This is a genomic window from Kitasatospora sp. NPDC091207 (assembly GCF_044768625.1).
Lineage (GTDB): Bacteria > Actinomycetota > Actinomycetes > Streptomycetales > Streptomycetaceae > Kitasatospora.
Window position 1 is genome coordinate 1 of the sequence record NZ_JBIVVS010000002.1, and the last position, 55,301, is coordinate 55,301.

Annotated in this window: 53 protein-coding genes and 2 pseudogenes (1 of these 55 running past the window's edge); 24 read left to right on the forward strand and 31 right to left on the reverse strand. The window is 73.9% G+C overall.

All coding sequences use genetic code 11. The annotated features are described in order from the left end of the window. Window positions 1-437 (reverse strand): electron transfer flavoprotein subunit beta/FixA family protein (locus ACIQTO_RS04580; RefSeq protein WP_402382789.1); only part of this gene is annotated, 437 nt, incomplete at its 3' end. A gap of 390 nt (window positions 438-827) precedes the next feature. Between ACIQTO_RS04580 and ACIQTO_RS04585 the strand changes: the two genes are divergently transcribed. Beyond that, on the forward strand, window positions 828-2,072 hold the full coding sequence (locus ACIQTO_RS04585) for a hypothetical protein (RefSeq protein WP_402382792.1): 1,245 nt from the start codon (window positions 828-830) through the stop codon (window positions 2,070-2,072). A 558-nt stretch (window positions 2,073-2,630) separates the two neighbouring features. Here ACIQTO_RS04585 and ACIQTO_RS04590 read toward each other — a convergent pair. Then, window positions 2,631-4,922, reverse strand: a complete 2,292-nt coding sequence (locus ACIQTO_RS04590) for an ATP-binding protein (protein ID WP_402382795.1) — start codon at window positions 4,920-4,922, stop codon at window positions 2,631-2,633. Between the two features lie 156 nt (window positions 4,923-5,078). On the opposite strand from ACIQTO_RS04590, the gene ACIQTO_RS04595 reads away from it, so the two are divergent. The 4 genes from ACIQTO_RS04595 to ACIQTO_RS04610 all read left to right on the forward strand — a co-directional run bounded on the left by ACIQTO_RS04595 (window position 5,079) and on the right by ACIQTO_RS04610 (window position 9,816). Further along, window positions 5,079-8,258 (forward strand): AfsR/SARP family transcriptional regulator, encoded by a 3,180-nt coding sequence (locus ACIQTO_RS04595; RefSeq protein ID WP_402382798.1) that lies wholly within the window; start codon window positions 5,079-5,081, stop codon window positions 8,256-8,258. 192 nt (window positions 8,259-8,450) lie between these two features. Continuing rightward, entirely contained in the window at window positions 8,451-8,576 is a 126-nt protein-coding gene (locus tag ACIQTO_RS04600; RefSeq protein ID WP_402382800.1) for a hypothetical protein, read from the forward strand. Between the two features lie 278 nt (window positions 8,577-8,854). Then, on the forward strand, window positions 8,855-9,223 hold the full coding sequence (locus ACIQTO_RS04605) for a PadR family transcriptional regulator (protein WP_402382802.1): 369 nt from the start codon (window positions 8,855-8,857) through the stop codon (window positions 9,221-9,223). Then, window positions 9,220-9,816, forward strand: a complete 597-nt coding sequence (locus ACIQTO_RS04610) for an HAAS signaling domain-containing protein (protein WP_402382804.1) — start codon at window positions 9,220-9,222, stop codon at window positions 9,814-9,816. The genes ACIQTO_RS04605 and ACIQTO_RS04610 overlap by 4 nt, the downstream gene beginning before the upstream one ends. 92 nt (window positions 9,817-9,908) lie before the next feature. Here the strand turns inward: ACIQTO_RS04610 and ACIQTO_RS04615 are convergent, their stop codons facing one another. The 6 genes and pseudogenes from ACIQTO_RS04615 to ACIQTO_RS04640 form a co-directional block, all read right to left on the reverse strand. After that, a complete protein-coding gene (locus ACIQTO_RS04615; protein WP_402382807.1) occupies window positions 9,909-10,706 on the reverse strand; it encodes a family 1 encapsulin nanocompartment shell protein in 798 nt (265 codons plus the stop codon). Further along, window positions 10,703-11,779 carry a Dyp-type peroxidase gene (locus ACIQTO_RS04620; protein WP_402382809.1) on the reverse strand — a complete coding sequence of 359 codons (1,077 nt, stop codon included), beginning with the start codon at window positions 11,777-11,779 and terminating at the stop codon, window positions 10,703-10,705. The genes ACIQTO_RS04615 and ACIQTO_RS04620 overlap by 4 nt, the downstream gene beginning before the upstream one ends. A gap of 1 nt (window position 11,780) precedes the next feature. After that, window positions 11,781-12,506, reverse strand: a pseudogene (locus tag ACIQTO_RS04625) (aspartate 4-decarboxylase); the annotation flags it as partial. Between the two features lie 90 nt (window positions 12,507-12,596). Further along, window positions 12,597-12,743, reverse strand: a pseudogene (locus tag ACIQTO_RS04630) (hypothetical protein); the annotation flags it as partial. A 45-nt stretch (window positions 12,744-12,788) separates the two neighbouring features. Further along, a complete protein-coding gene (locus ACIQTO_RS04635) occupies window positions 12,789-12,992 on the reverse strand; it encodes a hypothetical protein (RefSeq protein WP_402382812.1) in 204 nt (67 codons plus the stop codon). Between the two features lie 112 nt (window positions 12,993-13,104). Beyond that, a complete protein-coding gene (locus ACIQTO_RS04640; protein WP_402382814.1) occupies window positions 13,105-14,559 on the reverse strand; it encodes an MFS transporter in 1,455 nt (484 codons plus the stop codon). Window positions 14,560-14,673: 114 nt separating this feature from the next. Between ACIQTO_RS04640 and ACIQTO_RS04645 the strand changes: the two genes are divergently transcribed. Next, window positions 14,674-15,093 (forward strand): winged helix-turn-helix transcriptional regulator, encoded by a 420-nt coding sequence (locus ACIQTO_RS04645; RefSeq protein WP_402382816.1) that lies wholly within the window; start codon window positions 14,674-14,676, stop codon window positions 15,091-15,093. A 100-nt stretch (window positions 15,094-15,193) separates the two neighbouring features. Here the strand turns inward: ACIQTO_RS04645 and ACIQTO_RS04650 are convergent, their stop codons facing one another. Together ACIQTO_RS04650 and ACIQTO_RS04655 are read right to left on the reverse strand one after the other, a co-directional pair. Next, window positions 15,194-15,823 carry an FMN reductase gene (locus tag ACIQTO_RS04650; RefSeq protein ID WP_402382818.1) on the reverse strand — a complete coding sequence of 210 codons (630 nt, stop codon included), beginning with the start codon at window positions 15,821-15,823 and terminating at the stop codon, window positions 15,194-15,196. Next, a complete protein-coding gene (locus ACIQTO_RS04655) occupies window positions 15,820-16,932 on the reverse strand; it encodes an LLM class flavin-dependent oxidoreductase (protein ID WP_402382821.1) in 1,113 nt (370 codons plus the stop codon). The genes ACIQTO_RS04650 and ACIQTO_RS04655 overlap by 4 nt, the downstream gene beginning before the upstream one ends. A 188-nt stretch (window positions 16,933-17,120) precedes the next feature. Between ACIQTO_RS04655 and ACIQTO_RS04660 the strand changes: the two genes are divergently transcribed. Beyond that, window positions 17,121-17,882: a PP2C family protein-serine/threonine phosphatase gene (locus ACIQTO_RS04660; RefSeq protein WP_402382823.1), complete on the forward strand. Its 762-nt coding sequence runs from the start codon at window positions 17,121-17,123 to the stop codon at window positions 17,880-17,882. Between the two features lie 91 nt (window positions 17,883-17,973). Here the strand turns inward: ACIQTO_RS04660 and ACIQTO_RS04665 are convergent, their stop codons facing one another. Further along, complete coding sequence (locus tag ACIQTO_RS04665; RefSeq protein ID WP_402384213.1) at window positions 17,974-20,490, reverse strand: collagenase; 2,517 nt, start codon at window positions 20,488-20,490, stop codon at window positions 17,974-17,976. A gap of 525 nt (window positions 20,491-21,015) precedes the next feature. Beyond that, window positions 21,016-21,588 (reverse strand): DoxX family protein, encoded by a 573-nt coding sequence (locus ACIQTO_RS04670; protein WP_402382825.1) that lies wholly within the window; start codon window positions 21,586-21,588, stop codon window positions 21,016-21,018. A gap of 221 nt (window positions 21,589-21,809) precedes the next feature. Between ACIQTO_RS04670 and ACIQTO_RS04675 the strand changes: the two genes are divergently transcribed. Together ACIQTO_RS04675 and ACIQTO_RS04680 are read left to right on the forward strand one after the other, a co-directional pair. After that, window positions 21,810-22,406, forward strand: coding sequence for a TIGR03086 family metal-binding protein (locus ACIQTO_RS04675; protein WP_402382828.1), 597 nt, complete (start codon window positions 21,810-21,812; stop codon window positions 22,404-22,406). Between the two features lie 161 nt (window positions 22,407-22,567). Next, on the forward strand, window positions 22,568-23,029 hold the full coding sequence (locus tag ACIQTO_RS04680) for a hemerythrin domain-containing protein (protein WP_402382830.1): 462 nt from the start codon (window positions 22,568-22,570) through the stop codon (window positions 23,027-23,029). 66 nt (window positions 23,030-23,095) lie between these two features. Here the strand turns inward: ACIQTO_RS04680 and ACIQTO_RS04685 are convergent, their stop codons facing one another. From ACIQTO_RS04685 to ACIQTO_RS04720, 8 genes are all read right to left on the reverse strand, one after another. Continuing rightward, window positions 23,096-23,884 (reverse strand): VOC family protein, encoded by a 789-nt coding sequence (locus ACIQTO_RS04685; protein WP_402382833.1) that lies wholly within the window; start codon window positions 23,882-23,884, stop codon window positions 23,096-23,098. Between the two features lie 317 nt (window positions 23,885-24,201). Then, window positions 24,202-24,957, reverse strand: coding sequence for an ATP-binding cassette domain-containing protein (locus tag ACIQTO_RS04690; protein ID WP_402382836.1), 756 nt, complete (start codon window positions 24,955-24,957; stop codon window positions 24,202-24,204). 4 nt (window positions 24,958-24,961) lie between these two features. After that, the gene (locus ACIQTO_RS04695) at window positions 24,962-25,789 is read right to left on the reverse strand and encodes a class I SAM-dependent methyltransferase (RefSeq protein WP_402382840.1); all 828 of its coding nucleotides are present in this window, start codon (window positions 25,787-25,789) and stop codon (window positions 24,962-24,964) included. Next, window positions 25,786-26,991: an MFS transporter gene (locus ACIQTO_RS04700; protein WP_402382843.1), complete on the reverse strand. Its 1,206-nt coding sequence runs from the start codon at window positions 26,989-26,991 to the stop codon at window positions 25,786-25,788. Before ACIQTO_RS04700 ends, ACIQTO_RS04695 begins: the two co-directional genes overlap by 4 nt. After that, a complete protein-coding gene (locus tag ACIQTO_RS04705; RefSeq protein ID WP_402382846.1) occupies window positions 26,988-28,157 on the reverse strand; it encodes a dipeptide epimerase in 1,170 nt (389 codons plus the stop codon). Before ACIQTO_RS04705 ends, ACIQTO_RS04700 begins: the two co-directional genes overlap by 4 nt. After that, window positions 28,154-29,356, reverse strand: a complete 1,203-nt coding sequence (locus ACIQTO_RS04710) for a PLP-dependent cysteine synthase family protein (RefSeq protein WP_402382849.1) — start codon at window positions 29,354-29,356, stop codon at window positions 28,154-28,156. Before ACIQTO_RS04710 ends, ACIQTO_RS04705 begins: the two co-directional genes overlap by 4 nt. Further along, entirely contained in the window at window positions 29,353-30,204 is an 852-nt protein-coding gene (locus ACIQTO_RS04715) for a Rossmann-like domain-containing protein (RefSeq protein ID WP_402382851.1), read from the reverse strand. The genes ACIQTO_RS04710 and ACIQTO_RS04715 overlap by 4 nt, the downstream gene beginning before the upstream one ends. After that, complete coding sequence (locus ACIQTO_RS04720; protein WP_402382854.1) at window positions 30,201-31,541, reverse strand: ATP-grasp domain-containing protein; 1,341 nt, start codon at window positions 31,539-31,541, stop codon at window positions 30,201-30,203. Before ACIQTO_RS04720 ends, ACIQTO_RS04715 begins: the two co-directional genes overlap by 4 nt. A 179-nt stretch (window positions 31,542-31,720) precedes the next feature. Here ACIQTO_RS04720 and ACIQTO_RS04725 point away from each other — a divergent pair, with 179 nt between their 5' ends. The 5 genes from ACIQTO_RS04725 to ACIQTO_RS04745 all read left to right on the forward strand — a co-directional run bounded on the left by ACIQTO_RS04725 (window position 31,721) and on the right by ACIQTO_RS04745 (window position 36,432). Further along, window positions 31,721-32,278, forward strand: a complete 558-nt coding sequence (locus ACIQTO_RS04725; protein ID WP_402382857.1) for a GNAT family N-acetyltransferase — start codon at window positions 31,721-31,723, stop codon at window positions 32,276-32,278. Between the two features lie 276 nt (window positions 32,279-32,554). Further along, window positions 32,555-33,220 (forward strand): TetR/AcrR family transcriptional regulator, encoded by a 666-nt coding sequence (locus ACIQTO_RS04730; RefSeq protein ID WP_402382860.1) that lies wholly within the window; start codon window positions 32,555-32,557, stop codon window positions 33,218-33,220. Between the two features lie 135 nt (window positions 33,221-33,355). Beyond that, a complete protein-coding gene (locus ACIQTO_RS04735) occupies window positions 33,356-34,876 on the forward strand; it encodes an MFS transporter (RefSeq protein WP_402382863.1) in 1,521 nt (506 codons plus the stop codon). Between the two features lie 398 nt (window positions 34,877-35,274). Beyond that, on the forward strand, window positions 35,275-35,715 hold the full coding sequence (locus ACIQTO_RS04740; protein WP_402382866.1) for a PPOX class F420-dependent oxidoreductase: 441 nt from the start codon (window positions 35,275-35,277) through the stop codon (window positions 35,713-35,715). Between the two features lie 117 nt (window positions 35,716-35,832). Then, window positions 35,833-36,432, forward strand: coding sequence for a GNAT family N-acetyltransferase (locus ACIQTO_RS04745; RefSeq protein ID WP_402382869.1), 600 nt, complete (start codon window positions 35,833-35,835; stop codon window positions 36,430-36,432). A gap of 469 nt (window positions 36,433-36,901) precedes the next feature. Here ACIQTO_RS04745 and ACIQTO_RS04750 read toward each other — a convergent pair whose 3' ends face one another. The 3 genes from ACIQTO_RS04750 to ACIQTO_RS04760 all read right to left on the reverse strand — a co-directional run bounded on the left by ACIQTO_RS04750 (window position 36,902) and on the right by ACIQTO_RS04760 (window position 38,418). Beyond that, the gene (locus ACIQTO_RS04750) at window positions 36,902-37,699 is read right to left on the reverse strand and encodes a maleylpyruvate isomerase family mycothiol-dependent enzyme (protein WP_402382872.1); all 798 of its coding nucleotides are present in this window, start codon (window positions 37,697-37,699) and stop codon (window positions 36,902-36,904) included. Between the two features lie 249 nt (window positions 37,700-37,948). After that, entirely contained in the window at window positions 37,949-38,152 is a 204-nt protein-coding gene (locus tag ACIQTO_RS04755; protein WP_402382875.1) for a hypothetical protein, read from the reverse strand. Then, complete coding sequence (locus tag ACIQTO_RS04760; RefSeq protein ID WP_402382878.1) at window positions 38,149-38,418, reverse strand: DUF1876 domain-containing protein; 270 nt, start codon at window positions 38,416-38,418, stop codon at window positions 38,149-38,151. The genes ACIQTO_RS04755 and ACIQTO_RS04760 overlap by 4 nt, the downstream gene beginning before the upstream one ends. Window positions 38,419-38,746: 328 nt before the next feature. Between ACIQTO_RS04760 and ACIQTO_RS04765 the strand changes: the two genes are divergently transcribed. Further along, the gene (locus tag ACIQTO_RS04765) at window positions 38,747-39,364 is read left to right on the forward strand and encodes a hypothetical protein (RefSeq protein WP_402384214.1); all 618 of its coding nucleotides are present in this window, start codon (window positions 38,747-38,749) and stop codon (window positions 39,362-39,364) included. Between the two features lie 96 nt (window positions 39,365-39,460). Here ACIQTO_RS04765 and ACIQTO_RS04770 read toward each other — a convergent pair whose 3' ends face one another. The 3 genes from ACIQTO_RS04770 to ACIQTO_RS04780 all read right to left on the reverse strand — a co-directional run bounded on the left by ACIQTO_RS04770 (window position 39,461) and on the right by ACIQTO_RS04780 (window position 41,426). After that, window positions 39,461-40,219 carry a zf-HC2 domain-containing protein gene (locus tag ACIQTO_RS04770; RefSeq protein ID WP_402382880.1) on the reverse strand — a complete coding sequence of 253 codons (759 nt, stop codon included), beginning with the start codon at window positions 40,217-40,219 and terminating at the stop codon, window positions 39,461-39,463. Next, window positions 40,216-40,773 carry a sigma-70 family RNA polymerase sigma factor gene (locus ACIQTO_RS04775; protein WP_402382883.1) on the reverse strand — a complete coding sequence of 186 codons (558 nt, stop codon included), beginning with the start codon at window positions 40,771-40,773 and terminating at the stop codon, window positions 40,216-40,218. The genes ACIQTO_RS04770 and ACIQTO_RS04775 overlap by 4 nt, the downstream gene beginning before the upstream one ends. A 71-nt stretch (window positions 40,774-40,844) precedes the next feature. Beyond that, window positions 40,845-41,426, reverse strand: coding sequence for a hypothetical protein (locus tag ACIQTO_RS04780; RefSeq protein WP_402382886.1), 582 nt, complete (start codon window positions 41,424-41,426; stop codon window positions 40,845-40,847). A gap of 208 nt (window positions 41,427-41,634) precedes the next feature. On the opposite strand from ACIQTO_RS04780, the gene trxA reads away from it, so the two are divergent. Next, window positions 41,635-42,024: a thioredoxin gene (gene trxA / locus ACIQTO_RS04785; protein ID WP_380573004.1), complete on the forward strand. Its 390-nt coding sequence runs from the start codon at window positions 41,635-41,637 to the stop codon at window positions 42,022-42,024. Window positions 42,025-42,259: 235 nt separating this feature from the next. Here trxA and ACIQTO_RS04790 read toward each other — a convergent pair whose 3' ends face one another. Then, window positions 42,260-42,916, reverse strand: coding sequence for a TetR/AcrR family transcriptional regulator (locus ACIQTO_RS04790; protein WP_402382888.1), 657 nt, complete (start codon window positions 42,914-42,916; stop codon window positions 42,260-42,262). 167 nt (window positions 42,917-43,083) lie between these two features. On the opposite strand from ACIQTO_RS04790, the gene ACIQTO_RS04795 reads away from it, so the two are divergent. Continuing rightward, window positions 43,084-44,664, forward strand: a complete 1,581-nt coding sequence (locus tag ACIQTO_RS04795; protein WP_402382891.1) for an APC family permease — start codon at window positions 43,084-43,086, stop codon at window positions 44,662-44,664. Between the two features lie 187 nt (window positions 44,665-44,851). Here ACIQTO_RS04795 and ACIQTO_RS04800 read toward each other — a convergent pair whose 3' ends face one another. Beyond that, window positions 44,852-45,811 (reverse strand): helix-turn-helix transcriptional regulator, encoded by a 960-nt coding sequence (locus tag ACIQTO_RS04800; RefSeq protein ID WP_402382893.1) that lies wholly within the window; start codon window positions 45,809-45,811, stop codon window positions 44,852-44,854. A 171-nt stretch (window positions 45,812-45,982) separates the two neighbouring features. On the opposite strand from ACIQTO_RS04800, the gene ACIQTO_RS04805 reads away from it, so the two are divergent. From ACIQTO_RS04805 to ACIQTO_RS04815, 3 genes are all read left to right on the forward strand, one after another. Continuing rightward, on the forward strand, window positions 45,983-46,723 hold the full coding sequence (locus tag ACIQTO_RS04805; protein WP_402382896.1) for an alpha/beta fold hydrolase: 741 nt from the start codon (window positions 45,983-45,985) through the stop codon (window positions 46,721-46,723). A gap of 194 nt (window positions 46,724-46,917) precedes the next feature. Continuing rightward, a complete protein-coding gene (locus tag ACIQTO_RS04810; protein WP_402382899.1) occupies window positions 46,918-47,382 on the forward strand; it encodes an OsmC family protein in 465 nt (154 codons plus the stop codon). After that, the gene (locus ACIQTO_RS04815; protein ID WP_402382902.1) at window positions 47,379-48,818 is read left to right on the forward strand and encodes a dihydrolipoyl dehydrogenase family protein; all 1,440 of its coding nucleotides are present in this window, start codon (window positions 47,379-47,381) and stop codon (window positions 48,816-48,818) included. The genes ACIQTO_RS04810 and ACIQTO_RS04815 overlap by 4 nt, the downstream gene beginning before the upstream one ends. Window positions 48,819-48,992: 174 nt before the next feature. Here ACIQTO_RS04815 and ACIQTO_RS04820 read toward each other — a convergent pair whose 3' ends face one another. Next, window positions 48,993-50,321: a tetratricopeptide repeat protein gene (locus tag ACIQTO_RS04820; protein ID WP_402382905.1), complete on the reverse strand. Its 1,329-nt coding sequence runs from the start codon at window positions 50,319-50,321 to the stop codon at window positions 48,993-48,995. A gap of 224 nt (window positions 50,322-50,545) precedes the next feature. Between ACIQTO_RS04820 and ACIQTO_RS04825 the strand changes: the two genes are divergently transcribed. Then, a complete protein-coding gene (locus ACIQTO_RS04825; RefSeq protein WP_402382907.1) occupies window positions 50,546-50,704 on the forward strand; it encodes a hypothetical protein in 159 nt (52 codons plus the stop codon). A gap of 85 nt (window positions 50,705-50,789) precedes the next feature. Continuing rightward, window positions 50,790-52,370 carry an asparagine synthase-related protein gene (locus tag ACIQTO_RS04830; protein WP_402382910.1) on the forward strand — a complete coding sequence of 527 codons (1,581 nt, stop codon included), beginning with the start codon at window positions 50,790-50,792 and terminating at the stop codon, window positions 52,368-52,370. A 48-nt stretch (window positions 52,371-52,418) separates the two neighbouring features. On the opposite strand, the gene ACIQTO_RS04835 is transcribed toward ACIQTO_RS04830, so the two are convergent. After that, window positions 52,419-52,952 carry a GNAT family N-acetyltransferase gene (locus ACIQTO_RS04835; RefSeq protein ID WP_402382913.1) on the reverse strand — a complete coding sequence of 178 codons (534 nt, stop codon included), beginning with the start codon at window positions 52,950-52,952 and terminating at the stop codon, window positions 52,419-52,421. A 566-nt stretch (window positions 52,953-53,518) separates the two neighbouring features. On the opposite strand from ACIQTO_RS04835, the gene ACIQTO_RS04840 reads away from it, so the two are divergent. Continuing rightward, on the forward strand, window positions 53,519-54,310 hold the full coding sequence (locus ACIQTO_RS04840) for a GNAT family N-acetyltransferase (RefSeq protein ID WP_402382916.1): 792 nt from the start codon (window positions 53,519-53,521) through the stop codon (window positions 54,308-54,310). A 40-nt stretch (window positions 54,311-54,350) separates the two neighbouring features. On the opposite strand, the gene ACIQTO_RS04845 is transcribed toward ACIQTO_RS04840, so the two are convergent. Continuing rightward, complete coding sequence (locus tag ACIQTO_RS04845; protein ID WP_402382919.1) at window positions 54,351-55,235, reverse strand: EamA family transporter; 885 nt, start codon at window positions 55,233-55,235, stop codon at window positions 54,351-54,353. Between the two features lie 53 nt (window positions 55,236-55,288). On the opposite strand from ACIQTO_RS04845, the gene ACIQTO_RS04850 reads away from it, so the two are divergent. Beyond that, window positions 55,289-55,301: the beginning of a MurR/RpiR family transcriptional regulator gene (locus ACIQTO_RS04850; RefSeq protein ID WP_402382920.1), read on the forward strand. 851 nt of this gene lie beyond the right edge of the window; 13 of the gene's 864 nt are visible here — the first part of the coding sequence; the start codon lies at window positions 55,289-55,291; its stop codon lies beyond the right edge, outside the window.

Here is a 55,301-nt window from a genome sequence, read left to right on the forward strand (position 1 = left end):
AGCAGCGTCAGCTGCGGCACACCCAGCCGCTCCGCCAACAGCGCCGGCAGCACACCCATCGTGCCGTCCGTCGACGCCATCCCACCGATCACCAGATCGAACCCGGTCTTCTCCAGCGCCTTCGCCACCACCGCCGACGTCCCGATCACATCCGTCCCCCGGATGTCCTCGTCGTTCACGTGCACGGCCTTGTCCGCACCCATCGACAGCGCCTTGCGCAGCGCGTCCTTGGCATCGTCCGGCCCCACCGTCAGCACCGTCACCTCGGCATCGCCGTGCGCCTCGGAGATCCGCAGCGCCTGCTCCACGCCGTACTCGTCCAGCTCCGACAGAAGGCCGTCCACACCCTCCCGGTCGGTGGTGTGGTCGTCCGCGAACCGACGGTCACCCGTCGCGTCCGGCACGTACTTCACACAGACAACGATCCTCAAGCTCATGAGCGGTTCTCCTGATACGGGTGCGCTGGTCCATGGCCTCAGGTCATGCCCAGGGTACTGAGTGCCAAGTCCGGCCCGGCCACGCCCCGCGCGGAGCGGCGCCACCTGGACCGGCATGCCGTGTCGGCTCTCTTCGACTGGCGTCAGAGGCTCGCTCCAGAGAATACGGCACTCAGTACCCCGCGTAAAGGAACTCAGTACCCTTCGGTCGCCGCCGACCGGTCCCGGGCCGGCTCCGGACCCGGCTCCGGGCAAGCGCCCGGGTCGCCCGGCAAGGTTTCCGCAAGCATCGTCCAGGACCCGTCATGGAATCCACCAGACCGCGCGGGCAGACCCCCGGCGGGTCACCGATCCGGGGACCCGGAACCGGGATCAAGGAGGGGGACCGACATGACCTTGGTGCACGGGAAACAGGAGACCACACCCGACGGCCGACGGCCGTGGGCGACGCTGCCGGACTGCAAGGAGGTGCTGGTGGTCGTGCACACCGCGGTGTACGGCCAGCGCCTCCACGACATCTACACCCTGCTCGGCTCCGACCTCCGGGTGAACGTGCAGTTCACCGTGGCGCCGCACGCGTTCAACGGGGGCGCCCAGGCACACCTCCGGCTGCTCGGCGCCGCCGTGGTGCCGTGGGCCGAGGCCGTGCGGCGCGAGTTCGACCTGGTGCTGGCCGCGGGTTCGCAGGGCCTGGACCAGGTGCGCGGCCCGCTGGTCCGGCTGCCGCACGGCGCGGGGCACATGAAGCTCTCCCGGACGGCCGGCGCCGACGGCGAACGCTCCGTCAGCGGGCTCGGGGCGGAGTACGTGACCTGGAACGGCCGGCTGGTACCGGAGGCGTACGCGCTGGCGCACCGGGACGACCTGGCCGAGCTGGGCCGCGGCTGCCCGGAGGCGCTGCCGATCGCCGAGGTGGTCGGTGACGCCTGCTACGACCGGATCGCCGCCGCCCTGCCGGCCCGCGACCACTACCGCGCCGCGCTCGGACTGCGGCCCGGCGAACGGCTGGTCCTGGTCTGCTCCACCTGGGGGTCGGGGTCGCTGTTCACCCGGCTGGACGCCGTCCTGCCCCGGCTCGCGGCGGAACTGCCCCGGCACGGCTACCGGACGGCGCTGCTGGTCCACCCGAACGTGGTCGCCGCGCACGGGCACTGGCAGGTCCGCTCCTGGGCCACGGCCACCGCGCGGGGGGCGGTGACGGTGATCCCGCCGGAGGCGGACTGGCGGCCGCTGCTGGTCGCCGCCGACTTCATCATCGGCGACCACGGCTCGGTCACCCTCTACGGCTCGATGACCGGCGCGCCGATCCTGCTCGCCGAGTACCCGCACCGCGACGTCAACCCGCGCTCGCCGGGCGCGCTGCTCGCCCGCACCGCGCCCGCACTCGCCCCCGGCCACCCGCTGACCGGCCAACTCGCCTACGCCGCCGAGCAGTACCGGCCCGAGGAGTACCGCGCCATCGCCGACCGGATCACCTCCGAGCCGGGCCGGTTCGACCACAACATGCGGCGGCTGCTCTACCGGACCCTCGGCCTGGGCCAGCCCGCGCACGCGCCGGAGCCACCCGCGCTCCCCCGGCCCGCCCCGCTGGACGGCCCGCCGACGCCGCTCCCGCTCTCCTCCGCGCGGGCGTGACCGTGACCGCGCTGCACACGGTGCGACTCGCCCCGGCCGACGGCCCCGCGCCGTCGGCCGGGCTGCCCGCCACCCTGTACGAAGCCCGGATCCACTCCCCCGCGGGCGTCTGCCACGGCCTGCTGGCCAGCTGCCTGCCACCGGGCGCGGGCGACGGGCGGGCGCGCCCGGTGTTCGTCGACGAGCACCTGGCGCTCGACCTGACCGGTCCGGACGCCGCCCGGTGGCGCCACCACGCCGACGTCCTCCACCTCGGCGCCCTCGCCCCGCACGACCCGCACGACCCGCTCGACCGGCTCGGCGAGGTGCTGCGGGCCCATCCGGGCTGCGCGGTCGCCACCGCCGAGTGCGGCGCCGGCGCGGTGCTGGTGCTGGCCCGGACCGGGGGCCGGCTCGCCCTGCGGCTGCGGGAGGGCACCGGCAGCCCGCGCTCCTCCTGGCAGCGGCTGGCCGTCGGCTCGCTCGCGCACGCCTGGCTGGCGGCGGGGCGCGCGCTGGCCGAGATCACCACGGTGGCCGCCTCGGCGTACTACTCCTACGAGGTGCTCGACAGCGTCCTCAGCCGTCCGCGGCGCCTGCCGGGCCACTCGCCGGACCACGTGCCGCGCCGTTCTCCGGACCGTCCGCCGGAGCTCCCGCCGGACCGCGCCGCCCCGCCGCGGCGTCCGGTGCCGGCACACCGCCCGGCCGGGGGGTGAGGCCGGAGCCGCCCTCCAGCGCCCCGACGCGGCCCGCCACCCGGGCCGCGTCGGGTGCGCCGAGCTCCTGGTAGAGGGCCAGCGAGGCCCGGAGCCGCTCCGCCGCCTCGTCGGCCCGGCCGGCCACCCGGGCCAGCTCACCCATGAGTTCCAGCACCCGCGCCTCCCAGCGCCGGGCCCGGCCGGAGCGGAACTCCGCGAGCGCCCGCGTGTAACAGTGCTCGGCGCTGCCGTACGCGCCGAGCGCGGTGTGCGCCTGCCCGAGGAAGGCGAGCGCGCGGGCCGCCTCGTAGGGGGCCCGGACCTCGGTCAGCTCCCGGTGCGCCGCGGTGATGACCTCGACGGCCCTCGCCGCGCGACCGGACGCGAGCAGCACGTCGCCGAGCGCCAGCCGGGCGAGCGCGGCGCCGCGCGGATAGCCCTCCGCCTCCCGCAGTCCGACCGCCTCGTGCAGGCAGTCGGCGGCCTCGGCCAGCCGGCCCGCCGTCCGGTGGGTCTGGCTCAGCCCGTAGAGCGCGTCCGCCTGCCCGAGCCGGTCCGCCGCCGCCCGGGCCGACGCCAGTGCCTCGGCGAACCACTCGGCCGCCTCCGTGTCCTCGCCCGCGTTGCGCAGACCGTTGCCGCCGGAGGTCAGCATCCGCAGCTCCCCGTCGCGGTGGCCGGCCGTCCGGGCGGCCGCCAGGCCGAGCCGGTGCGCCTCGACCCAGAGCCGGGCCGGGCGCAGCCGCAGGAACAACGGCCACATGGCGTCGGCCAGTTGCCAGACCAGCGCCGGCCGGTCGGTCTCCGCAGCCCAGCGCAGCGCGGCGGCCAGCCGGGCCGTCTCACCGTCCAGCCAGCCGAGCGCCTCGGCCTCGTCGCCGAACTCCCGGGCCCCGGACACCGGTCCGCTCCCGTAGTCGCGCCGCAGCGTGCGGTGGGTCGGGGTCACCAGCGCCTCGGCGGCGGTGGTGGAGGCGAGGTACCAGTCGAGCACCCGGCCCGCGGCGGCCAGGCCCTCCGGCGCCAGGCGGACCGTTTCCGCACAGGCCCGCGCATGCAGCTTCACCAGGTCGTGGAACCGGAAACCGCCGCTCACCTCCTCCAGCAGGTGGACGTCGATCAGCCCGTCCAGCAGCCGGTCCGCCTCGGCCGCGGACACGCCCCCCGCCACCCGGACGACGTCCGGGGTGAAGACCGGGAACGGCAGGAGGCCGAGCAGCCGGTAGAGCCGGGCCGCGTCCGCCTCCAGCACCTCGAAGGACGCGTCCAGGACGTTGCGCACGGTCTCCCCCTCCACATCCAGGGCCGCCAGCCGGTCGGCCTCGTGCCCGAGCGCCTCGGCGGTGACGGCGAGCGCCTGGACCGGACGCGCCGCGATCCGGGCCGCGGCCAGGCAGACCGCCAGCGGCAGGCCCGCGCAGCGCTCCACCACCTCGGCGGCGGCGGCCCGTTCGCGGGCCACCCGCTCCTCGCCCACCCGCTGGGAGAGCAGCCGCGCGGAGGCCTCGTCCGGCAGCAGCCCCAACGGCCGGAAGACCGCGCCGTCTATCCCCAGCCCGGTCAGCCGGCGCCGGCTGGTCACCACCACCAGGGCGTGCTCCGACCCCGGCAGCAGCGGCCGGACCTGCGCGGACGTCGAGGCGTTGTCGAGCAGCACCGCGATCCGGCGCTCCGCCGCCAGCGACCGCCAGAGCGCCGCCCCCTCCGCCAGATCGCCCGGTACCGGTGCGATCCCGAAGGCCCGGAGGAAGGCCCCCAGCGCCTCGGCCGGATCGGCCGGTCCGCCGGGGGCGTGCCCGCGGAGGTCGGCGTACAGCTGGCCGTCCGGGAACTGCCCCGCCAGGCCGCGCAGCCACTGGGCGGCCAACGCCGTCTTCCCCACCCCGGCCGGGCCGGTCACCACCAGGGTGACGTCCGCCGCCTCCGGAGCGTCGTCCAACGACCGGTCCAGCGCGGCGAGCTCGTCCTCGCGACCGACCAGGCGGCGTGGTACCGGCGGCAGTTGGCGCGGCACCGGGAGTGCGACGGCCGCGGCGGCGGGTGCGTGCAGGTGCACACCGCCGTGAATCGCCCCCGCCTGCACCACCGAACCGTCCACCCGCCCACCGGCCACCGAGTTCAGCTGACCCGGCGGCGCCCCGCTGCCGGCCCGTCCCGTCCGTGGCTCCACTGGCTCCCCCTACCCGCAGGCCGACGCGTCCGAGTGGCCGGGCCGCACGGGGCGTGATCGATCGATGTGATCAATTGCCGTGCGGCCAGTACCACATGATTGACAGTCATATCGAGAATATGTCGGAACGACCACTTGCAGAAGAAGGCGGGTGGTATGGCAGCGGCCCCCGAAATCGTGCGATGCTCACCTGCGACACAGCAAGCTGGTAGCCAACCGGCGGGGGGCGTCACCGTGGAGTTCCATCTCCTGGGTTCAGTTGAACTGTCGGTAAACGGAAGGCTGTTGCCGATCCGCTCGGACAAGCGGCGACGGCTCCTCGCGGCTCTGGCACTGGACGTCGGCCGTCCGCTCTCCCATCAGTCACTGGCCTACCGGCTCTGGGACGAGGAACCGCCGCCCAGCGCCGTGGCCAGCATCTACAGCCATATTTCACACATTCGGAGCACGCTGCGGATGGCCGTCGAGGCCGAAGGGCTGCGCGGCCCCCACGAGATCCCCTCGGTCGACAGCCAATCGCATACGTACACTCTGCGGACGGACCCGCAGCAGATTGACTGGCACCGCTACCTCGACCTTTCCCGTCAGGCCCGGCTGCTCGCCGACAACGGCGAGGACCACCAGGCCCGCACCGTCCTCAGCCGCGCCGAGGAGCTGTGGCGCGGCGAGCCCCTCGCCGGCGTCCCCGGCGGCTGGGCGCACAGCACCCGTACCACCATGGCCGACCAGCGCCTCGCCACCACCCTGCTGCGCGTCGAGATCGAACTCCGGCTCGGCCGCTTCACCGACCTCATCCCCGAACTCACCGCCCTGCGCGAGGAGCGCCCCACCGACGAACGCCTCGCCGCCCATCTGATGGCCGCCCTCCACGGCGCCGGACGGCAGGCCGAGGCCCTCGCCGTGTACCCGGCCGTCGTCCGCCTCCTGCGGGCCGAACTCGGCACCGCCCCGGGCCCGGCCCTGGCGCGCGTGCACGAGCGGATCCTGAACGGCACACCCTCGGCGGAGCCCCCGGCCCGCCCCGGGGCGGGCCGGGCGGGGGCCGACCGCCGGCCGGCCGCACCGTCCGGCCCCCACGCCCGACAGCGCATGATCGGCCGCGAGGACGAGCTGCGGCGGCTCCTCAGCGGACCGGACGCCGAGCTGGCGAACGGCGGTGTCATGACGGTCTCCGCGATCCTGGGGATGGCGGGCATCGGCAAGACCACCCTCGCGCTGCACGCGGCGCATCTCATGCGGGAGCGGTTCCCCGACGGCTACGTCCACCTGAACCTCCGTGCCCATGCGGGCACCCAGCACCCCCTGACGGCAGACGCCCTGGCCGCCACACTGCTCCGACGGCTCGGCATACCGGCGATATCCATCCCGCTGGACTCGGAGGAGCTCGCCGCCCTCTGCAGCGAGGCACTCTCCACCCGGCGCGCGGTCGTCGTCCTCGACGACGCGTCCAGCGCCGCCCAGATCCGAGCGCTCCTGCCCGCGGCCCCCTCCTCCCTGGTGATCGTCACCAGCCGGCACCGGCTGGGCCACCTGCCCGGCGCCCGGCCGATCTTCCTCGACATCCTGCCGGTCGACGACGCGGTGGCACTCTTCACCGAGGTGGTGGGCCCCGAACGGGCCGACAACCGCGGTCGCATCGTCGAGATCGTGGACCGCTGCGGCTTACTGCCCCTCGCCGTGGAGCTCGCCGCCAGCCGGTTCAAGGCACGCCCGTCCTGGACTCTGGACCATCTCGCCCAGCGGCTCTCCCGCAAGACCGGCCGCCTCTCCGAGATCCGCAGCGGCTCGGACAGCATCGCCCGCGCGTTCGAGGTTTCGTACCAGTCGTTGCCGGCCGAGCAGCAGTCCGCATTCCGGCTCCTCGGCCTGTATCCGGGACCGGATATCGGACTGCACACGGCGGCGGCGCTGATCGGGCGGACGGTCGACGAAACCGACCACATTCTCGAGGGCCTTCTCGACTGCCATCTGCTGCGCGAGAATGTTCCCGAGCGATACGAACTCCACGACCTCCTAAGGGAGTTCGCCGTCATACTGGCGCGCCAGGAGAGTGCCGGGGAAGAGGTGCCGGCGATCAGGCGCCTGCTCGGATTCGCCCTGAGCGCGACCGACCGGGCGGACCAGCTGCTCTACCCCCGCAGGTCACGGCTGCCCCTGCCGTTACTGGATCACATCGCGTACCCGGCCGGACTGCCGGACGATCTCGCGCTGAACTCGGCGGAGAATGCCAGGAATTGGCTGGAGGACGAACACGCGGGACTGGTCGCGCTGGTGACTCACGCGCGGCAGGCCGGTCTCCCCGAGGCGGCCGCGTGGCTCTCCCACGTCCTCGCCGGCCATCTGGACGCCGAGGCCTACTGGAGCGAGGCCCACGACATGCACCAGGCGGCCGTCACGCACTGGCGCTCGACAGCGAACGACCGCTGCGAGACAAGGGCACTGATCAACCTGGGTGCGACGCTCGCCAACGCCTCGCGCTACCCCGCCGCCGTCGGGGCCCTGGAGCGCGGACTCGCCCTGGCCCGCGCCGAGGAGGACCCGGACGCCGCGGCGGAGGCACTGAGCATCCTGAGCGGGCTGCTGTGGCACCGGAGCTCGCTGCGCGAGGCACTGGCCCTCCAGAAGGAGGCACTGCAGATCCGAAGAGACTCCGGGGACCTCTGGAACACCGCACGGCACCTCGCGAACATCGGCATCATCCAGAATTCCCTGGGGAACCAGGAGAAGGCCTTCAGCGCCTACCGAAGCGCCCTCCCGCTCGCTCGGAGGCTCCGCAACAGAACTCTCGAAATGCGCATCCTCAACAATCTCGGAGACCTTCACCTCGGACTCCAGGAGTATGAATCGGCACGCATTTCATTCGAACAGGTACTGGACAGCGGCGACGGCTTCATGTCGCAATTCGACCTCGCCGTGGTCCGGGTCAATCTGGCGACATCGCTCCCTGTTCCGGAAGAGCTCGACCGGGCTTTGACCCTTTACCGTTCGGCACTGACCACATTCCGATCGGCGGGCAGCATCCGGCACGAGGCCGTCGCCCTCAACGGGCTGGGTGTCGCCCTCTTCGCCGCCGGCCGCCACGCCGACGCCCGCGACCAGCACGCCATAGCGCTTGAACTGGCCCGATCCGTCGGCACCACCCGGGAGGCCGCCGCCGCCCTGCGCGGCCTCGGCCACTGCGAGAACGCGCTCGGTTCGACCGAGAACGCCGTCGCACACCTGACCGAGGCGATCGCGCTGGCCGAACAGGCCGAGGCCACCGACGAGGCGGCCCTGGCGCGCGGGGCGCTGGCACGGCTGCGAATTCAAACAGGTGGCGACAGCATTGCCGGATAAGCTACCGAACAGGTAAGCGAAGCAGTCTTGTCCAGGACCGGTCATTCGAGCCGCAGAAGCGGACCTCCGTTGGCGTACTAGCACCACCAGGACCTCGCCACAAGCAAAGTTGGCGGTCACGGCATTCGACTGCTAGTACTAGTGCGCAGAGGGATTCCTCACATGCCAACGAGCACGAAAGAACGGTACGTCGTGTCCGAGAACACCAGCTTCCGCACCCGTCCGGCAGCTCCCAGCACCCGCCCGTTCGCGACCAACCGATCCGGCGAGTCCTCGTTCGTCTGGGAGATCGCGATCTGGTGCCTGACGCTCGCGTAGGACGCAGTTCGGGGCCCGGCCGGGACCGGCCGGGCCCCGCCCACAGAGTTCCGGGGCGACACCCCGCGACGACCGGCCCGTGACCGCTCCGGGCCGACAGCCGGGCCCGGCCGCTCCGGGCGCGTGAACACCCCGCGCCGAGCCGCCGCACCGGCACCGACCCGCTTCACCCACCCCGCCGCCCCGGGCCGCCGGCCGCCCGCCGTCCGCCGCCCGCCGCCCGGGAACCCACCGGGACCCACCTGGACATCCGTGCCCGTCGTGCTACCTTGCTTTGCATGGTAGATGGCAATGCAAGCATCCCCGACGCGGACGGCCGCGTGGCGAGCCAACTCCGCAAGGGGGTCCTGGAGTACTGCGTCCTGGCGCTGCTGCGGGACGGTCCCCGCTACGGCGTGGAGCTGCTGGCGGAGCTCGCCCGGGTCGAGGTGATGGCCACCAGCCAGGGCACGATCTACCCCCTGCTGTCACGTCTGCGGCGGACCGGGCTCGCCGACACCCACCTGCGGGAGTCCGAGAGCGGACCGCCGCGGAGGTACTACACGCTCACCGACGCCGGCCGGAGCGCCCTGGAGGAGTTCACCGCGAACTGGCCCTCCTTCCGTGCCGCCGTCGACCACTTCCTCACCCCTGGAGAGACGACGTGAACGACACTCTCGCCCACCCCCTCGTGCGGGTCTTCCTCTCCTCGGTCGAGCAGCGGACCGCCGCCCTTCCGGAGGCGCACCGCCGTGAGCTGCTGGCGGATCTGCGCGAGCACATCGCGGTGGCGCTGGCGGAGGCCGGCACCCTGGACGACGCCGGTGTGCGCCGCGTCCTGGACCAGTTGGGGACCCCGGCGGAGATCACGGCGGCCGCGCTGGCCGAGGAGCCCGGCGACCAGCCGGTGGCGGAGAGCGCCGGACGCACCGTGCTCACCGTCGCCCTCGTCGCCGTGCCGCTGCCGGTCGGGCTCGTGCCGGTGCTCGGCCTGGTCCTCTCCCCGGTCGCCGCGGTCGCCGCCCTCGTCCGGCTGTGGAAGTCCCGCCAGTGGTCACGGCCGGAGAAGCTGCGGGCGACCGTGCTGATGCTCTCGCCGGTCCTCACCGTCCCGCTGCTCGCCGGCGTGGTGTCGGTGGCGTCCGGCGGCCTGAGCGCGCGCACGGTGCTGATCCCGCTCCTGGCGGCCCTGGTGCTTCCGGTGGTCGCCGCCGTGGGCCTCCACCGGTCGGCCGCCCGGCTCCGGGAGCAGCGGCGGTAGCGGTGGCGGTGCCCACCGGAGCCGGTGCCCACCGGACCGGGGCGGCCCGGAGCCGGGGCGGCCGCCCCGGCTCGGTGCGCGGACGCCCGGCGTCACCCGACCAGGGCGACGGCGGCCTCGGCGGTGTACAGGCGGAAGGTCAGTGACTCCTGCAGGTAGAGGTCGACCGAATCGGCGTCGTGGGAGAGGTAGCCGACCGAGATGTCCTGGCCGAGGACGAGTTCGAAGTCGCCTCCGCGCGCCGACAGCAGGAAGGCGCCCTCGATGGCGGGGGCCCAGATGATCTCGCCGTCGAGCAGGCGGGCGATGTGCGCCGCCACGGGGTAGCCGTGGTCGCTGGTCTCACTGACGGCGGTGAAGGCGTCGGCGCCGAGCAGGAGGGCGTAGGGCCCGCCGACACCGGCGAGGCGCAGCGCGGTGAGCGCCCTGCTGACCGCGTTCGGGTACTCGCGGACGTCCGCCGGGAGGTGGATCGCGGGGTTGCTCGCACCGGCGCGGATCCCCTCGATGGCGGCGGCCCGGTACCCCTCGAAGACCGCGCGGTCCTCGGCGAGGGCGATGGTGCGGGCCGCCTCCTTGACCGGCTGCCAGTCGGAGTCGCGGGAGCCGCGCTCGACGTCGTCGACGGCGGCGCGGCTGACGGTGAAGGGCACCCGGAGTTCGACGACGGGCTGGGAGTCACGGGCGTGCGCGAGCACACCGTCGGCGGGCGGGGTGATGCCGGTCAGGTGGCCGGTGCCGACGGCGGCGAGGGTGGTGCCCTCGGGGCCGCTCAGGTCCACCACCCGGCGGCCCGCGATGTGCAGGGTGAAGGTCTGCCGGGCCTCCTCCTCGATCTCCTCCCAGGCCGCGGTGGAGATGGGGGCCAGGTCGCGGTGCAGATTGCTCATGACGAAGGGGTCCCTTTCAGGCTGCCGATGCCGAGCGAGCCGTCGGCGGCGGCGGTGATGGCGGTGATGGCGGTAGCGGCGGTGGCGCTGTCGGGGCCGGCTCCGGGCGCGGCCGGCGGATCGTCGAGGAACGCGGCGGTCGGGACGAAGAAGAGCGACCCGGTCACCGCGGTGGAGAAGTCGAGCAGCCGGTCGTGGCCGCCCGGCGGACGGCCGACGAACATGTTGCGCAGCATCTCCTCCGTCACCTCGGGGGTGCGCGAGTAGCCGATGAAGTACGTCCCGAACTCGCCGTCCCCGTCGAAGGATCCGAACGCCATGTTGAAGCGCATGATCTGCCGCTCCTCACCGTCCGGGCCGGTGACGGTGGTGAGGGCGACGTGCGAGTCGGCGGGCTTGGTCGCGTCGTCCAGTTCGATGTCGGTGAGCTTGGTCCGGCCGACGGCCCGCTCCTGCTGTTCGACCGGGAGGGCGTTCCAGGCGCCGAGGTCGTGCAGGTACTTCTGGACGACGACGTAGCTGCCGCCGGCGAACGGCGCGTCCTCCCAGCCGATCGCCACGGCGGCCGCGGCCGCCCGGCCCTCCGGGTTCTCGGTGCCGTCGACGAAGCCGAGCAGGTCGCGGTCGTCGAAGTAGCGGAAGCCGTGGACGGAGTCGACGACGGCGGCGGCGCCGGCGAGCCGCCGGGTGAGCTGGCCGGCCAGCTCGAAGCAGAGGTCCAGCCGGGCGGCCCGCAGGTGGAGCAGCAGGTCACCGGGGGTGGCCGGGGCCCGGTGGCGGGGGCCCGCCACCTCCTGGAAGGGGTGCAGCCCGGCGGGCCGGGGGCCGGCGAAGAGCCGGTCCCAGAGGTCGGAGCCGATGCCGGTGACGCAGGTCAGCCCGGCGTCGGGGGCGCGGAAGCCGACCGAGCGCCGCAGGCCGGCGAGGTCGGGCAGCAGGTCGCGGACGGCCGGTTCGCCGCCGGGGTCGACGGTGAGCACCAGGAAGATCGCGGCGTCGGTCAGCGGGCCGAGGACGGCCTGCGGTTCCCCGGCGGGGGTGCTCCGGGTCTCGGGGGGCGTGACGGAGTCCACCTCAGGCCTCCCGCGTGCTTTCCCACTCGCCCCGGTAGTCGGCGAAGACCTGCTTCAGGTGGTGGCCGATCTTCAGGTGGTCGAGGTCGTCCAGGTTGGCCGGCGAGACCCGTACCGACCACTGCGGGCCGTCGAAGCCGCCTCCGTTGAGCAGCACGACGCCGGTCTGCTCGGCGAGGCGGAACAGCGGTTCGGTCGGCTCGTAGTTCTTCTCCAGGAAGGCCGCGAAGTCCTTCCCCGCGATGCGCTCGGCCTCGGCCAGCAGGTCCAGCTCGATGGAGTAGCCGGTTCGTTGCGGATCGTCCGCGATCCTCATGCCCGAACCCTCCAGCAGCAGGTCCAGCCGCTGCCGGACGGCGGCCCGCACCTTCGCCTTGTGGGCCTTGCCCTCGGGCAGGAGGGCGAACAGCGAGAACAGCGTCATCTGCGCCTGTTGCGGCAGGCTCAGGCCGGCGGGGTGGTTGAGGGCGACCTGCCGGGAGTCGGCGACCAGGCGGTCGATGAAGCGGATCTTCCCGGGTTCCAGGCTGAGGGTGCCGTACCGGCGGGCGAGGCGTTCCCGCTCGGCCTCCGGCAGGGCGGCGATCAGCTCGTCGATCACGTTGTCGCGGTCCAGGCCGATCACGCCGAGGCGGTGGCCGGTGGCGCCGTAGTGCTTGGAGTAGGAGTGGACCAGCAGGGTGTTGCGGGGCAGCTCGGCGGCGAGGGTGCGGAAGCCCTCCACGAAGGGGCTGAGCCGGGCCAGTCGGCGGATCTCCTCGCGACCGGTGGTGGGCTTGCTCATGTCGCTTCAACTCTCCTGGGAATCGAGGGCGGTTCAGCCGAGCAGGGCGACGATCACGGCGCCCCGGATGGTCAGCAGGACGTTTCCGGCGGCGTACGGGATCGTGTAACCGAGGGTCGGGATCTGACTGCGGGCCGACTCGTTGATCGCGCCGATCGCGGCGGTGGTGGTCTGGGCACCCGTTCCCTCCTGGCTGCGCGCCGCGCAGTCCGCCGGTCCGTCGACTCAATCGCCCGGCAGGCCGGCCGGCACCCGGCCGGCGTGCTGGGGCGGGAGAGCGTCGTCGGTGCAGGTGATCGTGCGGCCGGGCGGGACGCCGGGGAGCGCGAGGACGGGGTGCTCCCGCGTCGCGTTCACCCGGGACGCTCCGTCCGCCCGTGGCGCGAGGGCGGCGCTCGGGGCGTGACGGGCCGCCGGCAATCTGATCATGTGTACGATTACACCGCATAGCGGACATTTAGGCACGGCCAACACGCACCCGTTCGGCCCTCGACCGACGGGGAGCCGTCGAGGGCCGAACGGGTGGCGCGACGTCAACCGGTCAGCCCGACACCTCGCGGCCGGCCGCCGCGCGCCGTCGCCCCGGACCCACCGCGGTCACCAGCGCACCCAGCAGGACCGCCGCCACCGGCACCACCAGCGCCGCCCGGAAACCGTCCAGCCCCGCCCGCGCACCACCGCCGGCCTCGGTCGCGGCCAGGTTCACCGCCGTCACCGCCGAGAGCCCGAGCGCCGCACCGAACTGGAACGCGGTGTTGAGCAGCCCGCCGGCCAGGCCCTGCTCGTGCTCGGCGATCCCCTCGGTGGCGGCGATGGTCAGCGGCCCGTAGGCGAGGGCGAAGGCCAGACCGGTCAGGATCATGGTCGGGAACATCATCGGGTAGGTCCAGTCCAGCCCCACCGGCAGGAACAGCCCGTACGACAGCGCCGCCAGGCAGAAGCCGCCGAGGATCACCCGGGCGTTGCCGAACCGCTCGACCAGCTTGGGCGTGAGGGTGGGCGCCAGCACCGCGTCCACCCCGACCGCGAGCAGCGCCAGACCGGTCTGCACCGGGGACCAGCCGCGCAGGTCCTGCAGATAGAGGGTGACGACGAACTGGAAGCCGAAGAAGGAGCCGGCGAAGAGCATCGCGCCGAGGTTGGCCCGCACCAGCGCGCCGGAACGCAGCAGGCCGAGCCGGACCAGCGGCGAGGCCGAGCGCCGCTCGATCACCGCGAAGGCCGCCAGCAGGGCGAGCCCGCCGGCCAGGGTGGCCGCCGTCAGGCCCGCCGACGCGCCCGGCTCACCGAGCCGGACCACGGTGTAGACCAGCAGCAGCATGGCACCGGTCACGGCGACCGCCCCGGCCAGGTCGAACCGCTCGCCGGAGCGCCGCACGGGCGGTTCGTCGCGCGGGATCAGCGGCAGGGCCGCCAGCAGCAGGGCGCCCGCCAGCACCACCGGGGCGAAGAACACCCAACGCCAGCCGACCGCCGTCAGCAGCCCGCCGGCCACCAGGCCGAGCGAGAAGCCGGCCGCCGCCGTGCCCGCGTACACCAGCAGGGCGCGGTTGCGCCGGGGACCCTCGGCGAACGTGGTGGTGATGACCGCCAGCCCGGCCGGGGTCATGAAGGCCGCCGAGAGCCCGGTCACGAACCGGGCCAGGACCAGCACCCACCCCTCGGTGGCCAGCCCGCCGAGACCGGAGAAGAGGACGAAGACGGTGAGCCAGAGCAGGAACATCCGGCGCCGGCCCAGCAGGTCGGCCGTGCGGCCGCCGAGCAGCATGAACCCGCCGTATCCGAGGACGTAGGCGCTCAGCACCCAGCTGAGCGAGCCGGTGGACATGCCCAGGTCGGCGCGGATCGACGGCAGCGCCACGTTCAGCATGGCGACGTCGATGCCCTCCAGGAAGATCGCGCCGCAGAGGACGAGGAGCACGGCGGCGTCCCGCCCGCCGAGGCGCGGCGGCGCCCCGGGGACGGCGGTTCCGGGCACGGCTGATGACACGGACATGTGAGGTCTCCTGGCGAAGGACGGGGAGGCGAGGGACAGCCGCGACACGGTTCCGGTTCGGCCGGTCGGTTCCCTCTTGTAACCACTCGTCATCCTGCGGCAGCATCAGGAGGCATGGAAGAAGGCACTTTGAAGTTACCGACGCACTGCACGGGTACCGAGGACGGCTACGACGTCCTGCAGTGGGACGTTCGGGAGGACTGCGAAGTCCGGCAGATCCTCGACCGGGTCGCCGACAAGTGGTCCCTGCTGGTCATCGCGCTGCTGGACCGCCGGTCACTGCGCTTCACCGAGCTGCGGCGCGAGATCGACGGCATCAGCCAGCGGATGCTGACCGTGACGCTGCGCCAGCTGGAGCGGGACGGCCTGGTCTCCCGGACGGTCCACCCCGTCGTCCCGCCCCGGGTGGACTACGCGCTGACGCCGCTCGGGCGCACCCTGCACGCCACCATCCAGTCGCTGGTCCACTGGACGGAGGCGCACCAGCGGGAGATCGCGACGGCCCGGGCCGCGTACGACGCCCGCGAGGCCTGACGCCCGCGGGACCCGGCCCGCGCGCCGCCCGCGGGCGCACGGGTGAGGGGCGGGCCGCCCGGCCCGCCCCTCACCCCCTGTGCCGCGCCCGCCCGCGCCGTCAGGCCCGCAGGGCCGCCAGCTGCTCGGCGAACGGCACCACGGCCACCGGCTCCGCCGACGCCGTCTCCGCCGGGCCGCGCCCGGCCACCAGGGCGGCCAGCTCACCGGCCGCCCGGTCGATCCGGCCCGGCAGGCCGTCGGTGTGCCGGTCCCCCGTCGCGCCCCAGTCGTCCGTCGCCGCGTACACCGCCGTGGGGACGACCACCGACCGCAGGTAGCCGAACAGCGGCCGGACGGCGTGCTCCAGGGCGAGCGAGTGCCGGGGGGTGCCGCCGGTGGCGGCGATCAGCACCGGCTTCCCGGCGAGCGCGTCGTGGTCGATCACGTCGAAGAAGGACTTGAACAGACCGCTGTAGGACGCGGTGAAGATCGGCGTCACGGCGATCAGGCCGTCCGCGTGCGTCACCGCCTCGACCGCCGCGCGCAGCTCCGCACCCGGGAACCCGGTCACGAGGTTGTGCGCGATCTCGGTGGCGAGGTCCCGCAGTTCGATCACCGTGACGTCCACCGCCGCACCGGACGCACCGAGCCGGCGGACCGCCGACTCGGCCAGCCGGTCGGCCAGCAGGCGCGTCGAGGACGGCTTGCTCAGCCCGGCGGTGACCACCACCAGTCGGTACGCGCTCACTTGGCCACCTCCGTCGTCTCCTCCTGCTGCCGCGCGGCGAGTTCGGCCGCGACCCGGGACGCGTGCGTCGGCCCGTCCGGGACGCCGGCCGGGCGGCCCTTGGCGAACTCCTCGCGCAGCACCGGCACGACCTCCTCGCCGAGCAGGTCCAGCTGCTCCAGCACCGTCTTCAGCGGCAGACCGGCGTGGTCCATCAGGAAGAGCTGGCGCTGGTAGTCGCCGAACGACTCGCGGAAGGTCAGCGTCTTCTCGATGACCTCCTGCGGACTGCCCACGGTGAGCGGGGTCTGCTCGGTGAACTCCTCCAGCGAGGGCCCGTGCCCGTACACCGGCGCGTTGTCGAAGTACGGGCGGAACTCGCGCACCGCGTCCTGCGAGTTCTTCCTCATGAACAGCTGCCCGCCGAGGCCGACGTAGGCCTGCTCCGCCGTGCCGTGCCCGTAGTGGGCGTAGCGCTCGCGGTAGAGGTCGACCAGCTTCTGGAAGTGCTCCTTGGGCCAGAAGATGTTGTTCGCGAAGAAGCCGTCACCGTAGTAGGCGGCCTGCTCGGCGATCTCCGGGCTGCGGATCGAGCCGTGCCAGACGAACGGCGCGACGCCGTCCAGCGGGCGCGGGGTGGCGGTGAAGGACTGCAGCGGGGTGCGGAAGCGGCCCGACCAGTCCACCACGTCCTCGCGCCAGAGCTGGTGCAGCAGCGCGTAGTTCTCGATCGCGAGCGGGATGCCCTGGCGGATGTCCTTGCCGAACCACGGGTACACCGGTCCGGTGTTGCCGCGGCCCATCATCAGGTCGACCCGGCCGTCCGCGAGGTGCTGCAGCATCGCGAAGTCCTCGGCGATCTTCACCGGGTCATTGGTGGTGATCAGCGTGGTCGAGGTGGAGAGGATGAGGCGCTCGGTCTGCGCGGCTATGTAGCCGAGCATGGTCGTCGGCGAGGACGGGACGAACGGCGGGTTGTGGTGCTCGCCGGTCGCGAAGACGTCCAGGCCGACCTCCTCGGCCTTGCGGGCGATGGCCACCATCGCCTTGATCCGCTCATGCTCGGTCGGGGTGCGGCCGGTGGTCGGGTCGGGGGTGACGTCGCCGACGGTGAAGATTCCGAACTGCATGCTGCTCACCACACTCCTGGTGGATCCCGGGGCCCGGGTCCGATCGTCAAAGTTTCAACCACCTTAGCACCGGCCGCTCCCCCGGTATTCCCCAGCGCGCCCCGGGTGCCGTCCACGGCCGCACGGCGGGCGCGACAATGGGAGGAGCAAGGACGGCCGACCCGGAGTCCCGGAAGGACGGCGAGCCGATGGCCGCCTATATCGCGGTAAGTGCGCTGAGTCACGAGGGCCTGGTGCGCGAGCACAACGAGGACAGCCTGACGGTCGGACCGTGGACACTCTGCGCGACCGTGACCGGCAATCCGCAGACGCTGCTGTTCCCGACCGCCCTGCCGTGCGTGGTCGCGGTGGCGGACGGGCTCGGCGGGCACCCGGGGGGCGAGATCGCGAGCGCGCTGGTCGCCCGCCGGCTGGCCGCCCTCGGGCCCGGCCTGGACGGCGAGGAGACCGTCCGGGCGGCCCTGCAGTCCTGCAACCGGGCGGTGTACGCCGCCGCGGCCGACGATCCGGAACTCGCCGCGATGGGCACCACGGTCGCGGGCGTGCTGCTGCTCCCCGGGCAGGCCGTCACCTTCAACGTCGGCGACAGCCGGGTCTACCGGGTGGAGCGGGACGGGCTGCGCCGGGTCAGCGTGGACGACAGCCCGCCGCCCGCCCCCGGGCGCCGGACCACCTCGCTGATCACCCAGTCCCTCGGCGGCTCGCTCGGCCTGACCTTCGTCGAACCGCACGTGCGCAGCGCGCCGCTGGCGGTCGGCGACCGCTACCTGGTGTGCAGCGACGGCCTGACCGACCCGGTACCGGAGGAGGAGTTGTCCACGCTGCTGGCGCGCTCCTACGAGGACACGGAACGCGCCGACGGACGGACGGTGTTCGAGCTGTGGCAGGCGGCGATCGAGGCGGGCGGGCCGGACAACATCACGGTGGCGCTGGTCCGGATCGCCGGATGAGCGGGCAGGCGCACCCGCCGCCCACCGGCATGCGGGAGGCCCCGGCGGAGCGCCGCACGCGCTCCGCCGGGGCCTCCGGTCAACAGGGCCGTCAGAACTCGGCCTTCATGGTCACCCCGCTGAAGCCCTCCGGGGCGTAGAGGCTGGCGTACACGTAGCCGGCCGGCGGGTTGTCGATGGTGAGGGTCTCGCTGTTCCCGGCGTTGGCCGACCGGGCCGTGTAGGCGTTGGTGTACGCCCAGGCGGCGGAGTTGAAGTAGAGGTCGGCGTTGCCGCTGCCGCCGCTGCTGGTGAGCTTCAGCTGCTTCGTCCCGGCCGGGACGAACAGGTAGTAGTGGACGTAGTTGCCGGCGGTCGCCGTCCCGTTGCTGCGCACGCAGTTCCGGTCGAGCTGGCGGATGTCGGCGCCGGCGCACTCGGACCCGCCACCGCCACCGGCCGCGACGGTGACGCTCTGGCTGGTGCTCGCGGTGGCGCCCTTGTCGTCGGTCACGGTGAGCTTGACGGTGTAGCTGCCCGCCGCGGCGTACGTCTTGGCCGGGTTGGCCTCGGTGGAGGTGGTGCCGTCGCCGAAGTCCCAGGCGCGGGCGGCGATCGTGCCGTCCGAGTCGGTCGAGCCGTCGGTGAAGGTGACGGCCAGCCCGCTGGCGGCCGAGGTGAAGGCCGCCGTGGGCGCCTTGTTGCCGCCCGGGGTGGTGGTGTCGGTGGCGCAGGCGCCGGTGTTGCAGGCGGTCAGCCAGGCGTCGAAGTCGGCGTTGTAGCGGGTCCCGATGGTGGACGTCAGGTAGGTGCGGGCACCGGCCCAGTCACCGGCGCGGTACTTGGCGAGCACCGCGTCCATGTCCGAGCGGCGCTTCTCCAGCATGTAACGGACGGCCAGGTAGCCCCAGTTGTAGACCCGGGTCTGGTCGGCGTTGTCGTAGGTGGTGTCGAACAGGGTGCTCAGGCTGTAGGTGTGCAGGCCGGCGGCGGCGATCGCCGCGTCGTACGACTCCTTGCGGTACGAGTAGGAGACGTACTCGGCGAAGCCCTCGACCCACCAGACGGTCGGCGTGGTCATGCCGGCGTTGAAGTCGCCGAACATGTCGAACCGGCCGTCCAGGTAGTGCGTGTACTCGTGGTTGAGGTTCCAGATCTGGAAGTCCGGGCGCACCCACTCGGCCTCGTAGGCGAGGAAGCGCGGCTGGTTGCCGACCGTGGCCGGGTTGCCCTCCAGGTACATGCCGCCGTTGTTGGTGTTGATGCCGTAGATGCTCGCGGCGAACACCCCGTAGTCGAACCGGCCGTGGAAGACCACGACCTCGATGGTGGTGTTCTTGTCGTTGGCCACCGGGCCGCCGTCGCGGGTCACCGAGTGGAAGAACGCGTCCTGGCCGGTCAGGCTGGAGCAGGCGGTGGTCAGCTGGGTGGAGTCCAGGGCCTGCGCGATGATCTTGATGCTCGGGCTGCAGGTGTAGTTGACCGTCAGGACGGCCGCCTTGAGGCGGGTGGCGGCGTCACAGGTGCCGTAGTACGAGCAGTTGCCCTGGTCGTAGGCCTCGCCCATCTCCGCGACGGCCGCCCACTGGTAGGCGGTGGGGCCGGACGGCGTGGACTGGTCGGCCAGGCCCTTCTCCATCGGACGGACCTTGGCACGGAGCGGCTCGTACTGGAGGAAGCGGCCGAGTTCGCGGGTCGCGTTGTACACCAGGTAGCCGAAGTCGCCGCCGAGCTGGCTCTTGTTGCCGGAGGCGAAGGTGTACGCCGCGTCGAGCACGCTCGGGTCGGCCTCGACGGCCTGGACGAAGGCCGGCAGCTGGTGGCCGCGCCAGAGCACGGTGAAGACGCTGTTGAGCGCGGCGCCCATCCCGACCGGGTTGTAGGTGGCGGCGTTGTAGTCGCCCAGCAGGCGCTTGACGACCGGGATGTAGCGGGCGTTCTCCTGCGCGCTGTCGATCAGGGTGATCGCCTCGCCGAGGGTGCCGGCGTTGGCGGCGGTGACGTCACGCGAGTGGGCGCTGTTGAAGAAGGAGTCCAGGGCACTCTGGATCGCGGTCTTCAGGGGGGCGCCGTAGGTGCCGACGTCGGCCGGGTGGTACCACTGCGCGAAGTAGCCGGCCCGCAGGTAGAGCACCAGCTGAGCGGTGGAAGTGGAGTTGTCGCCCGGGTAGTTGGCGGCGGCGTCCCGCAGGGCGTACGCCACGGTCTCCATCTGGGACTCGCGGAAGGCGCCACTGGCGTCGCCGCCGGTCAGGACGAACAGGCTGTTGATACAGCCGAGTTCGGCGGCCTTGATCGCGTCGACCAGCGCGCCGCCGGAGCGACCGGTGAAGTCGCTGACGTTGCAGGCCGCGGCCATTGCGGCCGCCGACTGCTGCCCGAGGGACTTGGCCGACTTGGCCGACTTGGGCGTCGCCGAGGCGTCGTCCGTGGGCGCGGTGGCCGAGAGCGGGGCCCGGTCGTTGGCGGGCACCGACGTGTTCTTGCCGCCGTCCTCCGGGGCGGCGCCGATGCCGGGCTGCGGGGCCGGGCCCGAGGGGGTGGCGGACGTGGTTCCGCCGGGCTGCGGCGAGACCGGAGCGGGGGCGGCCTGGCCGCGCGGGGTGAACAGGCCGAGCGCCAGGAACATCGCCAGGGCGATCGTCAGCAACCTCGCCAACTGCGGCAGTCGCGACAGGGATCGTGCAGTTCTCACGTGGGGGCCTCCGGGCCTTGTTCGGCCGCGTTGGGGGAACGCGACCGCGACGGAGCGAGGACCGTTACGACATCGCCGTCAGGGCGACTAGGTCGTGTACACGGTGGGGAGTGTGACATGTACAATGGCATACATCACATGGCCTGTGAACCCCCCGGGCCCAGAACGTCTCGGCGGTGATGCACGAAAGGCCGTTGCGCCAAGGAGTTGATCTCCTTGGCGCAACGGCCTTTCGTGCATCACCATTTGACCGAACGGCAGCCATCGGCCCGCCCGAACGCTCCGACGGGAGGACGGCCGGAGAGCGGGATCGAGCCGCTCCGGCCCGGCACCCCGGCACCCGGTCACCGCGACGCGCTCGTCAACTTTCCGGCTGCCCGGGCGGTCGGACCCGACGGCGGGGCCTGACGGCCCGCCCGGCCGCGAGCCTCCTCCCACCGCGCCCCGGTCCGGGGCGGCTCACTTGCGCAGCAGCAGGATGACGCCGGCGGTCACCAGGCCCACCACGACCGCGGCCGCGCCGTACGCCAGCCGGTGCGCCCGCAGGACGGGCAGGAAGCGGTCCACGGCGTAGCGGCCGGGCCCGGTCAGGGCGAGCGCGGCGGCACCGGCGATGAGCAGCAGTTCGTACTCGCTGCCCTTGGGCGCGAAGAAGCCGCCGCCCCAGGTGACGGCGAGCGCGTTGACCATGGTGCCGAGGATGGCGGCGGCGGCCAGCGGGGTCAGCAGGCCGACGGCGAGCGCCAGGCCGCCGAAGGTCTCGGTGAGACCGGCGACCACGGCCATCGCGTCGCCGGCCGGGTAGCCGCTCATGGTGAAGAACTGACCGGTCCCGTCGAGACCGCCACCGCCGAACCAGCCGAAGAGCTTCTGGCTCCCGTGCGCGGCCATGGTCAGACCGAGGGCCAGGCGCAGCAGGAGCAGGCCGGCGTCGTAGGCGTGCGGCGACGTCGCCGCGGACTCGGGAGCGGCCCGGCCCGGGAGGACGGTGGCGGTGGTGGGGGCGGTCGTGCTCGGGCTGGTGCTCGGCATGCGCGTCTCCATCAATCGGGATCGGTCGGGGCAAAGGGATCACGGGCGATTGCGGGTGGAGCAGTCGTTCAAATTCGAACCGGCCGTCGTTCGACCGTACCTGGAAGTTCGAATTTGAACAACCAACCGAGTGCGGGGAGTGAGCGGGCGGGCACGCGGACCGGCCGGCCGGTCCGCGGCGGCCGGTCGCGAGCCGCACCGGGCGGGGGCAGGGTGGAGACATGGCTCACCACAGGGAACACCGGCGGCCGGCGCGGCCCGGCACGCCCTACGCCGAGGCACTGGCCGCGTTCGGCGAGCGCCTCCGGCTGGTCGCGCCCGACCAGTGGGACGCGCCCACGCCGTGCACCGACTGGTCGGTCCGGGACGTGGTCAACCACCTCACCGGCGAGCAGCTCTGGGTGCCCGAGCTGCTGATGGGCTCGACCGTCTCCGAGGTCGGCGGCCGCTTCGACGGCGATGTGCTCGGCAGCGCCCCGGCCGACGCCTGGACGGCCGCCGCCGGGGCCGCCCGGGCCGCGTTCGAGGTGCCCGGCGCCACCGAGCTGACCGTGCACCTCTCGTTCGGCGACGTCTCCGCCCAGTACTACCTGGACCAGCTCACCACCGACGCCGTCGTGCACACCTGGGACCTCGCCGAGGGGATCGGCCACCACACCCGGCTGCCGGCCGGCCTGGTCGACTTCGCACTCGGCGAGATGGCGGGCTACGGCGACCTCTCGGGCAGCGGGCTGTTCGACCCGCCGCTGCCGGTGCCGGACGGCGCGGGCCCGCAGACCCGGCTGCTCGCCCTCGCCGGGCGCCGCGACCTGCCGTGACGCCGAGGCCCCGGGGGCAGGACGGGCCCGGCCCCGGACCGCGGTCACCCGGAGTCGCCGCCGGCCACCCCCGGTGATCCGGCCCGGCCCGGCGGCCCGGGTGCCCGACGCCGGATACTGGAGGTGTCGGGGGGCAGCACCGGACGAGAGGCGGGCGCGCCATGAGCCGCAGGCCTGACATCCTCGGCGAGTTCACCGCCGACCACCGGGCGGCGACGGAGCTGCTCGCCCGGATCGAGGCCGCGCCGGACGGTGCGCCCGAGCGCGGCGAGCTGGTCGGCCGGCTGACCGACCTGCTGTTCACCCACTGCTCCGCCGAGGAGGAACACCTCTTCCCGGTCGTCCAGCACGATGTGCCGGACGGCGGGGCACTGGTGTTCACGAGCATCCACGCCCATCTCGCGATCGGCCAGTACCTCTCCGACCTGCAAGGGGTGAGCCCCGGGGAGCCGGCCTTCGCCACCCTGTACCGGGGGCTCGCCGACACCGTCCGCCGGCATCTGGCGGTGGAGGAGGAGCAGCTCTTCCCGGTCGCCCGGAAGGCACTGCCCGCCGCCGAACGGGCCGCGCTCGGGGAGCGGCTGCGGGCCGAACGGCAGGCGGTCGCGGAGCAGGAGCCGTAGGAGCGGGCCGGGCCCGCTCCGGCCGTGGCTGCGGGCCGGCCCTGCTGGGGCGTAGGGGCCGGCGCCTCAGCCCTTGGGGCTGATCACCGCGAAACGGCCGCCCTCCGGGTCCTGGAGGCGGGCCACCCGCCCGTACGGCGAGTCGAAGGCCGGCCCGATCGTCGAGCCGCCCAGCGCCCCGGCCCGGGCCACCGCCGCGTCGGTGTCCGGCACCGAGAACGACACCTCCCAGTGCGGTGACAGCCCGGTCGGACCACCCGCCTGCTCCCTGGCCAGGGCCGCCACACTGTGCCCCTCGGCCCGCAGCACCACCCGGTCGTGCTCCCAGCGCACCTCGAAACGCTCCGGGTCTCGGCCGTCCCAGCGGAACACCTCGCCGTAGAAGAGCGCGGCCGCGAACGGGTCCGGCGTGCGCAACTCGATCCAGACCGGCGCGCCCGGCAGGTCCAGCCGCCGGGCCCGGCCAGGCGGGCCCTCCCAGATCCCGAACACCGCACCCGCCGGGTCCGCGGCGAACGCCACCCGCCCGGCGTCGAAGGACAGGGGGCCGACCGCCAGGGTCGCGCCGCGCTCACGGACGGCGTCCGCGGCGGCGTCGGCGCTCTCCGTCCCGAAGTAGCTGGTCCACGCCACGGGCATCTGCCAACCGCTGCCGGCGACGCCCAGCCCGGCCACCGCCTCGCCACCGGCCACCGCGTGCACGTACGGGCCGAAGCGGTCCGGTCCGGGCTCGAACTCCCAGCCCAGCAACGGCCCGTAGAACGCCTTCGCCGCGTCGAGGTCGCGCGCCATCAGGCTCACCCAGCACGGAACGGCCGCCACGCAGCGCACCCTGGCGGTCTCACCGCTGCCCATCGCGCACCTCCTCGGCGCCCGGCCGCCGGGCCCCTCCCGACTCCCACGGCCTAGCGGCCGCCCGGGCGACTTCAGCCTAGGCCGACATGCCGACCCGGGCGCGGCACGGCGCGCAGAGGGCAGCGCTCGCGGCGCCCGGCGGGCGCGCGGTCACCGGCCGGGCGCGGACCGGGCGCGGACCGGACAGGCCGGGAACCGGGTGCGCCTGCGGCCCTTCTCCCGGCGGGACGGGTCCGTACCGCACTCCGGCGGGTGACGCGCCACGGGGAGCGGGCACCGCGACTCGCGCCGGACGGCCGCCCGCACCGGCGGGGCGCTCACGCCGGGCCCGCCGGCGCGGCCGGACCGGAGGCGCGACTCCGCGACGCCGGATCGGGCGGCCCCGGCAGCAGCCGGCCGCCGTCCATGGTGACGACCGAGTCCGCGAGCGCGTCGACGGCGGTCAGGTCGTGGGTGACGAGGAGCAGCGCGAGGCCGGCACCGGTCCGCAGCTCCGCGAGCCGGCCGAGGATCACCGCCCGGGTGCCGGCGTCCAGGCCGGAGGTGATCTCGTCGCACACCAGGACCGCCGGGCGGGCGATCAACGCCCGCGCCAGGGCCGCTCGTTGCAGCTCACCGCCGGAGAGCGCGGCGGGTGGGCGAGCCGCCTGGGCCGGGCCGAGGCCGAACTCGGCGAGGAGCGCGAGGGCCTCCTCGGCGGCCGCCGGCCCCCGCAGACCGCGCAGCCGGACGGCCGCCCGGGCGACCTGTCCGCCGACCGGGCGGCCGTCCGCGAAGGCCGCCCGGGCGTCCTGGAACACGTACTGCACGGCGGCGAGTTCGGCGCGGTCACGGCGTCGGACGCTGCGCGGCAGCGGCGCGCCGTCGAGCCGCAGGTCGCCCTGGTGGCGGGAGTGCAGACCGGCCAGGCAGCGGCCCAGGGTGGTCTTGCCGCTGCCCCCGAGAGGGCGCCGTCGACCAGCTCCTGCCGGTCGGCGATCAGGAAGAAGGCCAGCCGCACGCGCGGGTCGTCGAAGGGCGGCCGCGGCGGCGAGCAGGGTACGGCGGGCGAAGGGGTGGTCCGTACGGGGCATCCGGTCACGTTCGCTTTCTCGTCCGGTGGCCGGACGGGGTGGAGGAAGGGCCCTGGAGCCGGGCGACCAGGTGGATCCGGTCGTCGTCGGCGGTGTCGGCGGGCCGGTCGCCCTCGGTCCAGGGCGGCTCGGTGCGTGGGCCGGGCCGGTCGTAGAGGTCGAGGACGGTGAAGGCGTGGGCCGCGAGCAGTCGACGGAGCTCCTGCGGGAAGAGCAGCCGCCAGGCGGAGTGCTGCTCGACGGCCGGGGAGCCGTCGTCGCCGGTCCAGGTCCGGGTGCGGCGCAGGAGTTGGGCGGCGTGGTCGATCCGGAGCACGGTGTGCGAGGTGAGGGTGACGCCCTCGTGGGTGACGCTGTCGGTGCGCGGGGCGTCGAGGAGGTCGGTGCGGCCGAGGAAGAAGGCGCCGTTGCGCATCTCGGCGACCAGCAGGCCGCCCGGGCGCAGATGGCGGCGCAGCCGGCCGAAGAACGCGTCGAGGTCCTCGTTGGTGTGGCAGTGGAGGAGGGCGCTGTCCAGGCAGAGCGCCGCGTCGAACCGGCCGGGGAGGCGGAAGGTCCGCATGTCGCCGACGTGGTAGTCGGGCCCGGGGTGGTGGGTCCGGGCGTGCCGGATCATCGCCTCCGAGCTGTCGAGGCCGGTGACCGTCCGCCCGGCGGCGCGGTGCAGCCAGCCGGCGTCCCGGCCGGTGCCGCAGCCGAGGTCGAGCACCTCGGGCCCGGCGCGGTGCTCCCGGAGCACCGACTCGGCCCATCGGGCGGCGGTGAATCCCGGCTCGGGGAAGCGGAGTTCGTAGAGCTCCGGGGTGTCGGTGAGCAGGTTGTCGCCGGTCATCGGGCCTCGCTGGGCAGTGGGCGGGCGGGGGCAGGGAGTCGCCCGGCGCGGTGCAACCGGGCGAGCGCGGCGGCGGAGCCGAGGCCGAGGGCCGCGCAGAGCAGCCAGGGCGCGGCGGCGGCGCCGTCCATGGCGTGGCCGACGGCCGTGTTGCCGAGGGCGGCGGCGAGGCCGGAGACCACGTAGTACAGGCCGTAGTAGGTGCCGGTCAGACCGTCGCGGCCGAACGCGGGGATGAGTGTCAGGACGAAGGGCTGCGCGGTCATCAGACCGAGCTGGAGCAGCAGCACGCCGCCGAGGACACCGGGCAGCCCCGGGGCGGTGAGCGGGAGCAGGAAGCCGGTCGCGGCGACGGCGAGGCCGGTCGCGATCCAGCGGGCGGGCGGGCCGTACCGCTGGAGCAGGGTGGTGACCCGGAGTTGGAGGGCGAGGTTGGCGAGGGCGCTGGTGAGGAACACCAGACCGACCGCGCCCGCCCAGCCGGTGGCCCGGCGGGCGGCGTCCGGCAGCAGCAGGTAGAGCTGGCTCTCCATGCCGAACAGCCCGACCATGGCGAACGCGAAGCCCAGGAACCGCCGGTCGCCGGCCACTTCGCGCCAGTCCGCGAGCACGCCGCGCGGCGGTGCCGGGACGGCCCGCTCCGGGAGGGCGAACGCCTGCGCGACGGTGAGCAGGGCGAAGACACCGGCGGCGGTCAGCGCGGCGGCCCGGAAGTCGACCAGCAGCAGGACGGTGCCGAGCAGCGGACCGACCAGCGCGCCGGTGGTGGCGAACACGTTGAACAGCGCGAACGCCTCGGCCTTGCGGGCGGCGGCCTCGTGCGCCACATAGGTGCGCACGGCGGGATTGAACAGGGCGCCGGCCAGTCCGCTGAGCGCCGACGCGGCCAGCAGCACGGTCAGTGAGTCGCCCAGGGCGAACAGCGCGAAGCCGACGGAGCGCAGCGCGCAGCCGGCGATGATGACCCGGCGGGCACCGAGCCGGTCGGCGGCCGAGCCGCCGAGGACGAACAGGCCCTGCTGACTGAGGTTGCGCAGGCCGAGGACGGTGCCGACGGCGAGGGCGGAGAACCCGAGGTCCTGCCCGAGGTGGCCGGCGAGGTACGGGATGAGCAGGTAGAAGCCGGTGTTGACGCCGAACTGGTTGACCAGCAGCAGCCGTACGGGTTTCGGGAAGCTCCGCACGGCGCGCAGTATCGTCACCGGCCGGCCCCCGGATCCGCGGCGGCGACGGGCCGTCCGGCGGCGCGCTCTTCCGCGCCGGGCGCTTCGGCGGCGGGTGCTTCGGCGGCGGGCGCTTCGGCGGCGGGCCGCTCCTCGGCGACCGCCCCGGGCACCGGGCGGACGCCGAGCCCGGCCCGGTCCGGGGTGCGGACCACGCCGTCGGTGCCGCCGATGCCCCGCCAGGGGTCGTGGGCGAGCAGCAGGTGCCCGTCCAGGTCGATCCAGCGGGCCCGGTCGGCGAGGTGGACGGCCGGGGCGATGCCGAGCGAGCTCGCGACGAGGCAGCCGAGCATCAGCTCGGTGCCGCTGCCCCGGAGCGCGGCCTGGATGCGCAGCACCTGGTGGACCCCGCCGCACTTGGCGAGCTTCAGGTTGACCCCGTGGACGCGCCCGGCGAGCCGGCAGGCGTCCTCGTACCCGACGGCGTCCTCGTCGGCGATCACCGGGATCGGCGAACGTTCGGCGACGGCGGCGAGCGCGTCCGGGCGGCCGGGGGCGATCGGCTGCTCGACCGCCTCGACACCGGCGGCGGCGAAGGCCGGGAGGAGCCGGTGGGACTGCTCCGCGGTCCAGGCGCCGTTGGGGTCGAGCAGCAGCCGGGCCCCGGGAGCGGCCTCGCGCACGGCGTGGACGCGGGCGAGGTCGTCGGCCGGGTCGGCGGAGCCGGCCTTGACCTTGAGCACGGTGAACCCGGCGGCCGCGAGCCGGGCGGCCTGGCCGGCGGCCCGGGCGGCCGGTTCGATGCCGATGGTGCGGGCGGTGGCGGCGGCCACCGGCGCCGGCCGGCCGAGCAGTCGGTGGACGGGCTCGCCGGCCCGCTGCCCCACCAGGTCGAGCAGGGCGGCCTCGACCGCGGCCAGCACCCCGGCCGGCAACTCCTTGAACGGGGCCGCGCCGCGCCGGAGTTCGGCGAGCGCCTGGTCCGGGTCGGGGAAGCGCTCCAGCTCAGGCCGCAGCACGCCGAGTTGGCTCCGGATGAGCTCGGCCGGCAGCCGCAGGTAGCCGCTGGCGACGGCCTCGCCGTGGCCGGTGAGGCCGTCGTGGCGCACGGCGAGCCGGACGGCGTCGCGCTCGACGGTCACCGAGCGGGAGATCCGAAACGGCTCGGCGAGCCGGAGCCGTACGGTGCGGACGTCGAGCCTCATCGTCGCTCCTCGGAGAGCTGGTCGGAGTGGTGGCCGGGGAGCCGGTCGGTGGGCCGGTCGGGGCGGTGGCCCGGGCGGTGGCCGGCGGCGGCGCGCTCCACCGCGTGGTGGCCGGCACCGGGGTCCGGCCCGGTGCCGGCCGGGCCGGACCGCCCGGTGCGGCACCGCGCCCAGCCGGCGACCTCGACGGCGGCGGGGTGCGGGATCTCGATCGGGCGCGGCACGGCCCGTTCCGGCTCCAGGCCGTGCCGGTGACAGAACGCGTCGTCGTAGACGGTGCCCAGGTAGCGGTGCGGGCCGTCGGGGAACACGGTGGCGACGCAGGCCCCCGGGTCCACCCGGGCCGCCCAGGCGGCGACCAGGGCGACGGCTCCGGTGCTCCAGCCGCCGCTGACGAACGCGCCGCGGGCCAACCGCCGGCAGGCGTCGACCGCCTCGGCCGGGCCGACCCAGTGGATCTCGTCGAAGGCCTGGTGGGCGACGTTGCGCGGGTGGATCGAGCTGCCGAGCCCGCGCATCAGCCGCGGCCGGGCGGGCTGGCCGAAGATGGTCGAGCCGACCGAGTCGACGCCGATGATCCGCAGGGCCGGCCAGCGGCGGCGGAGCGGTTCGGCGAGCCCGGCACTGTGCCCGCCGGTGCCGACACTGCAGACCAGCACGTCCAGGTGGTCGAGTTCGGCGGTGATCTCCTGGGCCATCGCCCGGTAACCGGCCGCGTTGTCGGGGTTGTTGTACTGGTCCGGCCAGTAGGCGCCGGGGAGTTGGCCGAGCAGGGTGCGCAGCCGGGCCAGGCGGGCGGCCTGCCAGCCGCCGTGCCGGGCCGGCCGGTCGACGAGCTCCAGCCGGGCGCCGTAGGAGCGGAGCAACTGGCGCATGGACGGCTCGAGTTCGGCGTCGCCGACCAGGACGACGGGGTGGCCGAGCGCCTGCCCGGCGAAGGCGAGGCCGATACCGAAAGTGCCCGAGGTGGACTCCACCACCGTGGCTCCGGGCCGGAGTTCACCCCGCTCCTGGGCGCCGCGGAGCATCGCGACGGCGGAGCGGGCCTTCATCCCGCCGGCGCCGAGCCCCTCCAGCTTGGCCCAGAAGCCGGGGTGCGGGTGCGGCAGCGGGGTGCCGATCCGGGCGAGCGGGGTGCGGCCGAGCAGGGGCAGCAGATCGGGGTTGCCGAGAGCCGCGGGGGCGAGCAGCGCGGTCACCGGGCGCCACCGCCCGGCCGGCCTCCGTACAGATGGAGCCGGCTGGGGCCGCCGTCGAGCCAGAAGAAGGGGTAGGGCTCGGCGCTGACGGCACTCACGCCGTCGCCGAGCAGCCGGGGCAGGACGGCGCTGCCGGTCTGGGCGAAGAGCACCAGTGGCTTGCCGGTGGCACGGGCGTGGGCGAGCAGCGGGTCGAGCGTGCCGTTGCCGAGGGTCATGCCGGAGGCGAGGATCGCGTCGCAGTCGTCGAGCCGGGCGAGGGCGTCGGCGTGGACCGGCTCGCCCCACTCCGTGGCGCCTCCCTTGAGGTCACACGCCAGGTACCCCATGCCGAGCGAACGGAGCTGCTCCAGCAGGGAGTTGACCACGCCGACGACGAGCACCCGGCGGACCGTCCCGGCCGGGAGCAGCCCGGCGACGGCCCGCGCCCGGGCCCGGGACTTCTCCAGCGAGCCCCCGGCCGGGACGGTCACCGGGCGCGCGCCGTGGGCCGGGGCGTGCGGGCGGCAGTGCATCAGGTAGGCGTCGAGCGCGGCGACCCGGACCGGCGTGAGCGGGTGGTCGAGCAGCTCGGCGACGCGGGCGCCGACACAGTCGGTGAGCGCGTCGGCGGGCAGCTCGCCGGGTTCGACGGCGCAGGAGCCGACGGCCGCGCCGAGGCGCAGGCTCAGCACCTCGTTGCGGTAGCCGCGGGCGCGTCCGGGGTGCCGCACGGCCTGGACGGTGGTGAAGGCGAGGGCGATCCGCTGCCCGGCCGGGTCGGGCCCGTACGCGCCGGCGCGGGCGTGCCCGGCGATCCGGTCCAGCTCGGTGGCGGGGAGGACGGCACCGGGGAGGGCGGCGGTCACGCGGGCACCGCCGCGGTCCCGGCCGGCGCGTCGGGCAGGGCCGGCACAGCGGGCACGCCAGGCACGCCAGGCGGGCCGTCAACGGCATAGCGCGGGGCCAGCGCGGCGAGCAGCCGCTCGGCCTCCCGGCGGGCACCGGCACCGGCGGTGTCGGTGGTCATCACATGGCCGAGGTACTCGTTGTTGCTGGTGGCGGGCCGGACGTCGCGGCCGGGACCGGCGAGGGTCAGCTCGACCACGGCGGGTTCACGCCGGACGGCCGGCTCGCCGTCGAAGCCCTCCAGCACGCCGTCCTGCCCCTCCCCCGGGACCAGGAAGGCGATCGCGGCGCTGCTGACGCCGGTGGGGTGGACGGCCAGGTCCGGCCGGCGGCCCAGCGCGACGTCCACGCAGGCGGCGGCGAGGTCCACGCCGGTGACCCGGCGGACCAGCTCGGTGATCCGATTGCCGGCCGGGCGCGGATTGACCTCCACCACCCGGGGCCCGGCCGGCGTCAGCTTGATCTCGGTGTGCGCGACGACCTGGTCCAGGCCGAGCGCGGCCAGCGCCGCGACGGCGGTGTCGGCGGCGGCGGCCGCGGCGGCGGGGTCCAGCGCGGCGGGGAACATGTGGCCGGTCTCGATGAAGGCGGGCGCGCCGCCGACGCTCTTGTCGGTGATCCCGACGACGTGGACCGCACCGTCGGCCGACACCGTCTCCACGCTGACCTCGGGGCCGGTCAGCAGCTCCTCCAGCAGGATGACGGGGGCCCGGCGCTGGCCGCGGGCGTTCACCGGAAAGGCCTCCAACGCCCGCAGCGCGGAGTCGAGTTCACCCGCCTCGTGGACCGCGCGGACGAACATCCCGGCGCAGAGGTCCACCGGTTTGACCACCAGCGGGTAGCCGAGCGCCCGGGCGGCGGCCGACGCCTGCTCACGGTCGGCGCAGAGCGCGTACGCGGGCCCGGGGACGCCGGCCCCGGCCAGCGCGCGGCGGGTGAGGTCCTTGCGGCAGGCGGCCGTGACGGCGTCCGGGGCCGGTCCGGGCAGCCCGAGCCGCTCGGCCACCCGGGCGACCAGCGGCAGGTAGTAGTCGCAGGAGGAGACCACCCCGTCGAAGCCGAGTACGCCGTGCAGTCGCTCGACGTACGGGAGCAGGGTGGCCGGATCGTTGGTGTCGGCGGTGAGCACGTTCGCCGCGGCGAGCAGCGGGTGCGGGCCGTCGGCGGGTGCCGCCCGCAGGTAGTGGTGCAGGTCGCGGGTGAGGAAGGTGAAGCGGTGGCCGCCCTCCCCCAGCGCCCTGGGCAGCAGCCTGCCCATGGAGCCGACCCAGCTTTCGATCACCAGCAGATGCGCCATGGATCTCCCTCTCGACGACGGGTGCGGCAAGCCGGTCCGACGTGCCGAGGGAGAAGGTAACGGCATTCGTTTTCATTTTCAACACGCTGACACCGGCCCCCCGGCGGGGCCTCAGATGAAACTCGTTTTCATGTAGGGTGACGGGAACCCACTCCCGATCCGACCCGTGGAGTCATCTGATGGATCGTCAGGATGCCTATGAGATCAGGCATGCCCGGCCCGAGGACGTACCCGGTGCGCGCCGGCTGATCCTGGACACGTTCTACCGCGAGTTCGGCTACGGCTACGTCCCCGCCTGGCACGCCGACGTGGTCGACCTCCAGGGCCACTACCTCGACCACCCCCGGCACGCCCTGCTGGTCGCCACCCGTCGCGGCGAGGTGGTCGCCACCACCGCACTGCACTCCAGCGGGCCCGCCCACCCCCCGCATCCGCGCGACCTGGTCGAGCGCTACCCCTGCGGGACCACCGCCCAACTGGTCCGGGTCTACGTCCGGGCCGAGCACCGCCGGCACGGCCTGGCCCGCGAGCTGGTACGCCGGGCCTGCGAGTTCGCCGCGGACGAGGGCGGCTACCGGCGGCTCTACCTGCACACCAACGCGGCGGTCCCCGGCGCCGAGTCGTTCTGGCGCAGCCTCGCCGAGGAGGTCTACGACGCCCGGCCGAGCGGCGAGCACGGGCCCGGCGTCGCCACCGTCCACTTCGAGATCCCGCTGCGCCGCCCGGCGGCGGTCTGACCGGCCGGGCGCTCCACCGGCCGACCGGCCGATCACCCGACCGCTCGCCCGACCGCTCGCCCGACCTTTCGCCCGAGCGACGAGCCCCGGACCGGGCGCGCACCCCACCCCGACGAACCCCCGCCCCGACGCACCTCCACCCCCGCCGGAAGGCCCGCGCACGCGATGTGAGGCAGGTCACACGAGAAGGGGAATTTCCGGGGACGGAATCCCCGTTTGCTCCTTCGTAGGCCTAAGCGGGGAGAGTTTCCCCGCTCCCCTGGGAGGAGCAGAGCAGTGAGCAGCAGCACCGCCGCACCGGCCCGCAGCACGGAGTCCGTCCGTACGCCGAAGCTGCGCGCGGACGCGACGCGTAACCGTGAGCGGATCCTGCTGGCGGCGCGGGACGTCCTCGTCGAGCACGGCGCGGACGCGCCGCTGGACGAGATCGCCAAGCGGGCCGGCGTCGGCAACGCCACGCTGTACCGGAACTTCCCGGACCGCTCGGCGCTGATCCGCGAGGTGGCACTGCTCATCAAGGGCCGTATCCTGGCCATCGCCGAATCGGCGACGGCGGAGGGTTCCGGCCCGTTCGACGCCCTCCAGCGCTTCACCCACGGCACGGTGGAGGAGAAGATCGGCGCGCTCTGCCCGCTCCTCACCAACCAGGTCGACCCCTTCGACCCGGAGCTCGTGGACGCCCGTGAGCGGCTGCAGGCCGCCGTCGGCGACCTCATGACGCGCGCCAAGGAGGCCGGCGAGCTGCGGGCGGACGTCGACCCCGGTGACCTGTTCATCGCGATGAGCCAGCTCGCCCGGCCCCTGCCGGGCACCTCCTGCGGACTCCTCGACGAGTTCGTCCACCGCCACCTGCAGCTGTTCCTGGACGGCCTGCGGGCGCCCGCCCGATCGATCCTGCCCGGCCGGGCCGCGACCTTCGAGGACTTCCACCCCGACCACTGACCTTCACAGCCCCAGCGCTGACCGGCGGCCCCGCCGGTCCACGGCCGCACCGGCGGTCGCGGCCGGCCATGCCCGCCCCGCACCACCGACCGACTCCTGATCCGCACGCACCGCACCCCCGAAGTGAGTACCTCCATGCCAAAAACCGATGCCCTGCCGGCGACCCAGCCCGATCCGCGGCGCTGGAAGGCCCTGATATTCGTCGGCCTCGCCCAGCTGATGGTCGTCCTCGACGCCACCATCGTGAACATCGCCCTGCCGTCGGCCCAGAAGGACCTCGGCATCACCGACGGCAACCGCCAGTGGGTGATCACCGCCTACGCGCTGGCCTTCGGTGGCCTGCTGCTGTTCGGCGGCCGGATCGCCGACCTGTGGGGCCGCAAGCGGACCTTCGTGGTCGGCCTCACCGGCTTCGCCCTCGCCTCCGCGCTGGGCGGCGCCGCCGCCAACACCACCATGCTGCTCGGCGCCCGCGCCCTGCAGGGCGTGTTCGGCGCACTGCTCGCACCGGCCGCGCTCTCGCTGCTGGCCGTGATGTTCACCGAGGCCAAGGAGCGCGCCAAGGCGTTCGGCATCTACGGCGCCATCGCCGGTGGTGGCGGCGCGATCGGCCTGATCCTCGGCGGCCTGCTCACCGAGTACATGAACTGGCGCTGGACCTTCTTCGTCAACATCCCGTTCGCCGTGGTCGCCGCCGTCGGCGCCGTCATGGTGATCCGGGAGCCCGCCCAGGGCCGCAACCGCAACCGTCTGGACATCCCCGGCGTCCTGCTGGTCACCACCGGCCTGGTCGCCCTGGTCTACGCCTTCACCCGCGCCGAGTCGGACGGCTGGACCTCCGGGATCACGCTGGGCCTGTTCGTCGCCGCCGCCGTGCTGCTGGCCGCGTTCGCCCTGGTCGAGATGAAGGTCAAGGCCCCGCTGCTGCCGCTGCGGGTCGTCCTGGACCGCAACCGCGGCGGGGTCTACCTGTCGCTCGGCCTGGCCGTGATCGGCATGTTCGGTCTGTTCCTGTTCCTGACCTACTACCTACAGATCGTGCTCGGCTACAGCCCGGTGCTGACCGGCGTCGCCTTCCTGCCGATGGTGGCGGGCATGATCACCGGCTCGACCCAGATCGGCGCCCGGCTGATGACCCGCGTGCCGGCGCGCTACCTGATGGCCCCCGGCTTCCTGGTCGCCTCGGTCGGCATGCTGATCCTCACCCAGATCGACCTGGACACCTCGTACCCGGCGCTGATCCTGCCCGGCCTGATCCTGATGGGCCTCGGCATGGGCACCGCGTTCATGCCCGCGATGAGCCTGGCCACGCACGGTGTCGAGCCGCGTGACGCGGGTGTGGCGTCCGCGATGGTCAACACCTCGCAGCAGGTCGGCGGCGCCATCGGCACCGCGCTGCTGAACACCATCGCGGCCAGCGCCACGGCGACCTGGCTGGCCTCCCACGCGGCCGCCGCGACCAGCCCGGCCGCCGCTCAGGCGGTGCAGTTCCAGGGCATGGTGCAGGGCTTCTCGACCGCGATCTGGTGGTCCTTCGGCATCCTGGTCGCGGCCGCCGCGATCGCCTTCGTCCTGATCAACGCCGGCCGCCCCGACCAGGCGGCGACGGGCTCGGGCGCGACGGAGAGCAACGAGGTGCCGGTGCTGGTGCACTGACCCCGCGGGGTACACACAAAGGGTGCGTGGCGGCCCGTCCGGTGTTTCGACACCGGGCGGGCCGCTCGCCGTTTCCGGGCCGGCCGGCCGCCCCCGACGTCCCTTGGCGCCGCACCGGAGACGGGGGCCTCGCGCCGCCGGCGGCGACGACCACCTCGTCGCCACGAGCGGCCCCGCCCCCTCGAACTACCGGCCCCGGTGGACGAGAATGGGGTCGCCCGCCCGGTCGGCGCGCTCGCCCGCGTCCGTGCCGGACTCTCCCGCGCACCGCACGAGCGAGGGTGCCCGGATCCCCCGGCCCACCGCCGAGGAGCACCACGAGATCACCGGCGGCCGACGGCCGACGGCCCCGCGACAGCGGCCCGCGGCCCCGCCCGGCCCTGGACAGGGAGGACATCGTGCACGACCGTACCGACCGGCTCGCCGACGCCCGGCACCTCCTGCTCACCACCTTCGACGAGGACGGCAACCGACTGCGCTCGACGATCTGGGTGGTGGCCGACGGCACGGCCCTCGGCATCTGGACCCCGGCCCACTCCGGCGAGGCCGAGCGCATCCGCCGCCACCCCGGGGTGCTGGTCGGCCCGTGCGACGCCCACGGGCGCCCGACCGGCCGCCAGCTCCCCGCCCGCGCGGCGCTCTGCGACGAGGACGCCACGGCGCGCTACCGCACCTCGCTGATCAACAAGTACGGCATGACGGCCCTGATCGCCCTGGCCCGCAGCCGGTTCCGGCTCGGCCTGTCGGGGACGGTCGGCATCCGGATCACGCTCAACCGGTGGGAGCGGCGGCTGATCGGGCCGGAGTGGCAGCTGCCGACGACGTACTGCCCGAACTAGGACGGGACCGCGCCGGTTCGCCGGGTTCGGACGGGTGCCGCGCCAACTCGGCGCACGGCGCGGCGCCGGCCGGACCGATGGGTGCGACCGCGCGGGGGCACCGAGTAGCGTCGCCGCATGCCGTCGACTCCCGTCCCGACCGTTCTCCAGGGCCGTCATGTGCGCCTCGAACCACTGGCTCTGCACCACGTCCCGGACCTCTTCGAGGCAGGCGGCCGCGACGAGGAGGTCTGGCGCTGGCTGAGCGCGTCCGCCCCGGACAGTGAAGCGGAACTGCGCCGGATCGTGTCCGGGCGCCTGAAGGACGTCGACGCGGGCCGGCGGGTCGCCTTCGCCGTGCTGCACCGGGGCCAGGGCCGTGCGATCGGGACGACGAACCTGCACAGCTGGCACCCTACGGAAGGCCGCGTCGAGATCGGCGGCACCTGGTTCGGGAGGCGGTGGTGGCGTACCGCGGTGAACACCGAGACCAAGCTGCTGGCGTTGACCCACGTCTTCGACACGCTCGGGTTCACGACGGTCGCGTGGCGCATCGACGTGGACAACATCCGCTCACGGGAAGCGATTGTACGGATCGGCGCCCACCCGCGGGAGCGCCGGCCAGGGGCTCTGCTCAAGGCGGACGGGACTCGGCGCGATCTTCTCGTCCACACCATGGAGCGAGCCGACTGGGCGGCGGCGAAGGCCCGGCTCGTCGACCGCCTCGCCACGGGCTAGGGCCCCGGTCGTCCGTCCCGGCGGGTGCCCTTCTCGCCGCGGACGCGGGCGCGCCCGCTCAGCCGGGCGGCCAGGACGTCGTCGGGCAGCCAGGACGTCGGGGTGGCGGCCGACGGTGGCCCGGTCCGCCCTGCCCCGCGGGGGTCGGAGGCCGAGCGGACCCGGTCCGCGAAGCGGCGACGCCCTCGCTTCCGGCGATCGCTGCGTTCGCCGTGCCGCGGGCGGACTTCGGCTTCTTCGAGCTGGGCCGGCGGCCGACCGCGGCGTTGTCCGTCCCGGACCGGCTCCGCTTCCGGGGGGAAGCGACCGGGCGCTCTCTTCACCATCCGGGCCTGCTCGCGCCGGCGCCGGGCGGGCGGCAGGCGGTGCCGCAGTTCCTCGCGGACCTCGACCAGGGCATGCCGCAGGCCGGTGGCGGCGGCCTGGCCGACGACGCCGGCGGCGCGGCCAACCGCCCCCCGCTCCGTCCTTACTCCTCCGGCTCCCAGGCGCGGAGCAGGTCGAGCAGCCCTGCGTCTCCGTCAACGTGCAGGGAGTCGGCACGGATACGGTCGTACAAGTAGAGGACCAACTCACTGGCCGTGCCATGGATGGAGACGCCGGCTGCGTCCGAGTCCTCGCCGGTTGCGGCAGTGGGCGCGGGGATGCGGGTGGAGCGTGCGCCGTCGCCGTCGACCGTGAGGCGCCAGGAGAGGCCCTCGACGGTGTGGAAGTCGAACGCCGTGGGCTTGTGCGGCCAGGCGCTGGACGTCGCGACGCAGGTGAACAGGAACTCCTCGACACCGTCGAGGGCGACCCCGGCCGGCAGCGGCTGCGGGGCGCCCGCGGCGAGCCGGGCGTCATAGGTGTGCACCGCGCTCTCCTGGACCCGGTGCCGGGCGACTCCGCCGGAGGTCCGCGGCGTCTGCAGGGCACTCCACCACGCCCAGCAGCCGGCGTCCGGTCCTGCCTCGCGCAGGGCGCTCAGCAGCAACTGCGTCGACGCGGCCAGCCAGGCCAGCAGGACCTCACGCTCCCGCGGCACCTCCAGAGCGGCGCGCGCGGCGGCGGCCTCGGCCGGGGGAGCGTCGGCAGGCCCCGCGCCGACGATGGCGGCCCAGAAACGGTCTCCCCCACCCAGGTGCTTCACCAGATCGAACAGCGTCCACCCGGGGCAGGTCGGCACCTGCACGTCGAGACTGGGCGCGGCGGCGACCGCGGCGCGGAAGGCGGTCGACCGTTCGTCGATCAGGCGCAGGAGGTCAGGAAACTCAAGATTCTTTTCCACGCCGGATGTCTATCACCGTGCTCCGGTGATCGGACAGCGATTTTCACGGTCGCCGCCGGTGAGCCATTGCGGCCGTCCTCGCCTCCCACCGCGCCGCCCACCGCCCACCTGAATCAACGGCATCGCCGCGAAGCGGTCCAGGACCTCCTCGATCCGGTCGGGCCTCGCGTCGCGGCCGTGGTCCGGGACTCCTTCCACCGGGCGCGGGTCCGGTTTCCGCGCACCGGACCCACCTCCGCCCGGCCGCGCTCAGGTCACGTCGCCCGGGGCCTTGGCGAGGTCGCCCGGCTCGCAGGCCTCCCGGCCGGTCCCGACGTGCACCACCCGCACCGCACGGCCGGGACCGCCGGGGACGACCTGCTGCTCGTGCCCGCACCGCGGGCAGATCAGCGGGATGCGCGTCCTGCGGGGTTCCTCGGCGGCGGGCCCGCCGCCGGCGTCCGGCGCCGTCACGACAGCGGGTGGGTCGGGACCGGGCTGACCTCCTGGATCTCGCCGTGGGCCTTGGTGAGAAGCTGCGAGGCGAGATCGTTGAGCGCCCGGGCGGCGGCGATCTCCTCGCCGACGCGCAGCTGCTCCGGATCCGACGGGTGGCGGCTGGTGTAGCCGTGGGCGCGGATCTCCGATCCGTCGCCGAGCCTCAGCAGGGCGGCGGCGGCCGTCCGCGCCCCCTCCTCGCGGAACTCCATCTCGATGTGCCAACCGACGAGTGTCTGCATGGCGGATCACCTCCGGGGATTCCTCCTCCAGGGTGCGCCGCCCCCGCCGCGAACACCAGACGAGGCGGCTCCGGGCAGGCTTGAACACGTTCAATTGAGCGGCGTACAGTCACGGGCGCAAGAGTTTGAACGCGTCCAAGGAGAGGTGCGGCCGTCATGGGGAAAGGCACCCGGACCTGGTCGACCTGCTCGTCCTGCTCGGCATGGGCGCCGTGATCCCCCTCGGTCCGACCCTGATCGACGAACCCGGGCCGGCCCGGGTCGGCACGGCCCGGGTCAAGGGGAGCGGGACCGGCCGCCGATCCGGCAGACTCCCCCGGTGATCGAGATGCAGCCCGTCCTGGAGACTCCCGGCCGCGACGCCTTCGCCCTCTGGCCCGTCGGCGACTACCTGCCGTACGGCTTCCTCGCGCTGAACGCCACGATGAGCCCGGCGGACGTCGGTACGGCGGTGATGCACATCGCGGACCACAACGAGGTCGAACCCGGCGCCGACGAACGGTCGGCCCGGCCCGCCGATCCGGTCGGCGACTTCCTGCGCGGGCTGCTGACCTCGGAGTACCCGGCCGCTCCCGGCGGCTTCCGGGTGGCAGACCCCGCCACCGGCACCACGCTGCTCCCGGGCTGCTGCAACGGCCTGGAGGAGTGGCACGACTGGTTCGAGGTGCTGGACGGCGAGGGCGTGGTCCACTTCGGCCACAGCCCCACCCCGGAGGCCCGACGTGAGGGCACGACGGTGCGGTTGACGCCCGACACCTCCGCCGGGGACGGTCCCGCCATCGAACTGCCGCTCGCCGAGCTGCGCCGCCTCGTGGCCGGGGCGGAGCGCGACCTCACCGGCTTCCTGCGGCTGGCCGACGCCTGGGCCGCGCGGCAACTCCCCGACCGCCGCGCGCCGCTGGCGGCCGCCCTCGCCCGCGCGCTGGGCCTGGCCGAGGAGCCGTAGGGCTTTACGGCCCCGGAGCTGTCGGGCGCACGGCCCGGAGCCGCGAGCGGCCACCCCGCCCGCGCCCGCGGCGCGGGCCCCGCACCCCCGCCCCGCTCAGGCCGGGTGCACCGGGACGGTGACCAGGACGGTTGCGCCGTCCAGCGTGCGGATCTCGAAGTGGTCGATGTCGGTGGGCCGGAGGCCCGTGCCACCGCTGGTCCGCAGCGCCGCCGGCCCGGCGCCGGTCGGCCCGTAACCGGCGGCCGGGACGCTCCAGGTGGTCACCGTCTGACGCTCGCCGGTGTGCGAGACCGCGACCAGGTCACAGCTCAACGGGCCCCGGACGTTGGAGAGTTCGAGGCTGACCTGGCTGCCCCACCCCTTGCCGTCGACGCCGACGACGGCATGGGCGCCGGTGGTCGGGTCGGTGGCGGCGAACTGCTGGGAGGCGACGGCGACCACGCCGGGCGCGGAGTCCGCCGTCACCACGGCGACGGTGACGGCCGGGCCGGCCACCACCATGACCGCCGCGACCGCGACCAGGACCAGCCGCCGGACCCTCCCCCGGCGACGGCCGGCCGAGACCTCGGCGACCAGCCGCCCCAGCAGCTCGGCGTCCGGCCGGGGCGCCGGCCCGGCCGGATCGATCCCGGCGGCCTCGGCGGAGGCCGCGTACTCGGCCAGCATCGGCTCCATGAAGCCGAGTTCGTCCACTGCGCGGGCGCACCGCGGGCAGTCGGCCAGGTGCGCCGCGAAGGCGACGCGCTCGGCCGGGTCGAGCAGGCCGAGGACATGGGCACCGACGTCGAGGTGCTCGCCGCCGGGGGCGCGGTCCTGCTCGGGGCCGGTCGGTCCGGGCTCGGACGATGTCACGATGTCACTCCCCGTTCCTCCAGCGCGAGCTTGAGCGAGCGCAGTGCGTAGAAGACCCGCGACCGTACGGTACCGGCCGGGATGCCGAGTTCGGCGGCCGCCTCGTTCACCGTGCGGCTCTTGAAGTAGGTTTCCACGATGACCTGCCGATGTGCCTCCGAGAGGTCCCCGAGCGCCTCCGAGATGGTCATCAACCGCAGCGCGCGGTCGAGTTCGTCCGCCGCGGGCAGCAGCTCCAGCGGCGCCGGGTCCACCTCGCGCGGCCGGGCCAGGCTGCTGCGGTGACCGTCGATGACGATCCGTCGCGCGACCGTCACCAGCCACGGCCGCAGCGAGCCGCCGGCCGGGTCCAGCCGGTCGATGTTGCGCCAGGCCCGGACCAGCGTCTCCTGCACCACGTCCTCGGCGCGCTGCCGGTCGCCCGCGACCAGGTGGAGGACGAAGCCGAGGAGCGGCCCCGCGTGCTCGTGGTACAGGGCGCGCATCAGCTCTTCGTCCGGGGCTGCGCCGCCGCCGCGGGCGGCCGCACCGCCACCGCGGCGCTCGTCGGTCACGACGTCATTTTCGCGCACCCGCACCTCCGGGTCGAGGGCTCACATCCGGTCCGGACCGTCGTCGGGGCGGGTCAGTAGCCACCGCCGGGGGTGGCGGGCGCACTCGGCGTGGAACTCGCGACGCCCGCCTTGCCACCGGCCGGGGTCAGCGCGAACCAGGTGCCGCCGACACCCTGACCCTTGGTGTCACCGGGCTGCTTGTCGGGCGCGTAGCGGTAGGCCGGCCAGCCGTTCAGGGTGATCTGCTTGCTGCCGTCGGCCCGGGTGACGGTGCCGACCAGCTTGCTGTCGATGCCCTTGACGGTGACCGAGCCGCCGGCCGGGACGGGTGGCCAGAGCGAGGCGCAGTTGCCGTTGCAATGGGACATCGGGGGCTGCGCGGTGTCCTGGTCGAAGCGGTAGAGGGTGAACCCGGCACCGTCGGTCACGATGGTGCCGAGCTTGGGATCGGTGGCCGTGTTCAGGGTGGCGGGGGCCGCGCTGCCGGAGCCGCCCGGCGTCGCGGGTGCGGTCGAGGCCGCGCCGGAGCCGGCGGGCGTGGAGGACGCCGTGCCGCCGGAACCGGACGACCCGCAGCCGGCCACCAGGGCCGCCACGGCGATCCCGGACGCGGCGAGCACGGCGATCCGGTTGGTACGACTGTTGCTGCGCATAGGTGCTTCTCCCCCGCTGGACGCGCACGGCCGCTCGGACGCGGGCCGCGCTGTTCGTACCGCGCTGGCGCGGACACCCACCTGTACGGGTACCGGCGGCGGGGTGCTCAACGCGCGGCCGGGAATCCTCGGAATAGTGCGCGGGTGGTCGGGGTTGTGCCGGGCAGATGGCCTGAGCCGCCACCCCCGGAAGGGCAGGAACCGCGAGATGAGCAACACGGTCGAGCTGACCAAGGAGAACTTCGACGACATCGTCCCTGGCCAGGATGGCAAGGACTTCGTCTTCATCGACTTCTGGGCGGCCTGGTGCGGCCCGTGCCGGCAGTTCGCCCCGGTGTACGAGAAGGCGGCCGAGCGTCACTCGGACCTGGTCTTCGCCAAGGTCGACACCGAGGCGCAGCAGGAGCTGGCCGCCGCCTTCGGCATCCAGTCGATCCCGACGCTGGCGATCATCCGTGAGGGTGTGCTGGTCTTCTCGCAGGCGGGTGCGCTGCCGGAGGCGGTCTTCGAGGACCTGATCGGGCAGGCGCGCAAGCTGGACATGGACGAGGTGAAGCGCAAGGTGGCGGCGGAGCAGAACGGCGGCCACGAGGCCTGACCGGTCGGCGGCGGTCCGGGGCGCCGGGAAGACCCGGCGACGCGAACGGCCCCACGCGGTGCGAACGGCCAGGGCGTTTCCGGCCGGCCCGCCGCGCGGTGCGGATGGTCTCTCGACGGCAGGCGGTAGGCCCGGGTGGCAGGTGCCCCCGGGCCCGTCGGCGTTTCCGGCGCGCCCGGACCGCGGGCCCGCCGCCGGTCCGGGCCGGCCCGCGCCGTGACCCGGGACCGTCCGGTCAGGCCGCCGCGAGACGGGCCGCGAGGCCGTCCAGGAGCAGCCGCAGGGCGAGTTCGAAGCCGCGTTCGTCGAGCCCGGGCACCCCGGTGCCCGGGCCGCCACCGCGTTCGGCGGAGGCCTCCAGCGCGCCGGCCAGCGCCGGATAGCGGGGCCGGTAGTCCGTCGAGGAGCGGGTGAAGCCGGCGCTGAAGGTCTCCAGGGCGGAGCCGAGCACCAGGTAGTCGATCGCTGCCGCGGCCTCGGCGGCGTCGGCGGGCGCCAGACCGGCCCGGCCCAGCGCGCCGAGCAGGGCCTCGTAGCCCAGCAGTTGCTGTTCGGCCTCGACCCGGCGGCGGGCGAGCAGCGCGATGGTGTGGGGGTGTCGCAGGAAGGCGGCGCGGTAGCCGCGGACGTAGGTGGTGAGGCCGGGCCGCCAGTCGCCGCCGGCGGTGCCGCCGAGCGGGCCGAGGTCGATCTCGGCGTTGACGAGTTGGGCGAGCCCGTCGATCACGTCGTCCTTGCCGCTCACGTGGTTGTAGAGCGAGGCCGCCTTCACCCCGAGCCGGTCGGCGACGGCGCGCATGGTGAGACCGTCGGAGCCCTGTTCGTCGACCACGTCGAGCGCGGCCCTGGCGATGATCTCCCTGCTCAGCAATGCCCTGGTCGGTCGTCCCACGCCCTTCGCCCCTCCCTGCCCGCTGCGTCGCCCCACGGTATTACAGCCTGGTCTCGACTCTTCCCATGCCCCGGCCAGGGGGTTACCGTCCCTGACTAACAAAGTTAGTTTTCTGTGGCGGGCCCGTCCGAGGGGTTCACCACGGGCGACGGCAAGGTGGACGCCCCATGACCGACAACCTCCCGAGAGCCCGCGGCGGCCGGACGCCCGGCACCGCCCCCGGCAGCGACGCGCCCCCGGCTCCCGCCGGGACGGACGCCGCCGGGACGGACGCCGAACGGCTCGCCGCCCTCGGCTACCGCCAGGAACTGCGTCGCAGCCTCGGTGTGCTCGGCAACATCTCGATGGGCTTCGCCGTGGTCTCCCCCGTGGTCGGCCTCTACGCCGTCGGCCAGGTGGGCCTCGGCGTGGCCGGCGGCGCCTGGGTCTGGGCGCTGCCGGTCTGCCTGCTCGGCCAGATGCTGGTGGTGGCGGTCTACTCCGAACTCGCCTCCCAGTGGCCGCTGGCCGGCGGCGCCTACCAGTGGAGCCGCCGCCTCACCGGGCCGACCTTCGCCTGGCTGACCGGCTGGATGTGGCAGTTCGCGGTGATGTTCGCCAACACCACCGTCGCCTACCTGGCCTCGCCCTGGTTCTTCGCCCTCTTCGGACTGACCCCGACACCCGCGCGACTGGTGCTGGTGTCGGCGGCGTTCCTGCTCGTCTGCACCCTGGTCAACGCCTACGGCGTCAACGTGCTGCGCCGGTTCGTCTCGCTGGGCATCGCCGCCGAGACGGTCGCCTCCGTCCTGGTCGGTCTGGCACTGCTGCTGCTCTTCCGGGCACACGGCCTCGGCCTGCTCACCGACCTGCTGGACGCCCCCGCCACCGCCGGGGTCTCCACCGGAGCGGCCTTCCTGGCCGTGATCGCCGTCGGCGGCTGGGCGTTCATCGGCTTCGACGCGTGCGTCTCCACCGCCGAGGAGACCAGGGACGCGGGCCGGCAGGTGCTGCGGGCGATGTGGTGGGCGCTGCTGAGCGTGGGCGTCGTGGTGATCCTGAACGCCGTCGCCGTGGAACTCGCCCACCCCGACCCGGCCGCCGTGGTGCGCGGCGAGGACCTCGACCCGGTCACCACCGCCGTCACCTCGGCCTTCGGCGACTGGTCGGCCAAGCCGTTCGTGGTGGTCGTCCTGATCTCGTTCACCGCCTGCCTGCTGGCCTCGCAGGGCGGCGCCGCCCGCGGCCTCTACTCGCTGGCCCGGGACGGCGTCTTCCCGTTCGCCAACCAGGTCCGCCGGGTCAACCGGCACCGGGCGCCGATCGGCGGGCTGGTCGCGGCCACCGTGGTCAGCTCGGCCGCGCTGCCGCTCGGGCTGGAGTCCACCGCGATGGGCAGTCTGATCACCTTCGGTACGGCCGCGACCTTCCTGCCGTTCTTCCTGCTCAGCCTGGCCGCGCTGCTCGCCCGGCTGCGCGGCGTCTGGCGGCCGGCCGGCCAGGTCTCGTACGGGCGCGCCGGGACGGTGATCAACGCCCTGGCGGTGCTGTGGACCGGCCTGGAGGTGGTCAACATCTGCTGGCCGCGCGGCATCCTGGCACCGCCCGGCGCGCCCTGGTACCAGGTGTGGGCCGCCGTGCTCGGCGTCGGCCTGGTGACCCTGGCGGGGCTCGGCTATCTGCTGGTCCGCCGCCCGCAGCGGCTGATGCGCGACGGAGCCGTGGCGGACCGGGCCGGCGCGGACGAACTCGCGCCGGCCGTGCACTGAGGGGCACGGGCACCGTCGGGCGGGCGCGTACCCGACGGTCAGGCGCGCCGGGATGGCGGTACGGAGGGCCGGGCGGGCGCGTACCCGACAGTCAGGCGCGCCCAGGATGGCGGCGCGGAGGTCCGGGCGGGCGCGCGCCCGACAGTCGGGCGCGCCCGGGACAGCGGCGCGGAGGGCCAGGCGGGCGCTATCCCGGTTCGGCCCACCCGGCGAGCCGGGCGGCGAGCGCCCGGACCTCTCCCCGCAGCGCGTCCGGACGGCGGACGGTGAACGGGAAGCCCAGCCCCGCCAGCATCACCGCGAACCCGTCGAGGTGCTGGGCCCGGGCCCGCAGCAGCACGCGGCCGTCGTCCGTCCCGGTGAGCGTCCCGAGGACCGGCGGGATGCGCTGCCGGGCCTCGGCGAGGGTGGTCGTGAGGACGACCTCCACCTCGTGCGTCCACGGCACCGAGGCCAGCGACTCCACCACCCGCTGGACCGGGTCGAAGCCCTCCGGCGGCTCGAAGCCGGTCTCGCCCGGTTCGGCGGTCGCGATCCGGTCCAGCCGGAAGGTCCGCAGTTCGCCGCTGCGGTGGTCCAGCCCGGTGGTGTACCAGCGGCCCGAGTGGAAGACCAGCCCGTACGGGTCGAAGTCGCGCTCGCTCGGCTCGCCCAGCCGGTCACGGTAGGCGAGCCGGACCCGGCGCCGGCGGCGGGCCGCCTCGGCGAGCGCGAACAGCGCGGTGGCGGCCGGGCTCGGGCCGGCGGCGGGCGCCGAGGTCAGCCCGAGCGTCTGCTCCACCGCCGCGACCCGCTCGCGCAGCTCCGCCGGCAGCACCCGTTGGATCTTGGCGAGCGCCGACTCGGCGGCCTGCTCCCCCACCGACAGCCCCGACCGGCGACCGGCCAGCAGCCCGAGCACCACCGAGGCCGCCTCGTCCGCGGTGAGCATCAGCGGCGGCAGCCGGAAGCCGGGGCGCAGCCGGTAGCCGCCGTACCGGCCCCGGTCGGCCTGGACGGGGATGCCGAGGTCGGCCAGCCGGGCCGCGTACCGGCGCACCGTGCGCTCGTCCACCTCCAGGCGGGCGGCCAGCTCCGCGCCGGTGAGGCCGGGCCGGGCCTGGAGCAGTTCCAGCAGCGCGAGGACACGGCTGACCGGGTGGTTCATCGGCTCTCCTTCGTCGTCCGGCGGGCGGGCGTCCGGCGGGCGGTCTCCCCGACAGCCGGGCCCGGTCGGGACTGCCGCCGGGCGGATCCCGGATTAATCCGGGCGAAATCTGTCCGGCTTCGATCCTAGAGTCGTTCCTGACGGATTCCCCCCGGACAAGGAGTGGTCCCCATGAGCACCTTCGTACTCGTTCCCGGTTTCTGGCTCGGCGCCTGGGCGTGGGACGACGTCGCCCGCCCGCTGCGCGAGGCCGGGCACACCGTCCACGCGGTGACCCTCACCGGGATGGCCGAGCGCTCCGGCGAGGGCGGGCCCGAGGTCGGCCTGGAGGACCACATCGCCGACGTGACCGGTCTGCTGACCCGCGAGGACCTGTGGGACGTCGTCCTGGTCGCGCACAGCGGCGGCAGCACCCCGGTCACCGGCGCGGCCGACCGGATGCCCGAGCGGATCGGGCGCGTGGTCTACGTCGACAGCGGTCCCGTCCCCGACGGCGCCGCGCTGGGCGACCTCTGGGAGGCCGACCACCGGGCCCGCGTCATGGCGTCCCTGGTCGACGGCCGGCATCCGATGCCGTCCTGGGAGGAGTTCGCCGCCTCCGGCACCAGCGCGGACGGGCTGGACGACGCCACCCGCGCCGCCGTCCGCGAGCGCGCCACCGACCAGCCGGCCGCCACCTTCACCGAGCCGCTGCGGCTGACCGGCGCCGGGGCGGCCCTGCCGAAGGCGCTGGTCTCCTGCTCGTTCCCACTGGAGCAGGTCCGCGCCATGATCGCCTCCGGTCATCCGTACTTCTCCCAGCTCGGCGGCCCGGAGTGGGAACTGCGCGAGCTGCCGACCGGACACTGGCCGATGTTCTCGCGGCCGGCGGAGACGGCGGCGGTACTGGCGGAGCTTGCGAAGCTCGCGTAACCGAGCCGACCGGCGGGCGCCACGGCGGGGTGACCCGGCGGCGGCGGTCCACTCCGTGGGCGCCCGGGTGCTTGCCCCACAGCGCACTCGCCCGCGTGTTCGGCTGCGCACGGCGGCCCGGGCGGCGCAGGATGGCCACGGCGCCCGTGCCCCCGGGCGCCCGTGACACCGAACGAGAGCGAGGCCCGCCCGCCATGAGCCAGACCCCGACCAGCACGACGAGCACCGAACCGGCCGCGGCCGCGCCGGAGTTCCGGCGGGTCACCACCGCCGTGGTGACCGGCAGCAGCGCCGACGCGCCGTTCCACGTCGACGTGCGGGCCGGCACGCACCCGCTGACCGCGGACGAGCCGGTGCGCCGCGGCGGCTCGGACAGCGGGCCGGAACCGTTCGCCCTGCTGCTCGGCGCGCTCGGCTCGTGCACCGCGATCACCCTGCGGATGTACGCGGAGCGCAAGGAGTGGCCGTTGGAGACGGTCCGGGTCAGGCTCGGATACGAGACGGACGGGAGCCGCGGCCGGGTCTCACGCCTGGTCGCGTTCACCGGCGCGCTGGACGACGCCCAGCGCGCCCGCCTGCTCGACGTCTGCGAACGCACGCCCGTCACCCTGGCCCTGCGCGCCGGGGTGACCATCGACACGACGGAGGACCGCGCATGACGACCGCGCCCGAGGAGTACGACGTCATCGTGGTGGGCGCCGGCCCGACCGGCGAGAACGTGGCCGACCGGACCGCCGCCGCCGGGCTGCGCACGGTGATCGTGGAGGCCGAACTGGTCGGTGGCGAATGCTCGTACTGGGCCTGCATGCCGAGCAAGGCCCTGCTGCGCCCGGTGGCCGCGCTGGCCGCCGCCCGCGCGGTGGCCGGTGCGCGCGAGGCTGTCGGCGGCGGCGCGCTGGACCCGGCCGCCGTACTGGCCCGCCGCGACTCGTTCACCTCGCACTGGCGGGACGACGGCCAGGTCCAATGGCTCCGCGACACCGGCATCGAGCTGGTCCGCGGACACGGCCGGCTGGCCGGCGAACGGACGGTCACGGTCGAGGCCGAGGACGGCACCGAGCGGCTGCTGACCGCCCGGCACGCCGTCGCGGTCTGCACCGGCAGCCGGCCGGTGCTGCCGGAGGGCGTCCCCGGGCTGGCCGACGCCCGGCCGTGGACCAACCGGGAGGCGACCGGCTCACCCACCGTGCCCGGGCGGCTGGCGGTGGTCGGCGGCGGCGTGGTCGGGGTGGAGCTGGCCACCGCCTGGCGCGCGCTCGGTTCGGAGGTCGTCCTGCTGGTGCGCGGCGACGCGCTGCTGCCCCGGATGGAGCCGTTCGCGAGCGAGCTGGTCGCGGAGGGCCTCAAGAGCGCCGGGGTGGACCTCCGCTTCGGCACCGAGGTGGCGTCACTGGAGCGCGTCGACGGCGCCGGGGTGACCCTCGTGCTGGGCGACGGCGAGCGGCTGACGGCCGACGAGGTGCTCTACGCCACCGGCCGGGCCCCGCGCACGGCCGATGTCGGGCTGGAGCAGGTCGGCCTGAAGCCCGGCGCCTGGATGGACGTGGACGACAGCTGCACCGTGCTCGGCATCGACGGCGACTGGCTGTACGCGGCCGGGGACGTCAACCACCGGGCGCTGCTCACCCACCAGGGCAAGTACCAGGCCCGGATCGCGGGCGCGGCGATCGTCGCGCGCGCCGAGGGGCGGCCGTTGGACACCGCGCGCTGGGGCGCGCACGCCGCGTCCGCCGACAGCGCCGGGGCGCCGCAGGTCGTCTTCACCGAGCCGGAGGTGGCGGCCGTCGGCCTGACGCTGGAGGCCGCCGAGCGGGCCGGGCTGCGGGTCCGGTCGATCGACCACGACCTGGGCGCCGTCGCCGGCGCCTCGCTGTACGGCGACGACTACCGGGGCCGGGCCCGGGTGGTCTTCGACCTGGACCGCCAGGTGCTGGTCGGCGCCTCCTTCGTCGGCCCCGGGGTCGCGGAACTGCTCCACTCGGCCACCGTCGCGGTGGTCGGCGAGGTGCCGATCAACCGGCTCTGGCACGCCGTACCCGCCTACCCCACCATCAGTGAGGTGTGGCTACGGCTGCTGGAGGGCTGCCGGGGCTGAGGCACCCGGGCCGGGGCCGCGCCGGGTACGACCCGGCGCGGCCCCGGTGCGGGAGGACCCTTGGGGCCTGCGACGAACCCGTTCCGCGGATCGCGCGGATCGGCCGCCCGAAGAACGAGAACACCGCACTCGCGGAACGGAACAGCCGCGATCCGGTAGGGCGGCGAGTCGGGTTCAACTGACGGACATGGTCCGTTCGTGGAGCTCCCGAGCGCCACGATTTCCAAGGTAGGGCTGGATCAGCGTCTTCATCTCGCGAAACCGGTCGTCAGCTCGACCTGACTGGATCAGCGGGTACTCATCCAGCATGCGGTGCCAGTCAGCGAAGGCTTCTTCGAACCGGCCGGCCTTGAACTTCCGCTCAGCGAGCATCCCCCCGTACCGCACCCTGGTTCGCCGGAACACAGGCTCGCGGATCTGATGGGACTGCTGCATCGATTCGATCGCCCCGGCCATGTCTCCTAGCTCGTACCGGACTTGTGAGATGTGGTAGTGCAGGGCGGATGGGTCGTACGAGCCGAGGGCCTTCGCCTGGGACTCGGCCTTCTCCATCGCCGCTTCGGCCTGCTTGATCCGAAGAAGCGCGAGCGAGCGGTCACCCGTGATGGCTGCCGCGTGGGCCTCCTGGCCCGCCAGGAACGCGCGCATCCGCGGGCCTGCCTTGGGAGAGGCCGCGGATGCGCTCTGGGCGAGCCTGCTGGCGGTGGGACCGTCGCCGAGGTCACCGTGCATGACGCTCATGCCCCGCAGGGTTGTGCAGAACGTCAGCTCATCACCAGCGATCCGTGCCAGCTCCAGCGCCTTGACGTAGTACCGACTGGCCAGGCCGTCGAGGCGCTCGTCCATGGCCATGTAGCCGGTCAGGTAGCAGTGGTCGGCGGCGGCCGACAGCAACTCCTTGCGGACCTCGTCAGGGGCCTCGGCCTTGAGGTACGGGCCGATGGCGTTGACCAGGAACGTCGCGGCCATGGGCCGCGCGTAGCGGCCTCCCTGCTGGTCGTCGATCCCGCTGATGAGCTCGGTCATCGCGATGACCGACTCGACCTCGCGCCGGCCGATGCGCATGGACGGATTGGTCTTGATCATGTCGATCCGGCCGACCACATCCTGCCACCCGGGCACGGCGACCACGGCGGCCGAATAGAGGCCTGCACCGAGTACCGATCGTCGGGAAGGGTCCATGTCCGCGCGCGCCAGGTCCATCAGTCCAGTAATGAGATCAGTGCCCTCGTCGTCAAGCCTCGGCTTCCCGAACCCGGCGTCGGCCGCGGTGACGGGCCGTCGGAGTCTCAGCGACAGCACGTCGAGGATCAGGTCTCGAGTCCCCTGCCGAGGCATCGTCCCGTCGTTCAGCCAGTGACTCACCGACGAGTTGTCGTACCGCAGGCTCAGTCCTGTGCGCGTACCGGCAGCGTTGATGGATCGGGCGAACTGCCCATAGCCCCAACCAGCCTCGTACAGAAGGCCTCTCAGCGCCTCGTTCTGACGGCGTGTCCGTGACATGCGGGTCATCCTGCCCTGAATTCAATGCTTTCAACTCCCGATCATGACCGGACGGTTACGCGCAGTGCCGACCTGGCGGTTGTCTGGTTGTGCGGCGGCCGGCCATCCAGGAACACCCCCGGGCCGCCGCCGGTACCCGCGATCCCGCAGGTACCGGGCTTCCCCGCGCCCGCCAGACGCGTCGGCGGGAGAAGCCAACCGACTGAGGCGAAGGGAACAGCTCCGTGAACATCACCGACGAGACCATGCTCATCGAGGCCGCCGGCCGGATCTTCGACGACGAGCCCGCGTACGAGGTCATGGACACCACCGACCGGTACAGCTACAAGAAGATCGCCGGCAGCTCCGACTCCGTGCAGACGTACGACACCACGGCCGTCTGACGAACTCTCGTGCCGGCCGCAGCAGCGACCGCTGCTGCGGCCGGTCCGCGTCCCGTTCCCACCCGACGCACGAAGGACCGCCGCGATGTTGCACCTCCGCATCACCCACGACGACATCACCACCGACAGGGCATGGGCGTGGGCGGCCGACCGCTGGCGCTGCGGATCCTCCTGGATCGCCCCATACCGGCACGAGCTGACCGAGCGGAGCGCCTTCACCGACGGCATCCGCACCGCCTTCGTCTCCACCACCAGACTGGCCGGCACCATCCCGAGGCGGCCTGAGGTCGAGCAGGTTTCGCCTGGCTCGTACGCTCGCCGGCTACGCGAGCTCCGCGACAGTCACGGTGACCGGGTCACCGTCGAGATGAGCCCGGGACAGGCCGTCAGGATCACAACCGGGCCCGAGTGCACCTCCCCCCAGTACCTGGCTACCCAGGACGACGTGCTCCACGGCTCATGGGATCTGATGGACCTCCGTGATCACCAGGACCACAACCGGCTGGACCACTTGGCCGTCACCCGTCACCTCGCCCTGCGTACCCGGTACACCGCCGCCACGTTCTGGCAGGACATCCGGCTCCTCACCGAGCGGGCCACCGCACGCTTCGGCCTCGGTGGCCCGCTGACCATCCAGTTCCCCGGACCCGCCGAGCACTCCCGGGCACGGACCCTCCAGGACGGCGCCGACCCGGTACCGCTGTTCCTGGATCTCCTCGGCCGGTCGCTGTCGCGGATCCCGTGGATGGGCTCCAGGACCGCTGTGCAGCTCTCCGGTGGCATGGACTCCACCGTCGTCGCCCTGGCCCTGCGGACAGCTCCGCTGGGAGCCGGCGTGACTGCGGGGACGGTCCTCCTGGACGGCGAACCAGGCGTACAGCAGTCCGGGCGCCGCGCGCTCGTCCTGGAGTACATCGCATCCGGTTGGTCGTCCGTGACCGTCCAGGCCGCCGATCATCTGCCCTACGGGCCGACGTCCCGCTACAGCCGCCACACCTGGGTCTCCCCCTATCAGGACATCTACGCCGACGCGCTCGACGCCCTCTCCGGCCGCTTCACCGACCACGACGTCCGAGCGGTGTTCACCGGGATCGGCGGCGACGAGCTGATGGCCACCACCGCCGCCGAGGACCACGGAGGGTGGGGAGGTTTCGAGCGCCCCGACACCCCGCCGTGGCTCGGACCGGTCGCCAGGGCCGTCCTACCGGACATCGACACCGCCATCACACCAGCTGCGGTCGTTCCGGAGACCGCCCTCATGGCCAAGACCGTATGCGGCCCCGCGTTCATGCGGCGTGGCATCTGGCCCGTCCACCCGCTCACCGATCCGCTCCTCGTCCGGTTCTGCGAGTGGACGCCCCTGGAGTGGCGGGAGCAGAAGCGACTCCTGCGCGAGATCATCGGCAGGACGGGCATGCCTCCGCAGGTGGCCCGGCCGCCGATCGCGGAGAACTTCCGGCAGATCATCACCACGGCGATGCGCCGGCACGGGGTACCCCGTATCCGGACGATCCTCGACAGCGGTTCGCCCCTCATCGAGGCCGCGCTCATCGACGCGGACGGACTGGCCACCGTCGCGGACCGCCTGGAGGCCGGCGCCCCCGCGGCCGGCGACCACGAGGTCGTCTTCGCACTCCTCGCCGACTCCGCGCTCGTCCGGCGCTGAGCACGCCGGTGGTCCCGGCGGTTTCCGCCGGGACCACCGGCATGTCCCTCAGAGACCGCGGCCGACCATCATGTCCGCCAAGCCAAGGACGCGCTCGGCCTGCCGTTGCAGCATGTAGACCTTCACGTCGTGCCGCTCGGCGACTCGCAGCAGATCCCAGCCCTGGGCCTCCTGGTAGTACCGGGAGAGCTGTTCCTGCCCCGTACCCCGACGCACCCAGCGAAGGCCCTGCTGAGCGGCGTGGTCGAGCGACCACCACGCGATCAGCCGGCCCAGCCGGTGCGGATTCGGCGCGGTGAAGGTGGTCGCCAGGAACAGCGTCGGCTCGGCGCGCTCCTCCTCGGTGAAGCCCCACGGGGGAAGCGCCTCGTTCCCGAAGTGTGTGGTGCAGCCGACGACCCCTTCGGCCTCGTGCTCCAGCACCCACACCGGGAAAGTCGGGTCACCCGCCTGCGAGCCGTACACCTCCGCCATGTCCGCACACTCACCCAGACCGCGCACCGTCAACCATGCGGACCGGGCTCGCACCAGATCGGCAATCGCGCCCGCGTCGGAGCCCACCGCAACACGCATTCGATACACCAGTCGCCTCCTCCGGCACACCCTCAACGACCATACAACGCGAGAGAGATCGGTCGGGGACATGGCCCCCGCGAATCCGTGCGCAGCCGTCTCAGGGATTCCGGCAGATTCGGAGTCATGGCACCGATGCAGCGATGGGATGAGACAGGGCGCATGGCAGGCCGAGCTCCCGGGTGGCTTCGGCAACGTGGTGCTCAAGCCGGACACGCAGCGGACAGGTCTCACGCCCACGTTCGCGGCCTGCACCGCAGCGACGGCACGGGCGGGAGCCGGCAGTAGCCAGACCCGCCCCGCCGGTCAGAACACGTACGGGCCGCAGGAGATCGCTCCTGGGGCCCGTGGTCATCGGCGCGCCGTCGGGGCGGTCCGCCGCCGCTGCTGCGGGGGGCGATTGACCGGCCGGGTCCAGGCCCAGGGGTGGGGTTGGACGCGACCCGGGTGAGTCACTAGGAGGGAAGGGCCGCCTCGGGCCGGTCGGGCGGCGGCTCGCCGCCCCCTTGATCTCCGGCAGCCGCCCGCCGATCATGGCGGAGGCAGACTGCTCCCCGGAGATCGGACGGACCGGCGTGACCGAGGCAGAACCGGACTGGCAGGTGGGGCGCGACACCGAGGGCCTTCCGCTGGTGCGCTACCGACGCGGTGAACGGGAGGGGCGTCCCTGGGCCAGTGCGCTGGAGGTGCTGACCACCGGGACGGCCGGTGTCGACGGACCCGTCAGCACCGTCGACCCGGTGGAGTTCGTGCTGTCGGACATGTCGGGCTGGATCGTCTCCGGCCGCGTCGAGTTCGGCGAGCGGCTGCTGCGCCGCGGGGCCCGGATGCTCCGGCTCGGCCACACCATGCTGCGGGACCTCGCCGGTGATCCACCGCCTGCCGGGTGGCCCGACTGGGCGCGGACTCCGTTGCGGGACGGGTACCGCAGCGTGCCGTGCGACCGCGATGCCGAGGCGCTCACCCCGGCGCTGGGCGCGGCGTTCGGCCCCGGCCACCCCGACCACCGCCCCGATCACGACGCGCGGACCGTGCACGAGGATCTGCGCACCCTGCTGGCCGGAAGGATCGTCGGCCCCGTCCTGCCGTCCAGCGCCCTGGTGGTGGACCCGGACGACCGGGTCGTGGCCGGCGCCGTCGTGACCGACTTCGAGGGCGTGCCCTGGATCGCCCATCTCTTCCGGCATCCCGACCTCGGCTACCCCGGGCTCGGCCGCGACCTCATGCGCCGGGTGATGGCCGACCTCGCCGGACGCGGAAACCCGGAGATGGGGTTGGCCGTGACCGAGGGAAACGCGGCTCGCGGCCTGTACACCTCACTCGGCTTCCGGTTCACCCGGAGCACGATGACGGTCGTCGTCCCCTGAACCCACCGCTCGCCCACCCGCCCAGCCGCCCCACCCGCCGCTACGGACGGGCGAGCTCCAGGACGGCGATCCCGGCCAGGACGGTGGCACTGGCGGTCATCCGGAGCCGGCCGAGGCGCTCCCGGAAGACCATCGTGGCGATCAGCGCGGCGATCACGATGCTCGTCTCGCGCAGCGCGGCGACGGCCGCCAGGCTGCCCCGCGACTGCGCCCAGACCACCAGGCCGTAGGCGGTCAGGGAGAGCACCCCACCGGCGATCCCCACCGGTACCACCGGGCCGACCCCGACGAACAGACCGCGACCCCGCCGGATCCAGGCGATCAGCGCCAGGCTCGGCCCCTGCAGCAGGAAGAGCCAGGCCACGTAGCCGCCGACGGTCCCGGCCTGCCGGACGCCACTGCCGTCCAGCACGGTGTACGAGGCGATCATCACGCCGGTACCGGCGGCCGCGCCGAGAGCGGGCAGCTGCGCCCGCCCGGGTATCCCCTTGGCGAAGGCCAGCCCGATCAGACCGCAGGAGATCACCAGGACGCCCAGCAGCTCCCCGCCGCCCAGGCCCTGGCCGAGCACCGTCACGGACAGCACCGCCACCAGCAGCGGCGCCGACCCCCGGGCGATCGGGTACATCTGCCCGAAGTCCCCGAGCTGGTAGGCACGCAGCAGCAGGAGCTGGGACACCACCTGCATCACCACCGAGGCCAGGAGGTACGGCCAGGCCGCGGCGGCCGGCAGCGGATTGAGCGCGACCAGCACGACCGCGCAGGCGGTGTACGCGAGGTTGATCAGGGCGAAGCCGACCAGCTTGTCCTGGATCCGGTGCGCCAACCCGTTCCAGACGGCGTGCAGGACCGCCGCGACGAGGACGGCGACCGGCACGGCCGCCGACGACCCACCGCTCGGCAGCGCGAGCGCGATTGCGGGCATGGCGAAGCTCCCCTCCAACGGACTGGAACAGAATTCCACGGTACACTGGATCCATGGAAGAGCATT

Excerpts from the sequence above, each read along its gene's own strand:
- ACIQTO_RS04820 (WP_402382905.1), bottom strand. The coding sequence starts at position 50,321 with ATGTCACGGACACGCCGTCAGAACGAGGCGCTGAGAGGCCTTCTGTAC.
- ACIQTO_RS04615 (WP_402382807.1), bottom strand. The coding sequence starts at position 10,706 with ATGAGCAATCTGCACCGCGACCTGGCCCCCATCTCCACCGCGGCCTGG.
- ACIQTO_RS04685 (WP_402382833.1), bottom strand. The coding sequence starts at position 23,884 with ATGGGCAGCGGTGAGACCGCCAGGGTGCGCTGCGTGGCGGCCGTTCCG.
- ACIQTO_RS04690 (WP_402382836.1), bottom strand. The coding sequence starts at position 24,957 with ATGCCCCGTACGGACCACCCCTTCGCCCGCCGTACCCTGCTCGCCGCC.
- ACIQTO_RS04810 (WP_402382899.1), top strand. The coding sequence starts at position 46,918 with ATGAGCCAGACCCCGACCAGCACGACGAGCACCGAACCGGCCGCGGCC.
- ACIQTO_RS04830 (WP_402382910.1), top strand. The coding sequence starts at position 50,790 with ATGTTGCACCTCCGCATCACCCACGACGACATCACCACCGACAGGGCA.
- ACIQTO_RS04735 (WP_402382863.1), top strand. The coding sequence starts at position 33,356 with ATGCCAAAAACCGATGCCCTGCCGGCGACCCAGCCCGATCCGCGGCGC.
- ACIQTO_RS04760 (WP_402382878.1), bottom strand. The coding sequence starts at position 38,418 with ATGCAGACACTCGTCGGTTGGCACATCGAGATGGAGTTCCGCGAGGAG.
- ACIQTO_RS04765 (WP_402384214.1), top strand. The coding sequence starts at position 38,747 with ATGCAGCCCGTCCTGGAGACTCCCGGCCGCGACGCCTTCGCCCTCTGG.
- ACIQTO_RS04845 (WP_402382919.1), bottom strand. The coding sequence starts at position 55,235 with ATGCCCGCAATCGCGCTCGCGCTGCCGAGCGGTGGGTCGTCGGCGGCC.
- ACIQTO_RS04675 (WP_402382828.1), top strand. The coding sequence starts at position 21,810 with ATGGCTCACCACAGGGAACACCGGCGGCCGGCGCGGCCCGGCACGCCC.
- ACIQTO_RS04680 (WP_402382830.1), top strand. The coding sequence starts at position 22,568 with ATGAGCCGCAGGCCTGACATCCTCGGCGAGTTCACCGCCGACCACCGG.
- ACIQTO_RS04585 (WP_402382792.1), top strand. The coding sequence starts at position 828 with ATGACCTTGGTGCACGGGAAACAGGAGACCACACCCGACGGCCGACGG.
- ACIQTO_RS04605 (WP_402382802.1), top strand. The coding sequence starts at position 8,855 with ATGGTAGATGGCAATGCAAGCATCCCCGACGCGGACGGCCGCGTGGCG.
- ACIQTO_RS04745 (WP_402382869.1), top strand. The coding sequence starts at position 35,833 with ATGCCGTCGACTCCCGTCCCGACCGTTCTCCAGGGCCGTCATGTGCGC.
- ACIQTO_RS04720 (WP_402382854.1), bottom strand. The coding sequence starts at position 31,541 with ATGGCGCATCTGCTGGTGATCGAAAGCTGGGTCGGCTCCATGGGCAGG.
- ACIQTO_RS04725 (WP_402382857.1), top strand. The coding sequence starts at position 31,721 with ATGGATCGTCAGGATGCCTATGAGATCAGGCATGCCCGGCCCGAGGAC.
- ACIQTO_RS04780 (WP_402382886.1), bottom strand. The coding sequence starts at position 41,426 with ATGCGCAGCAACAGTCGTACCAACCGGATCGCCGTGCTCGCCGCGTCC.
- ACIQTO_RS04815 (WP_402382902.1), top strand. The coding sequence starts at position 47,379 with ATGACGACCGCGCCCGAGGAGTACGACGTCATCGTGGTGGGCGCCGGC.
- trxA (WP_380573004.1), top strand. The coding sequence starts at position 41,635 with ATGAGCAACACGGTCGAGCTGACCAAGGAGAACTTCGACGACATCGTC.
- ACIQTO_RS04795 (WP_402382891.1), top strand. The coding sequence starts at position 43,084 with ATGACCGACAACCTCCCGAGAGCCCGCGGCGGCCGGACGCCCGGCACC.
- ACIQTO_RS04595 (WP_402382798.1), top strand. The coding sequence starts at position 5,079 with ATGGCAGCGGCCCCCGAAATCGTGCGATGCTCACCTGCGACACAGCAA.
- ACIQTO_RS04670 (WP_402382825.1), bottom strand. The coding sequence starts at position 21,588 with ATGCCGAGCACCAGCCCGAGCACGACCGCCCCCACCACCGCCACCGTC.
- ACIQTO_RS04705 (WP_402382846.1), bottom strand. The coding sequence starts at position 28,157 with ATGAGGCTCGACGTCCGCACCGTACGGCTCCGGCTCGCCGAGCCGTTT.
- ACIQTO_RS04805 (WP_402382896.1), top strand. The coding sequence starts at position 45,983 with ATGAGCACCTTCGTACTCGTTCCCGGTTTCTGGCTCGGCGCCTGGGCG.
- ACIQTO_RS04800 (WP_402382893.1), bottom strand. The coding sequence starts at position 45,811 with ATGAACCACCCGGTCAGCCGTGTCCTCGCGCTGCTGGAACTGCTCCAG.
- ACIQTO_RS04660 (WP_402382823.1), top strand. The coding sequence starts at position 17,121 with ATGGCCGCCTATATCGCGGTAAGTGCGCTGAGTCACGAGGGCCTGGTG.
- ACIQTO_RS04665 (WP_402384213.1), bottom strand. The coding sequence starts at position 20,490 with ATGTTCCTGGCGCTCGGCCTGTTCACCCCGCGCGGCCAGGCCGCCCCC.
- ACIQTO_RS04635 (WP_402382812.1), bottom strand. The coding sequence starts at position 12,992 with ATGATCAGATTGCCGGCGGCCCGTCACGCCCCGAGCGCCGCCCTCGCG.
- ACIQTO_RS04695 (WP_402382840.1), bottom strand. The coding sequence starts at position 25,789 with ATGACCGGCGACAACCTGCTCACCGACACCCCGGAGCTCTACGAACTC.
- ACIQTO_RS04645 (WP_402382816.1), top strand. The coding sequence starts at position 14,674 with ATGGAAGAAGGCACTTTGAAGTTACCGACGCACTGCACGGGTACCGAG.
- ACIQTO_RS04655 (WP_402382821.1), bottom strand. The coding sequence starts at position 16,932 with ATGCAGTTCGGAATCTTCACCGTCGGCGACGTCACCCCCGACCCGACC.
- ACIQTO_RS04640 (WP_402382814.1), bottom strand. The coding sequence starts at position 14,559 with ATGTCCGTGTCATCAGCCGTGCCCGGAACCGCCGTCCCCGGGGCGCCG.